Origin of the sequence: Leptolyngbya sp. KIOST-1, assembly GCF_000763385.1 — a bacterium.
GTDB lineage: Bacteria > Cyanobacteriota > Cyanobacteriia > Phormidesmidales > Phormidesmidaceae > Nodosilinea.
Genome location: NZ_JQFA01000004.1, coordinates 225418 through 283088 on the forward strand (window position 1 = coordinate 225418; position 57671 = coordinate 283088).

General features: G+C 60.0%; 50 protein-coding genes (2 of these 50 only partly in view). 31 read left to right on the forward strand and 19 right to left on the reverse strand.

Features of this window, described 5'->3' with window-relative positions; all coding sequences use genetic code 11:
• The 5 genes from NF78_RS18020 to mnmH all read left to right on the forward strand — a co-directional run.
• On the forward strand, positions 1 to 122 hold the final stretch of the coding sequence (locus NF78_RS18020) for a cupin domain-containing protein (RefSeq protein WP_035990554.1). Its footprint begins 334 nt before the window's first position; the window shows 122 of its 456 coding nt (coding positions 335–456); the start codon falls outside the window, past its left edge; its stop codon occupies positions 120 to 122.
• On the forward strand, positions 119 to 886 hold the full coding sequence (locus NF78_RS18025; protein ID WP_035990556.1) for a DUF429 domain-containing protein: 768 nt from the start codon (positions 119 to 121) through the stop codon (positions 884 to 886). Before NF78_RS18020 ends, NF78_RS18025 begins: the two co-directional genes overlap by 4 nt.
• A 141-nt stretch (positions 887 to 1027) precedes the next feature.
• A complete protein-coding gene (locus NF78_RS18030; RefSeq protein ID WP_197064920.1) occupies positions 1028 to 1252 on the forward strand; it encodes a DUF4160 domain-containing protein in 225 nt (74 codons plus the stop codon).
• Between the two features lie 5 nt (positions 1253 to 1257).
• Positions 1258 to 1635, forward strand: a complete 378-nt coding sequence (locus NF78_RS18035) for a hypothetical protein (RefSeq protein WP_035990559.1) — start codon at positions 1258 to 1260, stop codon at positions 1633 to 1635.
• Between the two features lie 120 nt (positions 1636 to 1755).
• The gene (mnmH, locus tag NF78_RS18040) at positions 1756 to 2802 is read left to right on the forward strand and encodes a tRNA 2-selenouridine(34) synthase MnmH (RefSeq protein WP_035990563.1); all 1047 of its coding nucleotides are present in this window, start codon (positions 1756 to 1758) and stop codon (positions 2800 to 2802) included.
• Positions 2803 to 2890: 88 nt separating this feature from the next.
• On the opposite strand, the gene NF78_RS18045 is transcribed toward mnmH, so the two are convergent.
• The gene (locus tag NF78_RS18045; protein ID WP_035990565.1) at positions 2891 to 3226 is read right to left on the reverse strand and encodes a hypothetical protein; all 336 of its coding nucleotides are present in this window, start codon (positions 3224 to 3226) and stop codon (positions 2891 to 2893) included.
• Positions 3227 to 3519: 293 nt separating this feature from the next.
• On the opposite strand from NF78_RS18045, the gene leuC reads away from it, so the two are divergent.
• Together leuC and NF78_RS18055 are read left to right on the forward strand one after the other, a co-directional pair.
• Positions 3520 to 4932: a 3-isopropylmalate dehydratase large subunit gene (gene leuC / locus NF78_RS18050; protein ID WP_035990567.1), complete on the forward strand. Its 1413-nt coding sequence runs from the start codon at positions 3520 to 3522 to the stop codon at positions 4930 to 4932.
• A 317-nt stretch (positions 4933 to 5249) separates the two neighbouring features.
• Positions 5250 to 5936 (forward strand): Crp/Fnr family transcriptional regulator, encoded by a 687-nt coding sequence (locus tag NF78_RS18055; protein ID WP_035990569.1) that lies wholly within the window; start codon positions 5250 to 5252, stop codon positions 5934 to 5936.
• Between the two features lie 152 nt (positions 5937 to 6088).
• On the opposite strand, the gene NF78_RS18060 is transcribed toward NF78_RS18055, so the two are convergent.
• From NF78_RS18060 to purN, 3 genes are all read right to left on the reverse strand, one after another.
• On the reverse strand, positions 6089 to 7060 hold the full coding sequence (locus NF78_RS18060; protein ID WP_081972749.1) for a DUF1350 family protein: 972 nt from the start codon (positions 7058 to 7060) through the stop codon (positions 6089 to 6091).
• A 190-nt stretch (positions 7061 to 7250) separates the two neighbouring features.
• Complete coding sequence (locus NF78_RS18065) at positions 7251 to 8084, reverse strand: hypothetical protein (protein ID WP_052050715.1); 834 nt, start codon at positions 8082 to 8084, stop codon at positions 7251 to 7253.
• Between the two features lie 153 nt (positions 8085 to 8237).
• Positions 8238 to 8873 carry a phosphoribosylglycinamide formyltransferase gene (gene purN / locus NF78_RS18070; protein WP_035990571.1) on the reverse strand — a complete coding sequence of 212 codons (636 nt, stop codon included), beginning with the start codon at positions 8871 to 8873 and terminating at the stop codon, positions 8238 to 8240.
• Positions 8874 to 8967: 94 nt separating this feature from the next.
• Here purN and NF78_RS18075 point away from each other — a divergent pair, with 94 nt between their 5' ends.
• Positions 8968 to 11793 carry a zinc-dependent metalloprotease gene (locus NF78_RS18075; RefSeq protein ID WP_052050716.1) on the forward strand — a complete coding sequence of 942 codons (2826 nt, stop codon included), beginning with the start codon at positions 8968 to 8970 and terminating at the stop codon, positions 11791 to 11793.
• 263 nt (positions 11794 to 12056) lie between these two features.
• On the forward strand, positions 12057 to 13676 hold the full coding sequence (locus NF78_RS18080) for a DUF3370 domain-containing protein (protein ID WP_035990573.1): 1620 nt from the start codon (positions 12057 to 12059) through the stop codon (positions 13674 to 13676).
• A gap of 303 nt (positions 13677 to 13979) precedes the next feature.
• Here the strand turns inward: NF78_RS18080 and NF78_RS18085 are convergent, their stop codons facing one another.
• Together NF78_RS18085 and NF78_RS18090 are read right to left on the reverse strand one after the other, a co-directional pair.
• Positions 13980 to 14237 carry a helix-turn-helix domain-containing protein gene (locus NF78_RS18085; RefSeq protein WP_035990575.1) on the reverse strand — a complete coding sequence of 86 codons (258 nt, stop codon included), beginning with the start codon at positions 14235 to 14237 and terminating at the stop codon, positions 13980 to 13982.
• A 76-nt stretch (positions 14238 to 14313) separates the two neighbouring features.
• Positions 14314 to 15093, reverse strand: coding sequence for a MinD/ParA family protein (locus tag NF78_RS18090; protein WP_035990577.1), 780 nt, complete (start codon positions 15091 to 15093; stop codon positions 14314 to 14316).
• Positions 15094 to 15221: 128 nt separating this feature from the next.
• Here NF78_RS18090 and NF78_RS18095 point away from each other — a divergent pair, with 128 nt between their 5' ends.
• The gene (locus tag NF78_RS18095; RefSeq protein WP_035990578.1) at positions 15222 to 15734 is read left to right on the forward strand and encodes a cyclic nucleotide-binding domain-containing protein; all 513 of its coding nucleotides are present in this window, start codon (positions 15222 to 15224) and stop codon (positions 15732 to 15734) included.
• 111 nt (positions 15735 to 15845) lie between these two features.
• Here the strand turns inward: NF78_RS18095 and NF78_RS18100 are convergent, their stop codons facing one another.
• Complete coding sequence (locus tag NF78_RS18100) at positions 15846 to 16031, reverse strand: hypothetical protein (RefSeq protein ID WP_035990581.1); 186 nt, start codon at positions 16029 to 16031, stop codon at positions 15846 to 15848.
• 517 nt (positions 16032 to 16548) lie between these two features.
• Entirely contained in the window at positions 16549 to 16734 is a 186-nt protein-coding gene (locus NF78_RS18105) for a hypothetical protein (RefSeq protein WP_035990581.1), read from the reverse strand.
• 293 nt (positions 16735 to 17027) lie between these two features.
• On the opposite strand from NF78_RS18105, the gene NF78_RS31335 reads away from it, so the two are divergent.
• Positions 17028 to 18632, forward strand: coding sequence for a DUF6399 domain-containing protein (locus NF78_RS31335; RefSeq protein WP_035990582.1), 1605 nt, complete (start codon positions 17028 to 17030; stop codon positions 18630 to 18632).
• Here the strand turns inward: NF78_RS31335 and NF78_RS29755 are convergent.
• A complete protein-coding gene (locus NF78_RS29755; protein ID WP_052050195.1) occupies positions 18571 to 18987 on the reverse strand; it encodes a type II toxin-antitoxin system VapC family toxin in 417 nt (138 codons plus the stop codon). The two genes, NF78_RS31335 and NF78_RS29755, sit on opposite strands and share 62 nt — an antisense overlap.
• A 229-nt stretch (positions 18988 to 19216) precedes the next feature.
• Here NF78_RS29755 and NF78_RS18115 point away from each other — a divergent pair, with 229 nt between their 5' ends.
• The 3 genes from NF78_RS18115 to NF78_RS18125 all read left to right on the forward strand — a co-directional run bounded on the left by NF78_RS18115 (position 19217) and on the right by NF78_RS18125 (position 22397).
• On the forward strand, positions 19217 to 20398 hold the full coding sequence (locus NF78_RS18115; RefSeq protein ID WP_035990584.1) for an HlyD family efflux transporter periplasmic adaptor subunit: 1182 nt from the start codon (positions 19217 to 19219) through the stop codon (positions 20396 to 20398).
• A gap of 85 nt (positions 20399 to 20483) precedes the next feature.
• Complete coding sequence (gene devC / locus NF78_RS18120; RefSeq protein WP_035990585.1) at positions 20484 to 21656, forward strand: ABC transporter permease DevC; 1173 nt, start codon at positions 20484 to 20486, stop codon at positions 21654 to 21656.
• Between the two features lie 39 nt (positions 21657 to 21695).
• Positions 21696 to 22397, forward strand: coding sequence for a DevA family ABC transporter ATP-binding protein (locus NF78_RS18125; protein ID WP_035990587.1), 702 nt, complete (start codon positions 21696 to 21698; stop codon positions 22395 to 22397).
• A gap of 94 nt (positions 22398 to 22491) precedes the next feature.
• Here the strand turns inward: NF78_RS18125 and NF78_RS18130 are convergent, their stop codons facing one another.
• From NF78_RS18130 to NF78_RS18150, 5 genes are all read right to left on the reverse strand, one after another.
• Positions 22492 to 23106, reverse strand: coding sequence for a Crp/Fnr family transcriptional regulator (locus tag NF78_RS18130; protein ID WP_052050717.1), 615 nt, complete (start codon positions 23104 to 23106; stop codon positions 22492 to 22494).
• 29 nt (positions 23107 to 23135) lie between these two features.
• A complete protein-coding gene (locus NF78_RS18135) occupies positions 23136 to 23456 on the reverse strand; it encodes a hypothetical protein (protein WP_052050718.1) in 321 nt (106 codons plus the stop codon).
• Between the two features lie 42 nt (positions 23457 to 23498).
• Positions 23499 to 24242 (reverse strand): alpha/beta fold hydrolase, encoded by a 744-nt coding sequence (locus NF78_RS18140; protein WP_035990589.1) that lies wholly within the window; start codon positions 24240 to 24242, stop codon positions 23499 to 23501.
• A 92-nt stretch (positions 24243 to 24334) separates the two neighbouring features.
• A complete protein-coding gene (locus NF78_RS18145; protein ID WP_035990591.1) occupies positions 24335 to 25360 on the reverse strand; it encodes a chlorophyll a/b binding light-harvesting protein in 1026 nt (341 codons plus the stop codon).
• A gap of 364 nt (positions 25361 to 25724) precedes the next feature.
• Positions 25725 to 26501: a hypothetical protein gene (locus tag NF78_RS18150; RefSeq protein WP_156119871.1), complete on the reverse strand. Its 777-nt coding sequence runs from the start codon at positions 26499 to 26501 to the stop codon at positions 25725 to 25727.
• A 583-nt stretch (positions 26502 to 27084) separates the two neighbouring features.
• Here NF78_RS18150 and NF78_RS18155 point away from each other — a divergent pair.
• The 12 genes from NF78_RS18155 (at position 27085) to urtE (ending at position 46646) form a co-directional block, all read left to right on the forward strand.
• On the forward strand, positions 27085 to 29559 hold the full coding sequence (locus NF78_RS18155; RefSeq protein WP_035990595.1) for an ATP-dependent Clp protease ATP-binding subunit: 2475 nt from the start codon (positions 27085 to 27087) through the stop codon (positions 29557 to 29559).
• 27 nt (positions 29560 to 29586) lie between these two features.
• Complete coding sequence (locus NF78_RS18160; protein ID WP_052050719.1) at positions 29587 to 30624, forward strand: S-layer homology domain-containing protein; 1038 nt, start codon at positions 29587 to 29589, stop codon at positions 30622 to 30624.
• Positions 30625 to 30720: 96 nt separating this feature from the next.
• Positions 30721 to 31758: a class II fructose-bisphosphatase gene (gene glpX / locus NF78_RS18165; RefSeq protein WP_035990597.1), complete on the forward strand. Its 1038-nt coding sequence runs from the start codon at positions 30721 to 30723 to the stop codon at positions 31756 to 31758.
• Positions 31759 to 32189: 431 nt separating this feature from the next.
• Positions 32190 to 33479, forward strand: coding sequence for a glutamyl-tRNA reductase (locus NF78_RS18170; protein ID WP_035990598.1), 1290 nt, complete (start codon positions 32190 to 32192; stop codon positions 33477 to 33479).
• 208 nt (positions 33480 to 33687) lie between these two features.
• A complete protein-coding gene (gene ureG, locus NF78_RS18175) occupies positions 33688 to 34326 on the forward strand; it encodes an urease accessory protein UreG (RefSeq protein ID WP_035990600.1) in 639 nt (212 codons plus the stop codon).
• Positions 34327 to 34666: 340 nt separating this feature from the next.
• Complete coding sequence (locus tag NF78_RS18180) at positions 34667 to 37198, forward strand: response regulator (protein ID WP_035990602.1); 2532 nt, start codon at positions 34667 to 34669, stop codon at positions 37196 to 37198.
• Positions 37199 to 37277: 79 nt separating this feature from the next.
• Positions 37278 to 39923 carry a response regulator gene (locus tag NF78_RS33035; RefSeq protein ID WP_052050720.1) on the forward strand — a complete coding sequence of 882 codons (2646 nt, stop codon included), beginning with the start codon at positions 37278 to 37280 and terminating at the stop codon, positions 39921 to 39923.
• Between the two features lie 366 nt (positions 39924 to 40289).
• The gene (gene urtA / locus NF78_RS18190) at positions 40290 to 41597 is read left to right on the forward strand and encodes an urea ABC transporter substrate-binding protein (protein WP_035990604.1); all 1308 of its coding nucleotides are present in this window, start codon (positions 40290 to 40292) and stop codon (positions 41595 to 41597) included.
• A gap of 496 nt (positions 41598 to 42093) precedes the next feature.
• Positions 42094 to 43266 (forward strand): ABC transporter permease subunit, encoded by a 1173-nt coding sequence (locus tag NF78_RS18195; RefSeq protein ID WP_035990606.1) that lies wholly within the window; start codon positions 42094 to 42096, stop codon positions 43264 to 43266.
• 4 nt (positions 43267 to 43270) lie between these two features.
• Positions 43271 to 44449, forward strand: coding sequence for an urea ABC transporter permease subunit UrtC (urtC, locus tag NF78_RS18200; protein WP_081972750.1), 1179 nt, complete (start codon positions 43271 to 43273; stop codon positions 44447 to 44449).
• Positions 44450 to 44643: 194 nt separating this feature from the next.
• The gene (gene urtD / locus NF78_RS18205) at positions 44644 to 45774 is read left to right on the forward strand and encodes an urea ABC transporter ATP-binding protein UrtD (RefSeq protein ID WP_035990608.1); all 1131 of its coding nucleotides are present in this window, start codon (positions 44644 to 44646) and stop codon (positions 45772 to 45774) included.
• A 119-nt stretch (positions 45775 to 45893) separates the two neighbouring features.
• Positions 45894 to 46646: an urea ABC transporter ATP-binding subunit UrtE gene (gene urtE / locus NF78_RS18210; protein WP_197064921.1), complete on the forward strand. Its 753-nt coding sequence runs from the start codon at positions 45894 to 45896 to the stop codon at positions 46644 to 46646.
• A gap of 70 nt (positions 46647 to 46716) precedes the next feature.
• Here urtE and treY read toward each other — a convergent pair whose 3' ends face one another.
• The 3 genes from treY to NF78_RS18225 all read right to left on the reverse strand — a co-directional run bounded on the left by treY (position 46717) and on the right by NF78_RS18225 (position 53229).
• Positions 46717 to 49509, reverse strand: a complete 2793-nt coding sequence (gene treY / locus NF78_RS18215; protein ID WP_035990611.1) for a malto-oligosyltrehalose synthase — start codon at positions 49507 to 49509, stop codon at positions 46717 to 46719.
• A gap of 200 nt (positions 49510 to 49709) precedes the next feature.
• Positions 49710 to 51554, reverse strand: coding sequence for a malto-oligosyltrehalose trehalohydrolase (treZ, locus tag NF78_RS18220; protein WP_035990613.1), 1845 nt, complete (start codon positions 51552 to 51554; stop codon positions 49710 to 49712).
• A gap of 301 nt (positions 51555 to 51855) precedes the next feature.
• The gene (locus NF78_RS18225; RefSeq protein ID WP_035990615.1) at positions 51856 to 53229 is read right to left on the reverse strand and encodes a serine/threonine protein kinase; all 1374 of its coding nucleotides are present in this window, start codon (positions 53227 to 53229) and stop codon (positions 51856 to 51858) included.
• Positions 53230 to 53522: 293 nt separating this feature from the next.
• On the opposite strand from NF78_RS18225, the gene NF78_RS33040 reads away from it, so the two are divergent.
• From NF78_RS33040 to NF78_RS18230, 3 genes are read left to right on the forward strand one after another with little or no spacing between them, the layout of a single operon-like run.
• Positions 53523 to 53654, forward strand: coding sequence for a hypothetical protein (locus NF78_RS33040; protein ID WP_263970652.1), 132 nt, complete (start codon positions 53523 to 53525; stop codon positions 53652 to 53654).
• Positions 53655 to 53685: 31 nt separating this feature from the next.
• Complete coding sequence (locus NF78_RS31345; RefSeq protein WP_156119872.1) at positions 53686 to 53850, forward strand: hypothetical protein; 165 nt, start codon at positions 53686 to 53688, stop codon at positions 53848 to 53850.
• 58 nt (positions 53851 to 53908) lie between these two features.
• The gene (locus NF78_RS18230) at positions 53909 to 54313 is read left to right on the forward strand and encodes a hypothetical protein (RefSeq protein WP_052050722.1); all 405 of its coding nucleotides are present in this window, start codon (positions 53909 to 53911) and stop codon (positions 54311 to 54313) included.
• Positions 54314 to 54391: 78 nt separating this feature from the next.
• Here the strand turns inward: NF78_RS18230 and NF78_RS18235 are convergent, their stop codons facing one another.
• On the reverse strand, positions 54392 to 55165 hold the full coding sequence (locus tag NF78_RS18235) for a hypothetical protein (protein ID WP_035990616.1): 774 nt from the start codon (positions 55163 to 55165) through the stop codon (positions 54392 to 54394).
• A complete protein-coding gene (locus NF78_RS18240; protein ID WP_081972751.1) occupies positions 55162 to 56145 on the reverse strand; it encodes an ABC transporter ATP-binding protein in 984 nt (327 codons plus the stop codon). Before NF78_RS18240 ends, NF78_RS18235 begins: the two co-directional genes overlap by 4 nt.
• 208 nt (positions 56146 to 56353) lie before the next feature.
• Here NF78_RS18240 and NF78_RS18245 point away from each other — a divergent pair, with 208 nt between their 5' ends.
• Complete coding sequence (locus tag NF78_RS18245) at positions 56354 to 57028, forward strand: MerR family transcriptional regulator (RefSeq protein WP_225885368.1); 675 nt, start codon at positions 56354 to 56356, stop codon at positions 57026 to 57028.
• Positions 57025 to 57671, forward strand: partial view of a vWA domain-containing protein gene (locus NF78_RS18250; protein WP_035990620.1) — the 5' portion only. Its footprint extends 628 nt past the window's final position; only the first 647 of its 1275 coding nucleotides appear in the window; its start codon is at positions 57025 to 57027; the stop codon falls past the right edge of the window. The genes NF78_RS18245 and NF78_RS18250 overlap by 4 nt, the downstream gene beginning before the upstream one ends.

The following is a 57671-nucleotide window of genomic DNA, read 5'->3' on the forward strand; positions in this document are numbered from 1 at the left end:
AGGATCTAGTTTACCTGGTGGGGGGCATGCGGCTGGAGTTTGATATTTGTGATTACCCAAAGGTGAATACTCGGCTGTATCGCCGGGGAGAACAGCGGGAGTATGTGGAGCTGGGAGAATGAGCGATCGCACCCCCTACCACTGCTTTCTTGGCGTTGATCTGGGCTGGCAGAGTGGCCCTACGGGGCTGTGCTGCCTGACTATGGCCGACGATGCGCTGGAGCTGGTCGCCCTCGATCGCCTCCAGAGTACCGCCGACATCCTGGCCTGGATCGATCGCTGGGCGGAGGGGTCTACCAATGCCGTGGTGGCTGTGGATGCGCCAACGCTGATTCCTAACGAGACCGGGATGCGCCTGCCCGATCGCCTGGCCCACAAGTACTTTGGCCGCTACGACGCGGGCTGCTACCCCGCCAACCGGGGCCGCCCCTTTGCCGAGAAGCTGATTGCCTTTGGCCTGGCGCTGGAGGCGCTGGGTTTTCAGCACCGGCCCCACAGCGACGCCCAACCCCAGGGGCGATTTCAGCTGGAGGTGTTTCCCCACCCGGCAACGGTGCACCTGTTTGGTCTGAGCAAAATTCTGAAATACAAGAAAGGCACCCTGGCCCAGCGTCGTCCGGAGTTGGAAAAACTGCGGCAGTACCAGCTCGATGTGTTGCCGACCCTGGAGCCTGCTCTGCCTCTGGAGGACGCTGATCTGCCCGAGATTCCCCTCACCGGGGCGGCGATGAAGGCGGTGGAAGACCAGCTGGATAGCCTCACCTGCGCCTACGCGGCGGCCCACTGGTGGGTTTGGGGTCTAGAGCGAAACTGGGTGCTGGGCGATGTTAGCGAGGGATACATCGTGGTGCCTGCTCCGAATGAATACGCAAAGTTAAGCCAATAGACAACGGCCTGGTCGATTACAGGAAAGTACAATAAATTACGGGAAAGTGTAGTCCTTTGTATTTGCCTGAAATTTGGGATGCTATGGCTTGATATGCCGCCTGTATCGCACCCGTTTTAAAAAGGCTTGCTGGTCGTGCTGATGAACTACAACGATCATGCACCGCCCCATGTCCATGTCAAATACCAAAACGATTACGGCAGCTATCGCATTGAGATTAAGTCTCATCGGTGGATGAAACCTGGCAAACCGTTGCCGCCAAAGCTAAAGCAGTTGATTGAAGCTTGGGTAGAAACCCATGAAGAGGCGTTGATGGATCAGTGGCAGCGAGCGATGCAAAACGAGACAGTCGAAATTGTGGGTTAAGGGCAATGGAGTGGCAAGCTTGGCAAACACTGGCAAATGACGAAATCCACTGGCAAAACACCTCCGAAAGGGGCTTATTAAAAGCTGAATGGTTGGGTGACTATTGCCTGCGGTTATGGTTTGAAGCAGTACTGGATGTCGAAATCTACGAGCTGGATTTTTTTGCGCTGTTGATTGAAGAAGACCCTGGCCCAGCGCTGTTGCCTCTGCGCGATCGCGAGCGATTCCAGTTTGTCAAAGGAGACTATGCCCTAATTTGGCCCAATCCCGACAATGGAGCCTACGACGGAGCGGCGATCGACCTGGCACCCGAGTGCGTCCGATTCTTTTGCGAGCGTTACGGTAAGTTGGTAAAACCGGCTCGGTCCATAGCAGTGGCTTAAAGTCCCTGAGCTATACCAAGTTGACCTCGAAGCAGTCTTTTTTATCCTGGGCCAAACCGTATGTCTGAACCTGAATTTAGTTGATCTATTGCATTTGTTTAAGGGGCTACCTGCTTAACTATGCCTAAGCCTTTAGATATTCACCATTTTCTGCAAGGCTCTGGCCCCATCCTCGACGTACGCAGTCCGGGGGAATACGAACACGGGCACATCCCCAGCGCGGTGAGCTTCCCCCTCTTCACCGACGACGAACGCGCCCAGGTGGGCACCTGCTACAAACAGGTGGGCCGCGAGGCGGCGGTGGAGCTGGGGTTCGACCTGGCTGGCCCCAAGTGTGGCGAGTTCATTCGCGCCGCCAAGGCCCTGGCCCCCGACCGCCAGTTGCGGGTGCACTGCTGGCGCGGCGGCATGCGCAGCGGCGGCATGGGCTGGATTTTGGAACTGGCCGGGTTTACGGTGCACACCCTGGAGGGGGGCTACAAAGCCTACCGTCGCTGGGTGCGGGAGACCCTGGCGACACCCAGGCCAATTGTGATTTTGGGTGGCATGACGGGCAGCGGCAAGACGCAGATTCTCCAGGCTCTGGCAGATTTGGGCGAGCCGGTGCTGAATCTGGAGGGGCTCGCCAACCACCGGGGCAGCAGCTTTGGGGCGCTGCTGCTGCCCCCCCAGCCCTCGACGGAGCACTACGAAAATTTGCTGGCCCAGCGGTGGGCGACGTTCCAAACGGAGCGGCCCATTTGGCTGGAGGCGGAGAGCCGCCGGGTGGGCACCTGCCGCATTCCCGACGAGCTGTTTGCCCAGATGGAGGCGGCTCCGGCGGTGGAGGTGGTGCGATCGCTCGACGAACGCCTTGACCTGCTGGTGGAGATCTACGGCGAGGCCGCTTCAGCAGAATTGGTGGAGGCCACCCAGCGAATTCGCAAGCGCCTGGGGGGCGATCGCACCCAAGCCGCCATCCAGCACATCCATGCGGGCAACCTGCGCGCTGCCTGCGCCATCATCCTCGACTACTACGATCGCACCTACCGCTACGACCTAGAGCGGCGGCAGCGAGTAATTCCTCAGCTCGACATCACCGGCCTCTCGCCGGTCGAGAGCGCCCGTCTGCTGATCGAAAAACTGCCTCAGCTTTGCCCACAGCTAGCCCCAAAAGTCTTGACCTAGTTGCGAAGCTCTGCGCTCAAAGCCCCCACCACAGGCAACGCCAGCACCGTTAGCGATGCTGGCGTTGCGGGGTACCCATAGATGGAGATTAGGAGTTGGGCTGAGTGGTGACGTTGGTCGCGCCATCGACGCCCAGGGCTACTTTCTTCGCCTGCTCCAGCACGCTTTCAGCGTCGGGATTGTACTTCAGCACCACGGTAGAGCCAGTCTGGGCTACCCACAGGCCCACGCTGTCAGAGATGTTGGCCTGGTCGAGGGCCAGGGCCACGCGCTTGGCCAGACCGCTCTCGTCGAACTGGCCGTCAATGCCTACTTTAGCGGGGTCGATTTTGGCCGAAGCAGCCGCTTGTTTTACGTTGATTTTGGGGGAAGCCTTCGCTTTTTCTTCTTCTTTTTTGCCAAACAGCTTGCCTAGAAAACCCATGACATATCTCCTGATTTAATCGAAGCAGTTTTATGTAGAACGGCTCTGGCGGAAACGTTTTGGAGTTTGCCAAAGGCCATAACCACACCAGACCGGAATCTACCAGCAAATCGTAAAGAATCGATAAAGGAGTAACAAGCGTCAGCAGATACAATTCTGCCCTGCCTCTTGATATAGGCGACTGGGCAATGGGGCCGGGGGTTTGGGCTAAGATAGAACACTGGCAACGGGTTCGCCGCCTGCGCCTCTGTTTCACCGCCACTCCTTTACCGTTATTGCCCCACAGGTCTGCCATGAGCAAGGGTACGCTGTTCGACAAAGTCTGGGATTTGCACACCGTTGGTACCCTGCCCTCGGGGCAGACTCAGCTGTTTATTGGGTTGCACCTGGTGCACGAGGTCACCAGTCCCCAGGCCTTTGCCATGGTGCGCGAACGCCAGCTCAAGGTGATGTACCCCGATCGCACCGTCGCCACGGTCGACCACATCGTGCCCACCGACAGCCAGGCCCGGCCCTTCGCCGACCCCCTGGCCGAGGCGATGATGCAGGCCCTGGAGCAAAACTGCCAGGAGCACGGCATTCGCTTTTACAACATCGGCTCCGGCAGCCAGGGCATTGTCCACGTAATTGCCCCCGAACAGGGGTTGACCCAGCCGGGCATGACGATCGCCTGCGGCGACAGCCACACCTCCACCCACGGGGCCTTTGGGGCGATCGCCTTTGGCATTGGCACCAGCCAGGTGCGCGACGTGCTGGCCTCCCAAACCCTGGCTTTGGGCAAGCTCAAGGTGCGCCGCATCGAGGTCAACGGTGCGCTCCAGCCGGGGGTCTACGCCAAGGACGTGATTCTGCACATCATTCGCACCCTGGGGGTGAAGGGCGGGGTGGGCTACGCCTACGAGTTTGCCGGTACGGCGATCGAAGCCATGTCCATGGAAGAGCGCATGACCCTCTGCAATATGGCGATCGAGGGCGGCGCCCGCTGCGGCTACGTCAACCCCGACCAGATTACCTACGACTACCTCAAGGGACGCGACTTTGCGCCCCAGGGGGAGGCCTGGGATCAGGCCGTCGCCTGGTGGCACACCCTGCGCAGCGATGGCGATGCTGAGTACGACGACGTGGTGGTGATGAACGCCGCCGACATTGCCCCCACCGTCACCTGGGGCATCACGCCGGGCCAGGGCATTGGCATCAACGAAACCCTGCCCGCCCCCGCCAGCCTGCCCGCCGAAGAACAGGTGCTGGCCCAAGACGCCTTTGCCTACATGGATCTCGCCCCTGGTCAAAGCCTCAAAGGCACCGCCGTCGATGTGTGCTTCATTGGCAGCTGCACCAACGGGCGCATCAGCGACCTGCGGGAGGCGGCGAAGATTGCCCAGGGTCACCGGGTGGCGGCGGGGGTGAAAGCCTTTGTAGTACCCGGTTCCGAGCGGGTGAAGCAGCAGGCCGAAGCTGAGGGGTTGGACAAAATCTTTACCGAGGCGGGCTTTGAGTGGCGCGAGGCGGGCTGTTCCATGTGCCTGGCCATGAACCCCGACAAGCTCCAGGGGCGGCAGCTCAGCGCGTCGTCGTCCAACCGCAACTTCAAGGGGCGGCAGGGGTCGGCCTCGGGCCGCACGCTGCTGATGAGCCCGGCCATGGTGGCGGCGGCGGCGGTGGCGGGCCAGGTCACCGACGTACGCGAGTACCTCACCAATCCGTAGTCGGAGATATCGGCACCGGGGAAACGTATCGCATATAGCCAAGCAGGGCGAGCCAGGTGCGGCAGATCACAAAGGTTAACGAAGTGTTTGCCTGAACTTAACCTGGATTGAGGAGTTTCTTAATTCAGGGCGTTGATGATGTAGCTGGGAACTCTGCTGCCGGAAGGCTGCCATTGAGCCAGATTTGACTGGAACTGCTCAGTGACACGGCTCTCGACCAACCGCGATCGCCAGTGACGGCCACGCTTTGATGGCTGCACATCATGGTTGAGCGTTTGGTGGGCCAGTAGTTACCCCGGCGCACTCTAGGTACCTCCGTGTCTGTAACCGCAACTTCTGCCGTTGGCAATGCTGCCCTAGACGTCTACAGCCATCGTACCTTTATTCAGCTGCTGGAGCAGCTCTACCGAGAGCGGGCGCTAGTGCCCTACGCCGCCGGGCGACCGATTCCGCTGCGAGCTGACGATGTGCTGGTCATCTGTCGGGGCATCGTTCAACTGTTTACCATTCAGCAAGACGGTAGCGAAACCCTGCTGGGGCTGGCCGGGCCGTCGATGCCGGTGGGACTACCCCTGACCACCGTTGACCCCTACTGGGTGACCGCCATCACCGATGTCGATGTCCTATCGCTGCCCATGGCTGAAATCGAAGGGTCGTCGGTGCTGATGGCGGGCATGTTTCGCAATATTCTGCTGCGTATGCAGCAGGCCGAGGCCTGGCTGGCCCTCTCGGGCAAGCGGCTGGTCGCCGATAGACTCAGGCATTTTTTGCTGATGCTGGCCCAGGACTTTGGTCAGGTAGAACCCAGCGGTATCCGCATTCCCATCCGGCTTACCCATCACCAACTGGCTACGGCCATCGGCACCACTCGGGTCACCGTCACCCGGTTGCTCAAGGACTTTAAAGCCGAGGGGTGGCTGAGGATCGACCAGCGCCACATGGTGCTTCAGCTCGATCCTCAGTTTCCGGCCAGCCGACTGCTGAACCCGATCGCTCAGCGCTAGGGCGTGTCATCAATTGTGGCTAAAAGCTCGGTATATCAAGCTTTGCCACGCCCGACCCCAAAGACAGGCTAGGGGCTGTAACCCTTAATTTTGGGGTATTTGACAGCTATGGGTATTTAGCCGCTAATGGATGACAGCCCTAGGTTAGGGCGCTATCGCTCAACCAGGGTCGGCACCCTGTCCCCAGAGACCGCCTCGGCGGTCATCCCCACTTCGGCGGTCATCTCCACCGTTTGCAGGCGGGTAAACAGCTCCAGCACAGCGTCGCCCGTGGGCCACTGCCCCAGGGGCTTGATGAATTTATCCAGGGGGTTGAGATCGACCAGCCAGGAGCCGATTTTTACCCCCAGGGGCTCCAGATGCCTGCCCTCAAACTCGCGATAGATCAGCCCCTTGGCCTGGAGGTGTTGGTAAAGCCAGAGCACGTCGCTGGTGGCCGCACAGGCGTCTTGAAGGCTGCCCGCCACTCCGTCGCGGTCGTAGGCGACCATGGCGGTCAGGTTGAACAGGCGGCTGCGATCGATCAGGGCCAGGGTCTGCGATCGGGTGGGTTGTACCCCCAGCCCCAGGGCGTCGAGCAGGTGGGCCAGGGCCTTGACGGGCACGGCACTGGTGGTATCGCTAAGGTCGGGGGCCAGCAGTTGGGAGGGCTGGTTCCAGATGGTGGGGACGGTAGAGAGGCGATCGCGCAGCCAGCGGGCCGTTTTGGACCCAATCACGCGATCGAGGGTTTCATCCTGGACATCCAGCTCCACCCCGCAGAGCAGTTCGAGCAGCGCAATATATTTACAGCCCAGACTGTGGCCCAGCCAGGCGTAGCGATCGCCCTGGCGGTAGAGGTCACCCTCATACCCCAAGCGCTGAGCCAGGTCCGGCAGGAGTGCCCGCAGCCGCCGCTGTTCCTCCAGCAGCCCCAGGGCAATCCCCCAGTGGCGAAAGCTGAACCGGAAAGGCATGGCCACCACGGCATACCCGGCCCGGTAGACCTCCTGCAGCAGGTGGCGATAGCTCAGGGTCGGAAACGTGCCAAAGAACGCCCCGCCAATAAACTGAATCACCCCCTTGGGCTGCGGGTGCAGCGCCACCCAGCTGTAGGACACAGGTTCAAATTTAGGTGATGGCATGGCAAGGTCCAGGGTTACGGCAGGGCAAACCAGCCGCAGGCGGTGCCCACGGCTGATCTCGGACTGAGCAAAAACGTTAGCGGTAGGGACAAACGTCGGGTTGAAATAGGTTGGGGCGCTTAGGGTGTTGGCCCAATCGCCCCAACCCAGTCGTCACTTGGGGGAGGGGTTCCCCCTGACAGCGCTGGGGTTATGGGCTCACCGGCTCCATACGGATGGGAATTTCGAGCCGAGAGAGCAGAGCACTGACGGTGCTGAGGTTTTCAGCGCTGGGATCCACCTGGGCCAGTGTCTCAGCCAGCACCTCGGCCCGGGCCGCCGGGCTGAGCAACGACAGGTCGATGGCCGGAGGGTTGACCAGCTCAGGAATCACGGGCCGTTCTAGCCCCACATTGCCTACAAAGATCGGGTCAATGACGAAGGAACCAGGGTCGGGCACGATTTCGTTCAGCCCCTTACCGCTGGCCAGCTGCAGCGGATAGTTGATTTGATCAAAGTCACCGCCGCTGCCGGGGAAGGTATTGGGCAGGAAGGTGCCGCGAATCTCAGGGTTTAGCAGCACCTTGACCGGAGTGCTGCCCTGGGGCCGCAAAAAGATGCCCTGGCGCAGGGCCGGTACGCTCAGCCGCACATAGCCCCGAATCTCAATGTCGGGATTGGCCTCATTGAACAGGCCCGGCTTCGATAGATCGGGCAGCAGTTGCAGAGAGGCGGTCTGCCGGGCAGGCACCCGAAAGCGGGTGGTAAACACCGGGGTAACCGGGCTGGGGCTGACAGGGGTCAGGGCTAAGAAGCTGTTGGCCCCAGCCACATCAAAGGCAACCACCGCGTTGCCCGCCAGGTTGCGGTTGGGGTTGGCGGGGTTGGGGCGGCTAACGGTGAACTCCAGCTGGTAGGTCAGGTCGCGGTCTTCCAGGTTGGAGAGAGTTAAGAAATAGCCTTGAATGACCCGCCGAGCCAGGGTAGGGCTGGTCGGGGGCGGGGCAATGCGCTTGACGAGTAGCTCAAAGGTCGTGATTTCCATGGGTTTATTTCACTATGGGTAACGGCATACTCCCTGGGTCTGGGCTACCCTGTTGGGCTGAGCCTCTCACCGCCAGGTTGTCCCCATTCTCCTGAAGCGCCCCCGCCCCTGCCGTCACCCGCGCGGGTACATTCTGAAGCTCTGAAGCCACCTTTAAGTCAGCTCCGCCGCCAGGGCGATCGCTGCCGGATAAATCCGGTGCTCCTGCACCTGAATCCGAGCCTGAAGGGTTGCCGCCGTATCAGTCGGCTCCACCGACACCGCCGCCTGCATAATCACCGGGCCGCTGTCCACGGCCAGCTCCACCTGGTGGACGGTGCAGCCCGCCACCCGCACCCCCGCTGCCAGGGCCTGCTCTACCGCTCGCAGCCCCGGAAAGCTGGGCAGCAGGCTGGGGTGAATGTTGAGGATCTGCCCGGCAAAGGCGTCGATTAACACCGTCGTCACGCAGCGCATCCAACCCGCCATAATCACCCAGTCCACCCCGTGGGCCTGCAGCCTGTGCACAATATCACTATCTAGAGCTTCGCGGCTGGGGTAGTGGCGATGGTTGAGCAACACCGCTGGCAGACCCAAGCGGGCGGCCCGTTCGGCCACCCCCGCCCCAGGGTTGTTGTAGATGACGACGCGAATTTCGGCATGCAGTTCATCGCGCTGGATCGATCGAGCGATCGCCTCCAGGTTGCTGCCGTTGCCCGAAGCCATCACCCCGAGACGGAGCGGCGATTCAAACCGGGGCCAGGTTCCAGGCAGGGGCGGCGAGATGAGAGCAGCGGCAGTCTCCAACATAGGATCGGGAAAAGGGTGAAATTGGGAACTATCATATGACAACACGAAACGCCTCTAGCGCAGGGGTAAAGGAGGGCGTCTGGTGAAGCGGGGCATGCGGCTGGGACTCATTTTTTTCTGCGGGCTGGCGATCGCGGCCACCCTCGCCTGGGCTCACCTCCAGCCGGCCAGAGCCTTTGTCCCTACAACTGAGTCCGCCTCGCCCCTGCTCTACGCCCAGGGCGAAGCGGCGGACAGCAGCGTTCCCGATGCCGAAGCCACTCCCCCACCGGAGCCAGGCAGCCTCAAGTCCTTTGATGAGACTATCAAGGGGCTGACGGTTTCCCAGGGTCTGTTTACGGTCTACCACGACCTGGAGCGGAATCGAGCGTTCCTGGGGCTAAAGCCCAGTCAGCTCCAGCAAAATCTGCTGTTCATGGCCAACCTGGAGTCGGGGCTGGGGGAACTGGGGCTGTTTCGAGGCTGGCCCGTCAACGATTTAATGATCCAGTTTCGCCGGATTCCCGACAACCGCCTCCAGGTTGCGGTGCCCAACCTGTACGTGCGCAACCCGCAGCCCCAGGCCCAGCGACTGCTGCGCGAGTCCTTCGGCGATTCAGTTTTAACGACCCTCCCCATCCAGGCCATCCACAGCCAAACCGGGGAACTCTTGATTGACCTGAAAGACTTTTTGATCAGTCGCGACCTGGCCAACCTGCCGGGCCAGTTTCCCTGGGCGCTGGGCAGCTATGGGCTCAATGCCGAAGCATCCTACCTGGGACCAGTCAAAGCCTTTCCTGACAATATTGAGCTAGAAACAGTCCTGGGGTTCAGCGGTGGAGGCAGTCCGACCTCACCCTTTGCCTTTGGGCTCAGTAGCCTGCCAGACCGGCGGGGATTTAACCTGCGGGTGCGCTACAGTCTCTCAGCGATACCCAACCACCCCAGTTTTCATCCCCGCCAGGCGGATGAGCGCATCGGGTACTTTCTCACCGCCTACCGATCGCCTGGACGGCCCGGCCTCTCCGATCCCTTTGTGCGCTACATTCACCGCTGGCATCTGGAGAAACAAAACCCCGCCGCCGCCCTCTCGCCGCCCAAGCAACCGCTGGTGTTCTGGATTGAGAACACCACTCCCACTGAGTACCGAGAAGCCATTGCCGACGGGGTGAAGTGGTGGAATGCCGCCTTTGAGCGGGCCGGGTTTATCCAGGCGATTGAGGTACGGGAAATGCCGGCCAACGCCAGTTGGGACCCCGCCGACGTGCGCTACAACGTGATTCGCTGGTCAGATTCGCTGTACCCCTGGGCCAGTGGACTGGGGCCATCGCGGGTCAACCCGCTAACCGGGGAAATTTTAGACGCCGACATTATCCTCGACGCCAGCGTGGTGCGCGACCTGGCCCTGGAGTACGACACTCTGATCAGCGGATCGGCTCCTACGGCAGGTGGACTGGCCCCCTGCGGCCATCCCCTCAGCGATCGCCTGATGGCCCGCCAGGCGACCCGTCCCTCGTCCCGTCCCGCTAACGCCGTGCAGCGGTTGGATGCCATGGATTACTGTGCTGGACTGCGATCGGCTCAGACCAGCGCCTTTGGCTCATTGGCGATCGCCACCCTGGCCCCTCCCTTCTCCAGCCGCGAGGCCAAGCAGACCTACATTCAGCAGTATCTGAGGATGCTCACCGCCCACGAAGTGGGGCACGTGCTGGGGCTGCGGCACAATTTTGCTGGCAGCACGCTGCTGTCTCCCGCTGAGGTGAACGACCCGGCGATCACGCAGGCCCAGGGGATGGCCAGCTCTATCATGGACTATCTCCCCCCCAACCTGGCCCCCCCGGGCCAGCCCCAGGGCGACTATTTTCCCACCAAGCTGGGTCCCTACGACCTGTGGACGATCGAGTACGGCTACCGCCCGGTCAGCACCCCCATCGCCGCCCAGCGAGAGCTACAGCCCATTGCCAACCGCACGGGGCCGGGGCTGGCCTACGCCCCCGACGAAGATGCCTTTGCCCTGCTCGATCCCAAGGCCAGCGCCTGGGATATGAGCAGCGATCCCCTGGGCTATGCCGAGGACCAGATGGCGATCGCCAAGACCATCTGGGACCGCCTGGACTGGTACTCGGTAAACCCCGGCGAGGGCTACGGTCAGCTGCGGCAGCGGGTCAATTTGGTCTTTTCCCACTACGACATGCAGGCCATGATCATCGCCAACTACATCGGTGGTCAGCGATTCACCCGCACAGACCCCTGGAGTTCACGGGGTCGAGCCCCCTTCGAACCCATTCCAGCAGCGGAGCAGCGGCGGGCCCTGGCGGTGCTCAACCACCGAGTCTTTGCCCCCGATGCCCTGGCCCTCTCTCCAGAACTGGTCAACCGCCTCGCCCCAGACCGCTGGCTCGACTGGGGCCAGAACCCCTTCGTCGATCGGATTGACTATCCCATCTACGATCGCATCCTGTTTACCCAGGCCTTCACCCTCAGCGACCTGCTGGACGGCTATCGGCTGCTGCGGCTGCGCGATAGCGAGTTTAAGCAGCCGGGCGGGGAGGCGTTTAGGCTGGCCGAACTGTTCGACACCCTCGGGCATTCCATCTGGTCCGAGGTGCTCAATCCGCCCGCCGAGGGGGTGTCCATCTCCAGCCTGCGTCAGGGTCTCCAGCGACACCACCTGAATACGCTGACCAGCCTGGTGCTGCGCAACCATGGCTCGGGCGAAGGGGTTGGCAGTCTACTGGAGTTTGTGGCGCAGGAATTCACCTTCGGTGCCCCCGAAGAAGCCCGGGTGCTGGCTCGCTACCAGCTCAGACAGCTCCAGGGGGCGATCGCTCACCACCTCAACCGCCGGGGCAATCGGCTGGATACCGCCACCGTGGCCTACCTGGAAGACACCCGCGATCGCATCGCCAAAGTGCTCGACGCTCCTTTACGGGGGCAATAAACTCCCCGGGGGAATCTATAAAGATTCTATGATTCCCCCTAAAAAGCAGCGAAATACCCTGTCCCCATAGGTGGTATTGTAGATCGGGCTAAATACTGCGTTACATTAGCCTCCCCATTGGGCTCGAACCTGGCACGTCCTCGCCAGCCCAACCCACCCTTCAAGGTCATCAAGGCCATTGCCAGGGTCGTCTACTGCTTCAGGCTTGTGATTACCTGGGCACACTGAATTCACGAGTATTTTGGTCGTTCCGCGGGTTATTCATGCTGAGTGCGTTAGTCGCTTTCACCCTCTCCCCTCTCTTTGCTCAACTTCCCCAAGGCGAGGTCTCCCCCCCCAGCGAAGCTAAAACCGTTGTCATTCCCCGCGATGGCACCTACGCCGAAGTCATTCGCTATCAGGAAGTTCGTCCTCTGCCCGGCAGCCTGGACGAAATTCCGGTTTTCAACAGCAATAGCCCCGAAGTGGTACAGCAGAACGGCATTCTGCTCTCTACCTTCCCGAAAGACGGCATGGCCACCCCCGAGGCCCACCTCAACTACGCCTTCAACGGTCGCTTTGACGTCTTTGCCCACCACATTGCCCGGGGCGTAGACCCCGACGACCGCCGCACCCTGTTTATGGGCATCGTCGTCCATAATCCCGGCACCGAGCCCGTTGACATCACGATTCATCAGGGGGTGAGCTACCTCAGCCAGGAAGCTCCTTTCCTCAACCTGCCCGACGTGCGCCTGAGTAGCAATGGCAATGTCTTTGCGGGTCCGGGCAGTCGCACCACCACCGACATTCTACGGGGAGCCAATCAATCCCACTGGCCCGAGCGCATTACCATTCCCCCAGGCCATGTGCAGTTGTTGATGAATACCCCCATTCCCCTGCGTCAGCTCACGGTGCCCGTCAACGGCAGCCATCCCCAGGGCAGCTATATTCCCAAGCCGCCCGTACGTCCGGTCACCCTCACTGCGGCCGACGCTCAACTCACAGCGGAAGTCGGCGAGAACGGTACCGGCGCTCCACCCCGCCCCGTCGCGCCGCGTCCCATCCCCAGTAACGGTCGCACGGCCATGATGTACCTCTCCAGCAGCGGCCCGGTGCACGTGGCCAGCCTGGCCCGCTACGCCGACCTACTGCCCAACGGGAACGAGCGTGTGCCCACCCTTCAGGACTGGTTGCAGGTGCTCAGGCAGGGCCGCCTGGCTGGCCCTCGCGATATTCCCCCGTCTGACCCGGATACCCATCGGTTTGGGCGCTTCTATTACGGCCGGGTTGCCGGAGTCGCCAAAGGGTCTAACTGGAAAGCCACCCTAACTGATTCCCCCGACACCGATGTGCTAACGATTCCGGCACCGGGCAACGCCTTCTCCTACGTGATTAGCTCCGTGGACCGCAATACCTTTGGCACTGGCCAAATTCAGAGCGCTCCCATGTTGGCTCGCTACCCCGACACCGCGTTCCGCGCCCACGGCAACTACGGTGTGCGCTACAGCCTCAAGCTGCCCCTGTACAACAACCGAGGGACGCAGCAAACCGTCACCCTCAAGTTTCAAACCCCCATGCGTGACGAAGAGCTAGTGCAGGGGCTGCGGTTTCGGCGTCCACCCGAAGATCGCATTTTCTTTCGAGGCACTGTGCGCTTGAGATTCAAAAACCAGATGGGACTACAGCGCACCCACTACGTTCACCTCGTGCAGCGCCGGGGCCAAGAGGCCGATGCCCTGTTGAGACTCAATATCCCCGCCGAGGCTCGTCACGACCTTGAAATTGATCTGGTCTATCCCCCCGACGCTACTCCACCCCAGGTGATTACCGTGCTCAACGGCGGCATTCCTGAGGTGCTGGAGGCTGAAACGCCAACCCCCCCAGCGCTGAGCCGCGAGCTCTAGAAGCTGACATCCATTCGCCTCTGATTTCTTAGAAGCAATGGTCACAGCGCTGGTATTGGGGTCATCAATAGCCATCGCTATATTCTCAGGACAAATCCTACCTGAATACCGCCGATTCGTAGGGGCGCAGCATGCTATGCCCCTACGGGGTTCCTGGTTATGAATCGGGGTTGCCCAAATCGGATTTCGGATGAGAGGTGCTGGCCACAAGTCTGGCCACAACTAAGGAGCATCGCCGTGCTTACAGCCGTCCTGGCGTGGGAGCGGCTGATCATTCGGTGGGCGCAGGTATGCCTCAACTCTCTACTCCAGAGCATTCCAGAGTTTGTCGGGGACCGTACGCGGCTTGCGTGAGACCAGGTTGGGTTTAAAGATAGCCGGATTAGAGCCATCTTCTACCACCAGGAAGCCCCCGGCCAGCAGCTTATCCACCAGGGCCTGGGCAGCGGCGGCTTCCATCTGGGTGTGGGCAACAATATCCGCCAGGGAGGCCCTCCGCTGACGCACCAGCCAGTTCACCAGGGTGCGCTCCGGATCCGCGAGACCCAGCAGATCGGTCATTGTTTTGGGTCCGGCACCAGCACCTGGCTGCGGCCGGGGGGTGGGGCGTTCCCCAGGGAGGGGGTGAGTCATCGAGCTACTCCGTGGCAATGAGTTGGCGAGCTACGATGTGCACCTCCTGACTAAAGGCATGGTCGGGGTGGTGGAGCCAAAAAATACCGCCGCTGGCTAACTGCAGCATCTCATCGTTTTCATAGAACAGTCCACCGACGGGCACGCCGTACTGGGTTTGCACTTTGTCGATCAGCGTTTCGCGGGGGTAGATGTCGGGGGCCTTGTTGACCAGCAGGGTGATGTCGGGCACATCGAGCTTCTGGGCCACCTCAAGGGTGACGGCGGTGCCCAGAAAGTCCTGACGGTCGGGACGCAGGATGATCACCATGCGATCGGAAATGGCAATGGACAGCAGGGTTTCCTCGTTGAGGCCGGGGTGAGTGTCAATAAACAGGTAATCGAGGTTAAGTTGATCGATCAGGTCGTGAAAGCCATCATTGAGCAGGCCAACGTCGTAGCCTTCCCGCAGAATTTTGGCGATTTCACCCGCCTTAAGGCTGGAGGGAACCAGGTACACCGTACCGCTGATCTCGGCGGAAGACCCCTCTGCGGTGACAACATGGGAGGTCACATCGTAGGCGGCATCCTTGGCGCTGCACTTGTCCCACAGGTAGTCATTGAGGGAGTGGGTAAAGTCTTCTTCGTCGAGGCCAAACAGCACGTGAATGCCAGGGGACTGAATATCGGTATCGACAATGGCAACGCGCTTGCCCTGGCTGGCCACTGCCGTAGCAATGTTCGCCGTGAGGTTTGATTTGCCAGTGCCGCCGCGAAAGGAGTGAATCGAAATAACCTGCGCCATGGGACTTTCACCTCTGCCAGATAAACAACGAAGCTCTACGCGGGAATAGCTCACCCGAGTGAGCGATAGAACTGGGCCTAGTATGGGAACAATAGCCGCGAAACTAACGCGCTGCGCGAAACTTATCTATGGAAAAACTCACCTATTCCCCAGGCGACGTGATCTATCGGGAAGGAGACGAAAGCCAGCAGGTTTATCTGATCAAGTCGGGCCGCATCGATCTGGTGGACACATACCCGGAGACCGGTCAGGTAGTCGCGAAATCCCTAGGCCCAGGGCGAGTTTTTGGCGAGGTAGAGCTGATCGATCGCCGCCCCCGATCTTCCACGGCCCAGGCCCGCGAGGAGGCCAAAATCGTAATTTTCTCCCATGACGAAATCATGGATATGGTGTTTGAAAACCCTGAAAAAAGTCTGATTTTAGCCCGTGATGTGTTTGACCGGCTGCGGCAGCTCTACAGCGCCGACAGCCTGGACGGGGAACTGACCAAGCTGCGCGAGGAGATGCACGAAACCATTAAGTCGGCGGTGATTAGCCATGAGGCGCGGGTGGTCAAGAGCCACAACGGCATGGCGGCGATCGCGCTTCCGGTGGTGCTGCTGATTGCTATTGTCGTAGGTATGCAGATCTATTTGCACTAGGCAGCGGCCCATTGCGGCAATGAATGGCTTTAACAGATAAAAGCTGCGGATAGAGGACATCCGCAGCTTTTGTTTTTTAGCTTAAATCTAACTATTAAAGATCGATTTTATTTAGTATTTCCAGGCCAAGTAAATAACCGAGGCAAAGGCAATTAGGGTGGCGATACCGATGTAGACCATCTTAAACTCGTGCCCCTCAATCGCATGTTCTAATTCCTGGTCGAGGTCCTGGCGAAACTGTTGAATTTTGTCGCCTGCCTGGGGGTCGTTGATAGATTTATAGGAAGGTTTGGCCATTATCTTCGCTCTCAGATATGCCCCATTAGCGTTCCCGCAAATACCCAAAAATCACGGCGTCCTGACTGGTAGTTATACCTGATCCAGGGGCACTTTAGAAACAACGTTTGATAAAAACTGCCGCGTTTTTAACCATAGCCCTACCTGGACGTTCGGGGGGTATCAACGTAAAGCGGGACAAAGGGAGCTTCAGTGCAACGTATCAATAAGCACCCTATCGAGAAGAGATAAAAGGCTCTGCGGCAGCGCCCAGAGCCCGGTATCGTTACCGGTACGAATTCAAAACGGTTGAGCTTGAGTCTCAACAGGCAGGGGCTGTGCCCTGCCAGGCTGCAACGCCGGACGCACCCCCGAGTTCTTCCCCAGACGGGGGCCATGCTTGACGTCGGGTTGTGACTGATGGTGGCTAGCGCTTCGGCTCTGCCCTGCGCCTCTTTAACAGATAAAAGCTGCGGATAGAGGACATCCGCAGCTTTTGTTTTTTAGCTTAAATCTAACTATTAAAGATCGATTTTATTTAGTATTTCCAGGCCAAGTAAATAACCGAGGCAAAGGCAATTAGGGTGGCGATACCGATGTAGACCATCTTAAACTCGTGCCCCTCAATCGCATGTTCTAATTCCTGGTCGAGGTCCTGGCGAAACTGTTGAATTTTGTCGCCTGCCTGGGGGTCGTTGATAGATTTATAGGAAGGTTTGGCCATTATCTTCGCTCTCAGATATGCCCCATTAGCGTTCCCGCAAATACCCAAAAATCACGGCGTCCTGACTGGTAGTTATACCTGATCCAGGGGCACTTTAGAAACAACGTTTGATAAAAACTGCCGCGTTTTTAACCATAGCCCTACCTGGACGTTCGGGGGGTATCAACGTAAAGCGGGACAAAGGGAGCTTCAGTGCAACGTATCAATAAGCACCCTATCGAGAAGAGATAAAAGGCTCTGCGGCAGCGCCCAGAGCCCGGTATCGTTACCGGTACGAATTCAAAACGGGAACGATGACCTCTACTATACGAGAGCGGCGACAACAGGTGGCCGAATGTTTGAGAACGCAAGGTCGAGCGGCGCTGAGTGCGCTAGCTGAGGCGACGGGATTGAGCCGCAGCAGTGTTCATCGCCATCGGCAGTCGATAGACCGCGCTGAGCAACACCCTGAGTCAGGCTGGTGGGAAACAGCGGTGGGATATCCGTGGCTAGTACGCCTGGTGATAGCGGTGGTGTATCACTTTGGGATTAAGCAAGGGGTTGGAGCCGAGAGCCTATCGGCGTTCTTTAAGGCGATTCATCTGGACACTCACATGGGTAGTTCGGCCACAGCATTACGACAACTCAAACATCGAGTGGAGACAGCTATCGTTGAGTACGGCAGCGCTCAAGCTGAGCGCTGCCAACCGACTGAGGGCCAAGGGGTCTGGTTGGGGGCCGATGAAACCTTTTTTGGATTACCCACCCTGGTGCTGATGGAGTTGGCCAGCGGCTTTATTTTCACCGAAGTCGAAACGAAAGAGCGCACCTACAGCACCTGGAAAGCGCAGCTCCCACCGGGGTGGGAATCAGCTGGATGGACCTGTCATAGCTTGGTCAGCGACGATGCTCGGGCGCTGATTAAATTGGCCACAACCGGCTTAGGCACGGTCAGTGTGGCGGACTTATTCCATACCCTGCGCAATCTGGGACGACCGCTAGGGCGGAGTCAGGGGCAGCAGTTGGCGCAGTTGGATAAGCAAGCCAGGCAACTGCTGCACCGCCTAAGTCAAGCGTCTACGGAGGAGACTCAGACAGCCCTTCAGGCTCAGTATGACGCGGTGGTTAACCAGCAACAGCGCGTTATCGAGGACCAACAGCGTTACCGTCTAACGCGACAGGCCATCAGTCTGAGTGTTCATCCCTTCGAGTTGGAGCGCGCCCAATGGCAACTAGCCACCGACCTATCGACTCGACTGAGTGCCCTACTGCCCACCCTCAACGCCCTGGCTGCAAACTATGGGGGAGCCTCGGCGGTGGCAGCGGTGGCGACCTTTGAACGCCAGATCCCGGCGTTAGCCCAAGGCGTTCACGCCTGGTGGCATTGGGTCACTCAAGCCCTATCGACCCAAACCCATGACCCTGAGCTGCAAAACTGGGTCTTAACCGTCCTATTGCCTTGGCTATATTGGTTGCAGCAAGCCAATAAAACCCGCACCTCTCACCTCAAGCATCGCTACCAGCAGGCCGCTAGTGACGCCTTTGATGCGGTGATGGCCGCTGAGATCACCCTCACTCTTCAGCAGGAGGAACTCTTGTGCTGGATTCAATGGGGCCGACGGATGTGTGCCAACTATCAACGCACCTCCTCAGCCGTGGAGGGCCGCAATGGCTATCTCGCCCAACGACATCACGCCTCCCGTGGCTTTTCAGCCCAGGCATTGACGGTGCTCACTGTCCTCCACAATTTTGACCTCAAGCGTCCTGATGGTACGACAGCGGCTCAGCGACTCTTTGGCCAGGAGTTTCCTGACCTCTTTGAGTCCGTCTTGAGTACCTTCACAGAGTTACCTATGCCTAGGCGGTCTTCTTCGTCACAACTGCCCAATCCCTGGTACGGTCAACCTGTCTCGGCTTAAGTTGATACCCATGTTGAGCTATCTGAAAGCAGGCATCATAGGCTGAAATATTGTGGGCGATCGCAATTTCCAACGCCTCACTAACAACCTCTTGAATACCGATTGCTTGTAAGGACAACGCCCTCAATCGAGCCAAACTAGCCTTTGCTTTATCCGCCGGATAGTTAGCCCGGCGCACGTACTGCCAGAGCACATTAGCGCATTCGGCAAAGAACAGCTCAGGAACATACAACTCAGTGTCTGGCTGAGTGCTCAGTTTCTCAAAAAGTGCCTCTGCTTGGGCTGAGCCTTCTTGCTCAATAAAAAGCTTAATGGCAACGCTGGCATCAACCACACAGCGGGTGGGTTCACTCATCGTATCCCCGAATTTCTCGTAAGAGGGTTACGCTGTCGGGGGCGATCGTAGGCGGCGTCCATCGCGCTTGATGAATCTCTTGCAGGATCTTCGTTTGGCTTTGCCGCTGGGCTTCAATCTAGTACCTTCACAGAGTTACCTATGCCTAGGCGGTCTTCTTCGTCACAACTGCCCAATCCCTGGTACGGTCAACCTGTCTCGGCTTAAGTTGATACCCCGTTCGGGACCTATGACTCTCAAAGCCATCACCGCCAAGACTAATGGTTACCGCTGGGCTGCCGCTGCGCTGCTGCTACTGATCAGTGGCTGGGGGGTGTATGCGGCGCGATCGCACCTCACCCGCCCGGCCCCGGTAACGACCGCCACCCCTGCGCCAGTGCCCACGGTGGCGGCCCTGGGCCGGATTGAGCCGACCTCATCGGTGATCAAGCTGTCGGTGGCCAACGCCCAGGACAGCCGGGTGAACCAGCTGCTGGTTCGGGAGGGCGATCGAGTGGAGGCCAACCAGATCATTGCCACCCTCCAGGGCATTGAAAAGCTTCAAGCCGAGGTGGCCGAGGCCGAACAAAACGTTGCCCTACAGCGGGCCAGGGTGAACCAGGCCCAAACCGCCGCCGCCACCCCCAGCCAGCAGACGGCCCAGCAGGCCACAATTCGACAGCTCGAAGCGGAGCTGCGGGCGGCGGAGCAGCAAAATCAGGCGGCGATCGTCGGGGCGGCCGCCACCCTGCGCCAGGCCGAGGCCGACTACGATCGCTACCAGCAGCTCTACAGCCGAGGGGCCGTCAGCGCCACTGAATTGGACAGCCAACGAAAGAACCTGGATACCGCCCGCGCCAGTCTTCGGCAGGCCGAGGCTCAGCTGGCTGGCAGCCGCCAAACCCTGAGCGCTCAGATTCAGTCCGCCACCGCCAGCCTGGCCCAGCTCAGCGAAGTCCGCCCGGTGGATGTGAGTGTTGCCCAGGCCGAGGTGGCCTATGCCCAAAGCCAGCTCGACCGGGCCAGGGCCGACCTGGAAGACTTCTACGTGCGGGTGCCCGTGGCGGGACAAATTTTGCGGATCAACACGCGGGTGGGGGAACGGGTCAACCCCGATCAGGGAATTGTGGATCTGGGTCAAACCGACCAGATGGTGGTGATTGCCGAGATCTACGAAACCGACGTACCGAAGCTGGCGATCGGCCAGCGGGCCGAGATTACCAGCGAAAACGGCGGCTTTACCAACACCCTTCGGGGCGAGGTGGAAGCCATTGGGCTGCAAATCCGCAAAACCGATGTGCTCAACTCGGACCCAGCCGCCGACAGCAATGCCCGCGTGGTGGAGGCCAAAATTAAACTTGACCCCGCCGATAGCCAGCAGGTTGCCGCGCTGACCTACATGCAAGTGCGGGTCAAAATTCGAGTGGATTAGCTCGGTTAGGGCCCACCACCGGGCGGAACCGGTGCCCTGGGGCAACGGTTAAAACAGTGACCGCATTCTTTACCACGGGCGATCCATGGTCTTTGGCAAGTTACCTTTCCCCCGTCAGGAAAAACCTCTGGCCTGGTCTCAGCTCTCGCACCAGCGGGTGCGGTTGCTGGTGGCGCTGTCAGGTATCTCCTTCGCCAACATTTTGATCTTTATGCAGCTGGGCTTTCGCTCAGCGATGTTTAGCGGCACGACCAACGTGCCCGCCAGCCTGGATGGCGACGTGTTTTTGATCAACGAAAAGAGCCAGTTCCTGGGCAACGAAACCTTTGACAAGCCCCAGCTTTATCGGGCCGCCGCGGTGCCTGGGGTGGCCTCCGCCCGACCGTTTTACTACAACACGGCCAGCTGGGTAAACCCCGACAATCGCAAGACCACCAACATTACCGTGATTGCCCTGAACCCGGCTCAGCCGGTAATGACCCTCCCCGCCATCAACAATCAGCTGGCTCTGGTCGAACAGAGCGATCGCATGCTGTTTGATACCCAGTCGCTGCCCTCGCTGGGCAACATTGCCGTGGAGTTTGCGGCGGGCCAGGACACTCCGATCGAAGTGCAGGGCCGCAAGATGCGGGTCAATGGCACCTACTCCCTGGGCAGCAACATCTTCAAACGGGGCCACATTGTCATCAGCGATGTCAACTACCTGCGGCTGTTTGGGGCCGCCCAGGCCAATCAGCTCCACGCTGGGGTGCTCAAGCTGGAACCGGGGGCCGATGGACCCACTGTGATTGCCGAGCTGGAGCGTTTGTTGCCCACGGAGATCAAAGCCCTGAGCCATGCTGAGCTGATCGAGCTGGAGCAGAGCTACTGGGCCAAGGAACCGGCCGGCATTATTTTTGACTTCGGCACCATCATGGGTTTTGTGGTGGGGGTCGTGATTGTTTACCAGGTGCTGTATTCAGACGTCAACGATCACCTGTCGGAGTACGCCACCCTGAAGGCAATTGGCTACTCGGACCGCCAGCTTCTGCTGGTGGTGTTCCAGGAGGCCACCATTCTGGCGGTGCTAGGATTCATACCCGGCATTCTGTGCTCGCTGGGCCTCTACGCCCTGCTGAGCAACCTCACCGGAGTGGCGGTGCTGATGCGCCTGGGGGTAGGGCTCCAGGTGTTTTCGATGACCCTGGTGATGGGGGTACTGTCGGCGGCGATCGCGGTGCGGAAACTGCGATCGGCTGACCCCGCCGACGTGTTTTAGGAAGTTTTAGAGTTGGGATTTTGGGCTGGAGAGGCTGCTATGGAACCTGTCGTCAATATTCAGGGATTGCACCACGCCTTTGGCAAAGGTTCCCTGGCCAAGCCGGTGCTGATCGACATTGACCTCGCCATTCAACCGGGGGAAATTGTGATTTTGACAGGGCCATCCGGCAGCGGCAAGACGACGCTGCTGAGCCTGATGGGGGGGCTGAGGTCGGCCCAGCAGGGGAGCCTCAAGATTTTGGGTGAGGAGCTGCTAGGGGCCAGCAAGCAGCAGCTGGTTCGGCTGCGCAGCCGGATTGGCTACATTTTTCAGGCCCACAACCTGCTGGACTGTTTGACCGCCCAGGAAAACGTGCGCATGGCCCTGCGCCTGCAGCCGACCCTCACCTACGACGATCGCACCGCTCAGGCCACCGCCATGCTGGAGGCCGTGGGGCTGGGGCATCGGGTCAACTACCGACCCGACAACCTCTCGGGGGGGCAAAAGCAGCGGGTGGCGATCGCCCGCGCCCTGGTCACCCAGCCCAAGCTGATTCTGGCGGACGAACCCACCGCCGCCCTCGACAGTCAGTCAGGCCGAGAAGTGGTGCAGCTCATGCAGCGCCTGGCCCAGGAGCAGGGCTGTACCATTCTGCTGGTCACCCACGACAACCGCATCCTCGACATCGCCCACCGCATCATTCACATGGAAGACGGGCGGCTAATCAGGGCCGAAAGCCCCGCCGCCGCGGTGGTCTAGGGCTACGTATTCCTGGTTGGAGTTTACGGACCAGCAGCCCATCCCAGCAGAGGGCTGGAGGAAAGCCTGGTGGAAATAGCCAGCCCAACAGGCCTTATCCCCAGTGGGACAGGGGCTGGCGCTGGGACAGCAAAATAGCTCGACTCGAACCCGGCATAGCGCCATGGTGACGGTTATCGCCCCGGCGCTTTCTGAATCGCACCAGCTGCCCCTGCTGCTCCAGACTGTTGAGCAGGCGGGTCACAGTCACCCGACTGCTGCCCAAGACCTCGGAGAGCTGCTTGTGGGTCAACAGCGGCGGCAACACGGTGCCCTCCGGAGTTTGGTAACCAAACCGGTGGGCCAGCCAGTGCAGCAACTGCAGCAGTCGTTCCGCCAGGCAGGGAGTTTGCACCACGCAAAACAGTTCCTGACTACAGCAGAGATGGTTGAGCAAGAGCTGCCGCCAGAAGCGAGTTTGCGTGTCAACGGTGACCTCTGTCACCGTCACCTGAGTCAGGCACTCCATTCGGTAGGGGCTGAGGCGAGTCAGCGGCAGACCGACAATATCGCCCTGGCCCCAAATACCCACCGTCGTGACCTGCCCCTCGGCGGTCCAGGTGAGCGCGCGCACAATGCCCTGCTCAATCAGCCAGACGCGATCGCCCAGGGGTGGCAGCGCAGATCTGGCGTCAAAGGTTTGCAGAACGGACAGTTGGGGGTGGAGCATGGGCTTGGGTGGGGTGAGGGACTGGAGAGCTAGGGTTGGGAGCTGGTAAACGGCCGCCAAAGGCGTTTTTTGAGGTAAGGTCGGCTGGGCGAATGCAGCGGCCTCAGCGCAACGGCTTCGTAATCGGTGCAGTGGAGGGCGGCTTCGGAGGCGGCTTCTGTGGGACGCACCGGGCACTTGAGGTAGGGGCTGCCCGTGTAGTACCGACAGCGAAAGCAGGGCACCTGGTGCAATCGCCGCAGCCGCTGGATCCCGTCATTGACCGCCAGCAACACCGCCAGGACAAAGGCCAGCACCAAGACCCATATGCCCAGGGGGACCAGAACGGCGAGCAGGGTGGCAGAAGGCATAGAAACTCTGGATAACAGCGTGGCAACCGATGGCAAGCGAGGTTAGGAAATGGTCAGCCTCGGCGGTGATAGCAGTACAGAGTCGGTGGTGCCCCAAAAACTGAGAATTTGGCTGACCACCGGGTGGGCGTAGTCGGCGTGAAAGAAATGGCGGCCGGGGCACAGGGCAATGCGATCGCCCGCTTTGAGCCACGGCTGCCACCCCCGCAGCTGGGTCGGGTCAACCACAAAGTCGTCTTCGCCGCCGCACACCAGCAGGGGCACCGCCACGCTGCCGGGGCAGAGGCTAACCCGCTTCAGCAACGAGTGGGGCGACACCGAGTGGAGCAAATCCTGCTCCAGCAGATTGACCCAGCCGGGCACCAGGGGCCGTGCCTGGTAGCCAAACAGGCTGTAGACCATCTGGGTAAGCACCTGTCGCCGACTGCAGGGCAAACGTTCGAGCTGGGCGTAGTAGTGGGCCTGCCAGTCAACCATGGGGTTGACTCCCACCGCCAGCAGGGTCAGCGACTTCACCCGGTGGGGATTCTGGCGGGCGTAGAGCAACCCCACCAGCCCGCCAGTACCATGGCCGAGCAAATGCACCGGGCGGTCATGGTTTTTCAGATAGTCATGGAGCAGGGTGACGGCAATAGCCAGGGAGCTGGGCTCCTCTGGGGTTTGGCGGTAGGCCCAGTGGGCCACCTCTACGTAGCGGGCCAGACTGCCCAGCAGCTTGTGGTCAAACCGCTCAAAGCTGGGGCTGACGTTGAGCCATACCGCGTCGGGAAGGGTAGGTGGAGACATAGGATTGAGCGTTACAATCGAAGAGAAAAGGGGGGCAGGATGTTGGAGCCCTATATGCCCCCCAAGAGAGGAGAAGTTAACCCAACACTGGATTACGGTTCGACCGTACTCAGGGCCTTTTCTACCCGGCGAAAGTCGAACCCAATGGCGCGCAGGGCGTGCCACAGATGGCCCTGCAAGAACAAGAACGCCAGAATGAAGTGCGCGTTGGCTAACCAGCAGCGAGAGGTGTGGGCATTGAGCGGCAGCACCACGGTGTCAGCAAAGTAGGGCATAATACCCAGTCTGACTGCCAGGGGTGGGCCGTAAAATTCCACCGGGTAGGCCAGGGTGTTGACGGCGCAGAAGTAGGAGGCCACGAACCCGGCCAGGGCAATACCGCCCAACGAGTAAGACAAAATTGCTTCACCGGAAAACAGCAGCACGTTTCTGGCCCACTTCAGGGGCGGTACCAGAATGTGCCAGATGCCCCCGGCAATCAGCAGTACACCAACAAATACGTGACCGCCGACCAGGTCCTCGAGGTTGTTTACGCTGGCAAAGTGGGTTTGGTAGCCGTAGATCACCAGCGGGTCGAGGGTGGGTTGCACCAAACGCACAGTCTGGGTTGTGGCGTCGTAAAGGCCGCCCCAGGTGGTGGCTTTGGCCACCAGCAGCAGCGCTCCAGCTCCCAAAAACAGCAGATGATGGCCCAAAATCATGCCGAGCTGGGCCGGGTTATCCCACTCAAAGTGAAACTTGCGGGCCTGGCCTTGAGCATCTTTCAGGTTGGCTGGCGCTTTAAAGGCGTGAAACAGCGCCCCGGCCCCGAGCACGGCAGAGGAAATCAGGTGAATGGCTCCTACCACAAAGTAGGGGTAGGTATCGACTACCTGACCGCCGTCCCCAATACCAAAGCCCAGGGTGGCCAGGTGGGGCAGCAAAATCAGGCCCTGTTCGCCCATCGGCAAGGTGGGGTCAAACCAGGACAGCTCAAACAGCGTAAAAGCCCCGGCCCAAAGCGTGATCAGCGCCGCCTGACCCACGTGGGCGGCGATAAAGTAACCCGACAGGTTGGCAAAGCGGGCGTTGCCAGCCCACCAGTCATAGGTCACGTCGGAATTGCCATAGGTTTGCATAGCGAATGAATCCTTACAAAGGTCAGATCAACACAACGCTTCTGAAACGCTTATTGAGAAGAAAACTCAATAAGGTGATTTGACCACAAATCGGAATCATTCTCAACAGGTAGGAGTTAAGTTTTATTAAGGCAGGACGTAGTGCCCCGTGGAATAGCGGGTTGGCTGGTTCCCCTGCGCGGCGTTCAACGAAATCCCCGAGGGAGCAGAATTCAGTTGAGCTTGAGTCTCAACAGGCAGGGGCTGTGCCCTGCCAGGCTGCAACGCCGGACGCACCCCCGAGTTCTTCCCCAGACGGGGGCCATGCTTGACGTCGGGTTGTGACTGATGGTGGCTAGCGCTTCGGCTCTGCCCTGCGCCTTGGCTATTGGGAGAAGTCGTACTCGCGGATCTCCAGGCGGCAGTTGTTCTCCATATTGAGGGCGCGCTTAATCGGGTTGATATCCCGGAAGCCATCGGAGCCGCGCTGCCGCAAACTGGTCTCGAAGCGATCGGCAAACTGGGATACACAGGGACTGCGGCTATTGCCCAGGCGATCGAGGCTGGTCAGGGCCGAATCGATATCCCAGACCTCGACTGCGCCGTGGAGTTGCTCCCAGGCACGGTTTTCCTGGCTATTGCTCGAAACCTGCATCTGGTGGCGATCGAGAATGCGGTAGGCCAGCCAGAAACTGGCGCTGAGGATGGCGGCCATCCCCAGGGAAATCAAGCACCCGGCTAAAGGATTGCGCCGATTGAAGCCTTCCGACACCGCCGGGGGTGGTTCGTCCGCCAGCCCGGTGAAATACTCCACAAAAGGAGGCATCTGGTCGAGAAACCAGACCTCAATCCCCTTGGCCTTGACCTGCTCGGCAATGCCAAAGGTGGTTTCCTGATCCGCCGCTGGCGTGAGGCCCGCGATCACGGGGCGCTGGTCAGGGAAGTTCGCCTGGTGCGCCTGGATTGCATCTACCGCGGCCCAAAAGTCTGACGGCGCCAGGCTGGGGGGGCAAAAAACGGCGTACATGGGCGTCAGCAGATCTACCACGCCGCCGTCGGGACAGGGCACCTGTCGATGGACGCTGTGGCCATAGTCTTCGAGCCAGCGCCCCAACGCGGCTCGAAGATCCTCTGAACTGGCAAATTCTATGGCAACGGTCACGGTTGACTGGAGATATATAGTGTATGTGTACTGATTTTAGCGGGTATTAGGGCAAGCGATGCATTGGCCAAAAAGCCTTGTCTATTCTTTTGACGAAGGCTTTGGACTGGGCTTTTGGTTGGGCGTCGATTGGCCGTCGGCAGCGCAGTTTTACGATGATGGCTCTGCCATGATAGAGCGATTTTTTTGGAGCGGTTGCCTTATTTTGTGGATTCGCTCCAGCCATTTGCCGATGCTGAACCTGAGGCTATAGAATGGGGTTAAGTATTGTAAATATTTTTTAAGGAAAGGCTATTGATAGAAAATTCAGCTACGAAATTTTGCTTGGGGAGGCGCGGCCGAAACCCCACCTAGGGTCTACGGTTCTCCCCACTGCGAACTATGAGTACAGTTACGTAAAGTATTGATAAGTGAACCGCCGTCGCTATCTACATATTCTGAGTGCGCTCTGAGTGCGCTGAGGGCGGCCCTGTCGCGGTATGACCGACAGTCGCCTTTCCCGCTTATTTAGAGACATTTAGAGACTACGCATTAGTTTTTGTCTTTCCATTGCTCCTCCCGAAACTGGTACCGACTAAACACCATGTTTGAACACTTCACGAACACTGCCATTGCCGTCATTATGAAGGCCCAGGAAGAGGCCCGTCGGCTGCGCCACAACTTTGTTGGCACCGAGCAGCTGCTGCTGGGGCTGATCAAAGAAGAATCTACCCTGTCGGCTAAGGTGCTGGGGGAGTTTGGGGTCAACCTCAACGACGCCCGGGCCGAGGTTGAAGCAATTATTGGCCGGGGCAGCGGCAGCGTACCGCCTGAAATTCCCTTTACGCCCAAGGTCAAGCAGGTGTTTGAGCAGGCCTTTCAGGAGGCCCGCAAGGTAGACTCGCCCTACATTGAGCCTGCCCATCTGCTGCTGAGCCTCTGTCAAAACACCGAGAGCGTGGCCTACCGGGTGCTGACCAACCTGGGGGTAGACCCGGCCAAGGTGCGTACTCGCATTATTCAAGAGCTGGGCGAAGTGGCGGCCCTGCCCGCTGGGCGTCGCAGTAGCGATCGCGACAGCGCCCGTAAACCCGGCAAAATCTTGTCTGAGTTTGGCACCGACCTGACGGCGCTGGCCGCTGCGGGCAAGATTGACCCCGTCGTCGGTCGCGCCAAGGAAATCGAGCGGGTGGTGCAGATTTTGGGTCGCCGCACCAAGAACAACCCTATTCTGGTGGGCGAGCCCGGCGTGGGCAAAACCGCGATCGCCGAAGGACTGGCCCAGCGGATTGCCAACCAGGATGTCCCTGAGGCCCTGCTCACCAAGCGGGTGGTCAGTCTGGACATGGGCTCCATGGTATCGGGGACCCGCTTCCGGGGCGACTTTGAAGAGCGCCTCACCCAGCTGGTGGCCGAGGTCCGCGAGGACCCCGACGTGGTGCTGGTGATTGACGAAATTCACACCCTGATTGGGGCCGGGTCCCTGGAGGGGGGGCTGGATGCGGCTAACATGCTCAAACCTGCCCTGGCGCGGGGCGAAATGCAGTGTATTGGGGCCACTACCCTGGACGAGTTCCGCAAGCACATCGAGCGCGATGCCGCCCTGGAGCGCCGTTTTCAACCCGTGATGGTCAACCCACCCTCGGTGGACGAAACGATTGAAATTCTCCAGGGGATCCGCAGCCGCTACGAGCAGTTCCACCAGGTCAGCTTTACCGATGAGGCTCTGGCGGCCGCGGCCAAGCTCTCCGATCGCTACATCAGCGATCGCCACCTGCCCGACAAGGCCATCGATCTCATTGACGAGGCGGGCTCCCAGGTGAAGCTGCGGTACATGCCCAAGTACCCCTCCAAAGAGCTCAAGCAGCAGCTGCGCCAGCTCAACGCCGACCTCGACGAAGCCATCCAGATGCAGGACTTTGGCAAGGCTAAAGCGCTGCGCGAAGAGCGCCAGAGCGTTTTGCAGCAGCTCCAGGCTGACATTCCTGAGTACGGTGAGGCAGCGGCTGGCACCCTGCCCGTGGCCCCAGTGGTCGATGACGAAAACATCGCCGACATCGTCGCCGCCTGGACCGGTATTCCGGTCAACCGTATGACCGAAACCGAGGCCGTGCGCCTGCTGCACCTCGAAGATGTGCTGCACGAGCGGGTGATTGGCCAGCACGAGGCCGTCATGGCCGCCGCCAAGGCCATTCGCCGGGCCCGATCGGGGCTGGCCAGCGCCGATCGCCCGATCGCCAGTCTGGTGTTCTCTGGCCCCACCGGGGTAGGTAAGACGGAGCTGTCCAAGGCCCTGGCCGTAGCCCTGTTTGGCTCCGAAGACGCCATGATTCGCCTCGACATGTCCGAATTTATGGAGAGCCACACGGTCTCCAAACTGATCGGCTCGCCCCCCGGATTCGTTGGCTACGACGAGGGCGGGCAGCTGACCGAGGCGGTGCGTCGCCAGCCCTACAGCGTCATTCTGATGGATGAGATTGAGAAGGCGCACCCCGAGGTCTTTAACCTGCTGTTGCAGGTGCTGGATGACGGAGTTCTGACCGACTCCAAGGGGCGATCGGTGAGCTTTAAAAACACCCTGATTATCATGACCTCCAACATTGGCTCCCAGGTGATCGAGAAGGGGGGCGCTGGTCTGGGCTTTGACCTGGCGTCCACCGATGCCGCCACCAGCCAGTACCTCAACATCCGCAACCTGGTCAACGAGGAGATGAAGCAGTACTTCCGGCCCGAGCTGCTGAACCGAATCGATGAGATCATTGTCTTCCGCCAGCTCACCCGCGACGAGGTGAATCAGATCGCCGATCTGATGCTGGACCAGGTCAACAAGCGCCTGGCCGATCGCCAGATGGTGGTCACCCTCTCCGAGGCCTTCCGCAACCGGCTGGCCAGCGAGGGCTACGACCAGCGCTACGGTGCCCGCCCCATGCGTCGGGCGATCGCTCGTCTGGTTGAGGACACCCTGGCCGAGGCGATCTTGACCGGCACCCTGGAGGAGGGCGATCGCGCCCAGCTCGACCTCGACGAGGCCGGCCAGCCTGCGGTCATCCCGGTGCGCCAGCCCGCTCTGGTAGGATAACCCTGGACGTTATCCCCGGCCTGACCCATGGTAAACCTGCCCCCCGACCAGCCCACCCCGTCCGCTCCGACCCATTCTGCCGATGCACCGCCCTCTCGCGGCAACCGCATCCTGGACTTCGACGAGCTGCTGGCGGTGGTGCTGGCTTTTTTGGGCATAGGCTCCATCCTGTGGTGGGGCCTGAGCCGCAATCAGGAACTTTGGACAGGCTTTGCGCCGCTCCAGCGACGGGAGCCGGTGGGCGCGATCGCTGAGCCCGAGGTCGAACCGCCCGAGGGCCTGTTTGTGCCCCGCACCGTTGAGCCAAGGCCAGGCCTGAGGCCGGTCCCCCCAGGCCAGCCCCTGCCCGGTAGAACGGGTGGGTTCCTGGGCCTGGGGCCAGCTCGTCGGCCGATCCTGGTTCCGGGACGGCAACAGGCTCAGCCCGTTCCAGCTGCACCAGCCACGGTGCCCGATGCCCCCCAGGGAGCCGCCACCCAGCCCCTCGACATTTCAGACGTCCCGCCCACCCACTGGGCCTATCCCTTCATTCGGCCCATGTTTGACCAGGGCTACCTGCCGGACTTCCCGGAGGGCGGATTTCAGCCCGATCAGCCCCTCAGTCGGGCCGAACTGGCGGCGTTGCTCAGCCAGGCCTTCGGCAATGACGCCGCCGCCGAGTCTAACTTTAGCGATGTCCCCGAGAACTACTGGGCCGCGGCCGCGATTGACCGGGCCGTGGCCCAGGACTTTATGAGTGGCTACCCCGAAGGCGACTTTCGCCCCGACCAGGCGGTCCCCCGCTACGAGGTGATTGTGTCGCTGGTGTCGGGTTTGGGGCTTGAACCCCCACCGGCCCCGGAGCAGTCCCTGCAACCCTTTATCGATTTCAACGCCATGCCCGAGTGGGCCATCCCCCAGGTGGCCGCCGCCGCAGACAACAACCTGCTGGTCAACTACCCCGCCCGCGACCAAATTAAGCCCGCCCAGGCGGCCACTCGGGCCGAGATCGTGGCGATGATTCACCAGGCCCTGGTGCAGCGCGGCGAGCTGCCAACGGTGGAGTCCGAGTATACGGTGCCCTGATTCTCTATGCCTTGATCCCACCGTCTGATAGACTGAGAAATCGAGGTGGGGAACGCTAAAACCCATTAAATATAGGCAGTTTGGAGGATTGATTCGGTGGAAAGTACCCTCGGTCTTGAGATTATTGAGGTTGTGGAACAGGCTGCGATCGCGTCATCCCGCTGGATGGGCAAGGGCGAGAAAAACATCGCTGACCAGGTCGCCGTGGAAGCCATGCGGGAGCGCATGAACAAAATTCACATGCGCGGTCGCATCGTGATTGGCGAGGGCGAGCGGGACGATGCCCCCATGCTCTACATCGGTGAAGAGGTGGGCATTTGCACCCAACCCAACGCCAAAGACTTTTGCAACCCCGACGAACTGCTGGAAATTGACATTGCCGTGGACCCCTGCGAGGGTACCAACCTGGTGGCCTACGGTCAGAATGGCTCCATGGCGGTGCTGGCCATTTCTGAAAAGGGCGGTCTGTTTGCTGCCCCCGACTTCTACATGAAGAAGCTGGCCGCGCCTCCCCAGGCCAAAGGGAAAGTTGACATCAACAAATCGGCCACCGAAAACCTGAAGATTCTGGCCGAGTGCCTCGACCGCGCCATCGATGAGCTGGTGGTGGTGGTGATGAAGCGCGATCGCCACAACGATCTGATCAAAGAGATTCGCGACGCCGGCGCTCGGGTCAAGCTGATCGGCGACGGCGACGTCGGAGCCGCCATCTCCTGCGCCTTTTCCGGAACCAACACCCACGCGCTGATGGGGATCGGGGCTGCCCCTGAAGGGGTAATCAGTGCCGCCGCCATGCGTTGCCTGGGGGGCCACTTCCAGGGCCAGCTGATCTACGATCCCGCCGTCGTCAAAACCGGCCTGATTGGGGAAAGCAAAGAGGCGAATATCGCCCGCCTGAACGAAATGGGCATTACCGACATCGACAAGGTCTACGACGCCCATGAGCTGGCCTCTGGCGAAACCGTGCTGTTTGCCGCCACCGGTATCACCTCCGGTGAGCTGATGAATGGGGTGCGCTTCTTCCACGGCGGCGCTCGGACTCAGTCCCTGGTGATCTCCAGCCAGTCCAAGACCGCCCGCTTTGTCGACACCATTCACATGGTGGAGCAGCCCAAGACCCTGCAAATTCGCTAGGTCTCACTGAACCAACGGAGATCGGGATCTCCTCTCTTCTCCCTCAGCGGCGGCGACCTTGACGTGGCGGCGGGGGAAGAGGGGCTATTTCCTAGTGCCTACCCTCGTCGCTTCAAATCCGGATCCGGTATGGGCCAGCGGTCCAGTCGATCGGGCTGTCTCGACCAGGGGTGGGCATTCGGATGAGCGCCCCCAATTCGTTACCCTAGAGATGCGGGATCCTCGCATCTTTTTTTGGCTCTGAGTTCACAGTTTTTGATGGACTTTTGTTGAGTTTCCTTGAGTCGAGCCCTATTTATCTCTAAGTTCAAACATATTGGCAATTGTGTACGGTGTAACCCTTGGCCCCAGCCCACCCTGGCAATCGTCTGGCCCTGGAGAGAGCTGCCGACACCATAAAATCAGGTGACTATTAAACGCGTGGAGGAAGAATGAATATCGCCGTAATTGGCCTGAGCCACAAAACCGCCCCGGTGCAAATTCGCGAAAAACTTAGCATTCCGACGGCTCAGACAGGAGACGCGATCGCCCACCTCACCCACTGCCCCCACATCGACGAGGTCTCAATTCTCAGCACCTGCAATCGGCTCGAAATTCACATCGTCACCGAGGCGACGGAGCAGGGCATTCGGGAAGTGACCCAGTTTTTGTCTGAGCACAGCGGCTTACCCCTTCACGAGCTGCGGCAACACCTGTTCATTCTGCTGCACCAGGATGCCGTCAATCACCTCATGCGCGTAGCCGCCGGTCTCGACAGCCTGGTGCTGGGCGAGGGCCAGATTTTGGCCCAGGTGAAGCACGCCCACCAGCTGGCCCAGCAGCACAAAAGCATTGGCCGGGTGCTCGATCGCCTGCTGAAACAGTCCCTCACCGCCGGTAAGCGGGTGCGCAGCGAAACCAGCATCGGCACCGGGGCTGTCTCCATCAGCTCCGCCGCCGTCGAGCTGGCCCGGATGAAAGTCCCCCACCTGAACAGCTGCCACGTCAGCATTCTGGGCGCGGGCAAAATGGCCCGGCTGCTGGTGCAGCACCTGGTTTCCAAAGACTCCTGCACCATCACCATTCTCAACCGCACCATCGACCGGGCCAACGAGCTAGCCCGGCAGTTCCCCGACGCCAACATCCGCACCGGCACCCTCGATGCCATGCTGGAGACAGTGGAGGCCTGTGACGTGGTGTTTACCTGCACCTCGGCCACCGAGCCCATTCTGCACCGCGACAACCTGGCCCCGCTGGTCAACAACCGCACCCTGATGGTGTTTGACATTTCGGTGCCCCTCAACGTCCACGCCAACGCCAACGAGCTGGACAACGTCCACGCCTTCAACGTCGACGACCTCAAGGCCGTGGTGGCCCAAAACCAGGCCAGCCGCCGCCGGATGGCGATGGAGGCCCAGGGGCTGCTGGACGAAGAGGTGGAGAGCTTTATGGACTGGTGGCGATCGCTTGACACCGTCAGTACCATCAGCAGCCTGCGCAGCAAAGTCGAGACCATCCGCGAACAGGAGCTGGAGAAGGCCCTGTCACGTCTGGGCAGCGAGTTTGCCGAAAAGCACCAGGAGGTGATCGAAGCTCTGACCCGGGGCATCGTCAACAAAATTCTCCACGACCCCATGGTGCAGCTGCGCGCCCAGCGCGACATTGAGGCCCGCAAGCGGGCGATGCAGACCCTCCAGGTGCTGTTTGACCTGGAGACCGCCTCCAACGAAAAGTACAGCTAGCCAGGATTCAGAAACCCGGTTTCTCTCGCGGCTATGACCCAGACCCCAGGGATTTTCAAAATCCCTGGGGTCTTTTGCATGGAGTAGGATTGATGGCTGAGACATTGCGCCTAGAGGCAGCCCAGGCATTTCGGCGGGGCCTGCGAGCGGGATAGGCGGTGATAGGCGGTGTAAGATATCGAACATCCTGATGTTGGATTGCGCCCAAATGACAACTCCCTTTCGTGCCAATCCCTTTCGAGTCGGTGTGGCTGGCCCGGTGGGGTCGGGCAAGACCGCCTTGGTCGATAGCCTGTGCAAGGCATTGCGCGATCGCTACTCGATCGCCGTCGTCACCAACGACATCTACACCCAGGAAGATGCCCAGTTTTTAGTGCGCAGCCAGGCGCTGAGCCCCGATCGCATCGTTGGCGTCGAGACTGGCGGCTGCCCCCACACCGCCATTCGCGAAGATGCGTCGATGAACCTGGTGGCGATCGAGGATCTAGAAGCCCGCTTTCACCCCCTCGACCTGGTGTTTGTGGAGAGCGGCGGCGACAACCTGGCCTCCACCTTCAGCCCTGAGCTGGTGGACCTGACCCTCTACGTCATCGATGTGGCGGCGGGGGATAAAATTCCCCGCAAGGGCGGACCCGGCATCACCAAGTCTGACTTCTTGGTGATCAACAAAATCGATCTGGCCCCCTTGGTGGGAGCCAGCCTGGAGGTGATGGAGCGCGATGCCCGGAAAATGCGGGGCGATCGCCCCTTTGGCTTCACCAACCTCAAAACCCAGCTAGGGCTCCCCAGCATCATTGACTTTATTCAGCACCACGCTGGGCTGAGCGCTCCTACACTGCCCGCCTGAGCTTGGGCCTGCTTCCCCCCTGGCAGGTTGAAACCGCTGATTTGTTGCAGCAGGCTCAGCGTTCTGTTTGCTGAGCCAATTTTTGCTATGTGGGATACGGTTTCACCGGCTAGGGCGCTATAGGATGGCTAGACGCATTAGGTGGTTTTACGTAGTAAACGCTACAGACGGCAATGGGATTCGGTGGGTGCTTAACTAAGCAGCTTGAGGATTAGCGCACTGGATCGGGTTCAGCCACAGGTAAGTCCCTGCCACTGTTCCGTCAGCGTAGGTTCAACGGTGTTCCCAAAGGTAGCTCGCGGTTAGAAACTCTCTTCTAGCGTTGCGTGACGCCAATGTTATGCTCAGTCATTTAAAACTTGGCCCAAAGTTTAATGTGCTGCTGACCCTGGTTTTTGTAGCGGGGGTGGTGGTCAGTGGTATAACCCTAGCGGGAGCCATGCAGCGCAAGGCAGAGGGAGAAGTAACCGCCAAGGCCGAAATTCTGACCCGCACCATGAACTCGGTCAGGAGCTACACTAGCGAGCGCATTCAGCCTCTGCTGGCGGATCAGCTCGCGACCAGCTCCACCTTTATTAGCGAAACCGTGCCCGCCTACGCGGCTACGGAGGTGTTTGAGCATTTCCGCGCCGATCCGGCCTACGAAGACTTTCTCTACAAAGAGGCCACCCTAAATCCCACCAATCCTCGGGATCAGGCCGATGAGTTTGAGACGGCCCTGGTAGAGCAGTTTCGCAACCAGCCCAACTTGCCGCAGCTATCGGGTTACCGCTTCCGGGATGGGGCGAATCTGTTCTATATTGCCCGTCCCCTAGCGGTCACCCAAGCGAGCTGTCTGGAGTGCCACAGTACCCCCAGTGCCGCCCCCAGAAGCCAGCTGGCTAGCTTTGGCTCTGAGGGGGGATTTGGGTGGCAGATGAATGAAATTGTGGCCGCCCAAACCATCTATGTGCCGGCGGATGCCGTCTTTCGCCAGGGGCGGCAGTACCTGTGGCTGGTATTGGGAATTTTCTCCTCGATTTTTGCCATCCTGGGGTTGCTGGTCAACGGTTTCCTGAAGCGCACGGTCATTTGGCCGATCAAACATCTAACCGCGATCGCCCGGCGGGTGAGCGACGGAGCCCTGACCCCCGAACAGGTGAGCGAGTTTGGCTCCGCCCCGATTACTCAGGTGGCCCAGCGGGCGGATGAGCCAGGGCAACTGGCCAGGGCGTTTCAGGTGATGGCCCACGAGGTGGCGGTTCGCGAACAAAACCTCAGTCAGGCGGTGGAGGAGCGCACGGCCCAGCTTGCAGAAACCACCCAGTCGGCGGAGCGGGCCAGGGCTGACGCCGAGGCCGCCAATCAAACCAAGAGTCAGTTCCTGGCCAACATGAGCCATGAGTTACGCACTCCCCTCAATGCCATCATTGGCTATAGCGAAATGCTGGCGGAAGAACTCACTGACCTGGGCGAAACCGTCTTGATTGACGATGTCAACAAAATCCATGGCGCTGGACGGCACCTGTTGGGCCTGATCAACAACATTCTCGACCTCTCTAAAGTCGAGGCTGGCAAGATGGATTTGTACCTGGAGACCTTTGAGGTCGCTGCCATGGTTCAAGATATTGCCGACACGATTCGGCCGCTAACCGATAAGAGCCACAATCGATTGGTGGTGAACTGCGCCAGGGACCTCAGCCCAATGCATTCCGACATTACCAAACTGCGCCAGTGCCTGTTCAATCTGCTCAGCAATGCCAGCAAGTTTACCGAAAACGGCACCATTACCCTCACCGTAGAACCTACCCTGCTGGCTGAAGCAGAGCCCGGCATTGCTTTCAGGGTCGCGGACACCGGCATTGGCATGACCCCGGAGCAACAGACCAGGCTGTTCCAGGCCTTTAGCCAAGCCGATGCCTCCACCACCCGCAAGTATGGGGGTACGGGGCTGGGGCTGGTAATTACCCAAAAATTCTGCCAGATGATGGGGGGAGACATTCAGGTTGTCAGCGCCCGAGGCGAGGGCACCATCTTTACGATGCGATTGCCCCAACAGCTGGCGGAGGAGCGATCGGAGTCCCATACCCTGCGCAAAACAGACGCCCCAGACAGCTCAGTCCTTCCCAATTTACCTTCCACAGCCAGCACGGTCCTGGTGATTGACGATGACCCCTCGGTGCAGGACTTGATGCAACGGTTCCTGAGCCGAGAAGGGTTCCGGGTGATTGGGGCGGGGAGCGGCTTGGAGGGGTTGGAATTGGCGCGGACCCGTCGCCCGGATGTGATTGTGCTGGATGTGATGATGCCCAGTGTTGATGGCTGGACAATCCTCACAGAACTCAAAGCCGATCCACACCTGGCGGACATTCCCGTGGTCATGGTCAGTATGGTCGATGACAAGACCTTGGGCTACGCCCTTGGGGCGTCTGACTATCTGCTCAAACCGGTGGACTACGATCGCCTGACGGGATTGCTGCACAAGTATGTAGGCGATGCCAGCGCCCAGACCATCATGGTGGTGGAAGACAACGCTGAAAATCGCGACATGATGCAGCGCCAGCTGGCCAAAGCTGGCTGGTCGGTACAGGTGGCGGCCCATGGACGGCAGGCGCTAGAACTCATGCCCACCCAAATGCCTGAACTCATTCTGCTGGACTTGATGATGCCTGAAATGGATGGCTTTGAGTTTTTAGAGGAACTGCGGCAGCGGCCCCAGTGGCGCTCAATCCCTGTGATTGTGCTGACGGCTAAAGACTTGACGGCGGACGATCGCCGTCGGCTCGATGGTCAAATCGAGCGCATCTATCAAAAAGGATCCCTAGACCGACAAACTCTGCTCAACGAGATTAGCACCCTGGCGTCTACGGCTATTTCCCGAAAACAGTCCTAGCGTCTCGCTGGATCCCGTGCCCCTTCAATCTCTGTTTCTAACCCTGTTCTAACCCTGCTTTTCTGTCACCTCTATCCCCATGGCCAAGCTGCTTTTGGTTGAAGATAATGACGTCAATCGCGATATGTTGTCTCGCCGTTTGATGCGGAAGGGCTACGAGGTCGCGATCGCGATCGATGGCGCAGAAGGCGTCGCCAAAGCGCTCTCCGAACGGCCCGATCTGGTGATCATGGATATTGATCTGCCGGTGATCGATGGCTACGAGGCCACCCGCCAAATCAAAGCCAACCCCCAAATTCAGAACATTCCCATCATTGCGCTAACCGCCCACGCCATGGCGGGCGATCGTGAGCAAGCCCTCGCCGCAGGCTGCGACGAATACGAAACCAAACCCGTCAACCTGCCCCAACTGCTCGACAAAGTGGAGCAGCTGCTTGCGGCCGCCCAGCCCTCCGCCCCCCCCGAAGATACCCTGCCCTTCCGGGATAAGCGGGTGCAGCGGGCGCTCTTGAGCCACCTCCGCCACGAACTGTGTACTCCCATGAACGCCATCATTGGCTACAGCGAAATGCTGCTGGAGGAACTCAAGGGTCAACCCCACTCAGCTCTGGCCACCGACCTTAAAAATATCTACACCTGCGGCACCCAACTGCTTTCCCTTGCCAACGTCATCCTGGACCCGACTCAGCTAGACGTGGGCCAATTTCGGAGCGATATTAACTCCTTTGGAGCAACCATTCGCCTGGAGATGCTGACGCCCCTCAGCACAATCATTGGCTACTGCGAGCTGCTGCTCGAAGAGGCCGACCCCAACATTCAGGCCGATCTACAGCGCATTCACCGGGCGGCCCAGCAGTTGCTCAGCATGGTCAATGACATTGTCAATCTGTCGCGACAGCAACTCCAACTCATCAATCCCAACCAGCTCGACGCCAACGAATTGACCTTAGAGAGCGGAGCCGAATCCGCCTGGTTTAAGCAGGCCGAAACCACCCTGCAGGTTCTCCGTTACGACCCCATTGAGGATCAAAACAGCCAGGGAGGGCACATCCTCATCGTTGACGACAACGAGACCAATCGTGATTTACTGTCCCGGCAGCTGGAGTATCAGGGCTTTACCGTTACGATCGCAGCCCATGGCCAAGCGGCCCTGGAATTGCTTCACAACGCCAGCTACGACCTGATTTTGCTCGACTTAATCATGCCGGAGATGAACGGCTTTGAGGTGCTCATCCACCTCAAGCAGAGCCCCACCTGGCAGAGCATTCCGGTGATTATGATCTCGTCTTTGGACGAGATCGACAATGTGGTGCGCTGCATCGAGATGGGAGCCGAAGATTTTCTCTCAAAGCCGTTTAAGCCGGTGCTGTTGCGGGCCAAGATTATGGCGTCCCTGGAGAAGAAGCGCCTGCGGGATCAGCGGGTCATGTATCTGGCCAGGCAGCTCATTGCCGAGGCCACTCCGGTACCGGTCCTCACCTGGCGCTGGGACGATGGGGTGGTGCTCTACAGCAACGCGGCCGCCAGGGCCACGTTTGGCTGTGACGATCAGCCGCTGGTCAATTGCACCATTCAAGACTTTTTCTTGAATCAGGAGGACTATCAACGCCTGCGCGCCACCCTGGAGCAGGGCCAGTCCATTCAGCACTACGAGCTGCAGTGCAAACGGGCCGACGGTAGCCCCCTGTGGACCACGACGTCGTTTCAGCCGCTCACCTATAACGGCGAAGCGACGGTGCTCAGCGCCATGGTCGACATTACCCTGCGGAAACAGGCCGAAGATGCCCTGCGGTTGGCCGAGGAAAAATATCGCAGCATTTTTGAGAATGCCCTGGAGGGGATCTTTCAGTCCACCCCGGACGGGCACTTTCTCAGTGTTAACCCTGCCATGGCCCGTATCCATGGCTATGATTCGGCGGCCGAAATGATGGCCGTTGTAACTGAAATCGGCAATCAAATCTACGTGGACCCCGAAGGGCGCCAGGAGTTTATCCGGCAGGTTGAGTCCAGCGGACAGATGACCGGCTACGAGTATCAGGCCTATCGCAAAGATGGTGACATGATGTGGCTGTCGGAGAGTGTGCGAGCCGTGCGGGGCGGGAATGGCGAGTTGCTCTACTTCGAAGGCATTGTCGAAGATGTTACCCAACGCAAGCTGAAGGAGTTGGCCCTCAAACGGCAGGTCAATGAACTCAAGGTTGAGATTGACCAGGCCAAGCGGGTTCAGGAGGTGGCTGCCATTACTCAAAGTGCGTATTTTCAAGAAATTCAGGCAGAAGCGGCGCGGCTGCGCCAAGAGCAAGGGGAGGGGGACGATTGGCAGCATTCTGTTTCTGCCCCGCCTGGCCGCATCAAGGTGCTGCTGATAGAAGACAACGAGATGAACCGGGATATGCTCTCTCGCCGCCTGCGCCGAATGGACTATGAGGTCCTCACTGCGGCGGATGGACTGGAGGGCGTTTCGATGGCCGCCACCCATCGCCCCGACATTGTGTTGATGGATATGAGCTTGCCCGTGATGGACGGCTGGGAAGCCACCCAAAAGCTGAAGGCCAACGCTGAAACCGCCAGCATTCCTGTGATTGCCCTCACCGCCCACGCCATGCAGGGCGATCGCGAAAAGGCCCTGGCCATCGGCTGCGACGAATACGACACCAAACCCATTGAACTGCCCCGGCTGCTCAACAAAATCAGCCTCCTCCTAGATGCGAAATCCTCCGGCTAGGAAGATTGGGGCGCACTGATACGCCATTGACGCACCTCCTGCCCCAGCGTTAGTCTCCACCTGCCCTGGGTGCCGGCAGAAAGCACTCCCCAAGGGCTCCCCTGTCGCCCTCCCTAGCTTAGGTAGCAACGGCATCATCACCCGCCGCCCTCCCCCTGACCGGGCCACACCAAAACCCAGCCAACGTCTGAACTCAGCCCCAGGATTGATGACAATTGGGCTGTTCTCCCTGGAATGTTACAGAAACGTTGGGTCATTTGGTATCCCAGACTACATTTGCTGCCGGTTACTGCTCCTAATATTCACTCTGACGGTCTACGTGGACTTTCGGTTACGCGTTTTTGTTAACGAGTCAGGAGAGGTTGAATGGTCACGCGATTTAATCGACGCAAGTTTTTAGTGTACGGATCGGCTACCCTGGGCACCTCCATGCTGTTAAAGGCCTGCGGTGGCACCACTACGACCACCGGCACCGGTACCACTGAGGGCGGGACCGATACCGCAGCGGCGAACGGGGAAACCATTAAAGTGGGCATTCTGCACTCCCTCAGCGGCACTATGGCCATTAGCGAAACCACCGTAGTCGATGCTGAGAAGCTGGCCATCAAAGAAATCAACGAGGCAGGCGGTGTGCTGGGCCGCCAGATCGAGGCCGTGGTAGAAGACGGAGCCTCCGACTGGCCCACCTTTGCCGAGAAGGCTGAAAAGCTAATTGACCAGGACCAGGTAGCCGTGGTGTTTGGCTGCTGGACCTCCGCCAGCCGCAAGGCGGTGCTGCCCGTGTTCGAATCGAAGGACCACATGCTGTGGTACCCGGTGCAGTACGAGGGCCAGGAGTGCTCCCAGAACATTTTCTACACTGGGGCCGCCCCCAACCAGCAGATTGAGCCCGCCGTGGACTGGCTGCTGGAGAACAAGGGCACCGACTTCTTCCTGGTGGGCTCTGACTACGTGTTCCCCCGCACCGCTAACACCATCATCAAAGAGCAGCTGGCGGCCCGGGGCGGCAACACCGTGGGCGAGGACTACCTGCCCCTGGGCAACACTGAGGTCACCCCGATCATCACCCGCATCCGGGCGGCTCTGCCCAACGGCGGCGTCATCTTCAACAGCCTCAACGGCGACAGCAACGTGGCCTTCTTCACCCAGCTCCAGGGCGCAGGCATGGGGCCGGATCAGTACCCGGTGATGTCCGTCAGCGTGGCCGAGGAAGAAGTGCGCCAGATCGGGACTGAGTTCCTGACCGGGCACCTGGCCTCCTGGAACTACTTCATGACCGTGGACACCCCCGAAAACGAGCGGTGGGTATCTGCCTTCCAGGAAGAGTTTGGCAGCGATCGCGTCACCAACGACCCCATGGAAGCGGCCTACATCATGGTCTACCTGTGGAAGCAGGCGGTGGAAGCAGCGGGCACCTTTGACATTCCCGAAGTGCGGACAGCGGCCTACGGCCAGAGCATGGATGCTCCCGAAGGCCCCGTGACCATGAATCCCAACCATCACCTGTCTAAGACGGTGCGGATTGGTGAGATCCAGGAAGACGGTATGTTCGACATCCTCTGGGCCACCGATGGCCCCATCGACCCCGAGCCCTGGAACCAGTTTGTGCCCGAGACCACGGGCTTTGGCTGCGACTGGTCCGACCCGGCCAAGGGCGAGCGGTTCGAGATCTAGGTCTGCCTTCTGCCTGAGCACCTGCTAAGGATGGGAATCGAGCGAGGATGCTGCAAGCCGTGTCCTCGCTCGATTTTTAAAGGTTGAATTCGGGCTCTTTCCCTAAGCAGGCAGTCTCAGGACCATGCTCATAGCGTTATTCGGGTGGGGACTGCCTGACGAACGACAGATGGCCTGCATCCTGAAATAAATCTGACTATCTTGTGGCTTATTAGCTCAGTAACAAATTGCCGAAATTTAACCCCTGACCTAGATCGATGCAGTCCATAAAAAGCTTTTAGGTAGGTTGTTTCGAGGGTTTAGGCGTACAGCCTAGGGATTTAAGTTGAGGTTGATTCAGGTTTTTCAGGATATGGATCAATGACTCAGAGGCTGGCCAGGCGGATGTTCAAAAAGAGCATTTTGGAGGAGCTTGTCGCCTCTACAATGAGGCTGATTTTTACTGAGATGGGCGTTGGATGACCGTTGGCGTATTGTTTTCTGAGCGGTAAAACCAGTGATAGAAGGCTTAATTAGTGGCCTATTCAACGGCATTAGCATCGGCGCGGTGCTGTTGATTGTGGCTTTGGGTTTAGCGATTGTGTTTGGTCTGATGGGGGTCATTAACCTGGCCCACGGTGAGTTGATGATGTTTGGGGCCTACACCACCTTTGTGGTGCAGAACGCGGCCCAGAGCATCGGCGGGGTTGCCCCCGACCTCTACATTTTTGCGGCGCTGCCCCTGGCGTTTTTGGTGGCGGCGGCCCTGGGCCTGCTGCTAGAGCGCACCGTGATTCGCCACCTCTACGGGCGGCCCCTGGAGACGCTGCTGGCCACCTGGGGGGTGAGTCTGATTTTGATCCAGACCATTCGCAGTATTAGCTGGCCCATGGCCCTGGGGCTGTTGGTGTTTGCCGTTCTGTTTGTGGGCGGGCGCTGGGTGCTGACCCGCTACACCAACTGGGAGCAGATCAGAGCCTGGGCCAACCCGGTGTTTGTGCTGCTGTCGGCGGCGATCGCGCTCCTCACCTGGATCTGGATTGGCAATGCCGCCAGCGCTCAGTTTGTTCGGCCCTGGTTTGGGGCCCGCAATGTGAATGTGGCCTCGCCCAGTTGGCTGCGGGGCAGCATATCCCTGGGAACTGGGATTCAGCTGCCCATGGCGCGCCTGTTCATCATTTTGCTGACCACGCTCTGCGTGCTGGCGGTGTACTGGTTCCTGAACCGCACCGCCTGGGGGCTGCGGATTCGCTCGGTGACTCAAAACCGGGGTATGAGCGCCTGTTTGGGTATCCCCACCGGACAGGTGGATGCAATCACCTTTGCCCTGGGCTCTGGACTGGCGGGGGTGGCGGGCTGCGTCGTCACCATGCTGGGCGCTGTGGGGCCAAACCTGGGCAGCAACTACATTGTGGACGCCTTCATGGTGGTGGTGGTGGGCGGTGTCGGCAAGCTGGTGGGCAGCATTGTGGCGTCCCTGGTGATCGGCACGGTCGTCTACCTGGTCGGGTCGGGCACCCTGGCGACGATGTTCCCCCCGGCAGCAGCGTTCCAGCCGTTCATCGATTTCTTCACCTTCTTTGCCACTACCAGTATGGCCAGGGTGATGGTGTTTGCGTTGATTATTGCCTTCCTGCAGGTGCGGCCCGCCGGGCTGTTCCCGCCGAAGGGTCGAGCAGTGGAGCTGTAGACCAATGACGACTGAAGCAACTATGCAGCCGCGCCGGGCGGTTAAGGCCAGCCAGAAGCGCAAGTTTGTGATCGAGGCGATCGCTGTTGTAGCGGTTGCCCTGATCCTGGTGGTGATTCTGCCCCTGTTTCTCACCCCCTTCCGGCTGAACCTGCTGGGGCGGTTTCTGGCCCTGGGCATCGTCGCCCTGGGTATCGACCTGATCTGGGGGTTCACCGGACTGCTGAGCCTGGGCCACGGCATTTTCTTTGCCCTGGGGGGCTACGCCTTTGCCATGTTCCTCCAGCTCAACAGCCTGCCGGAGGGCAGCATCCCCGAATTCTTTGGCCTCTACGGGGTGAGGGAGCTGCCCTGGTTCTGGCAGCCGTTCAACTCGTTTCCTTTTACGCTGCTGGCGATCGTGCTGATTCCAGCGATCGTGGCGGGGCTACTGGGCTACCTGGTGTTCCGTAACCGCATTCGCGGCGTGTACTTTTCGATCCTCACCCAGGCTGCCCTGGTGGTGTTTTTCAACTTTTTCAACGGCCAGCAGGAGCTGATCAACGGCACCAACGGCCTCACCACCTCCACCACGACGTTTCTGGGCCAACGGGTGGGCTCTGGCGAAATGCGGATGTTCTTCTACATCGCCACGGTGGTTGCCCTGGTGGCCATGTATGCCCTCTGCCGCTGGCTGACCAGCGGGCGCTTTGGCCGCATGCTGGTGGCCATCCGCGACGACGAAAACCGGGTGCGCTTCTCCGGCTACGACCCGACCGCCTTTAAGGTGCTGGTGTTCGCGGTGTCCGGGGCGATCGCCGGGGTTGCCGGTGCCCTCTACTCTGTGCAGTCGGGTATCATCTCTCCCCAGGCCATGGACATCGCCTTCTCCATCGAGATGGTGATCTGGGTGGCCGTGGGCGGTCGGGCCACCCTGGTCGGGGCCATCCTGGGCGCGGTACTGGTGAATATGGCCCGCAGCCTGCTCAGCGAGCGCTTCCCTGACGTGTGGCTGTTCTTCCAGGGGGCACTGTTCCTGATCGTGGTCACCGCCCTGCCCGACGGCATCATCGGCTGGGGACGCCGCACCTTTGGCTCCACCGTCAGCAAAGCCCTCGGCATCGCCCCCACCACCCTGCCCTACCTCGACGACAGCCCCGAACCCGTAGCAGCCTCTGAAACCCCCGAGTTCGCCGAAAAGTAGCGTGGGTCCCGACACCCCCCTGGACCCCACCGGGCACCCATAAGGATCCCACGTGCCCACGGTCTTCATCGGTGGGCGGTGCCCACCATCACCCTACTCCAAAGTATTGGTCTTGCTCAGCATCGGCTGAGGGTTGAGACCCGCGCTACGCATCCACCCATCCACCCTCCCACCCATCCACTCCCTTCCCCAAAATGAGCACCAAAGTCCTCGACATCCAAGACGTCACCGTCAGCTTCGACGGATTTAAGGCCCTTAACCACCTCAACTTCTCCATGGATGAGGGCGAGCTGCGGGTGATCATCGGCCCCAACGGCGCGGGCAAAACCACCTTTCTGGACGTGATCACCGGCAAAACCAAGCCCACCGAGGGGGCCGCTTACTTTAAAGGCCAGGATGTTCGCAAGTTCAAAGAACACCAGATCGCCCGCCTCGGCATTGGCCGCAAGTTCCAGACCCCCCGCGTCTACCTCAACCTGACCCCTCGCGAAAACCTGGAACTCTCCTGCAACCGCGAGAAAAACGTCTTCGCCACCCTGTTCAAGAAAACCCCCACCGCCGAAAAGCGCACCGTCGGTGGCCTGCTGGAGACCATCGGCCTCGACCACAAGGCCGACATCCCTGCGGCCCTGCTCTCCCACGGTGAAAAGCAGTGGCTGGAGATCGGCATGCTGGTGGCCCAGTCCCCCGACCTGCTGCTGGTGGATGAGCCGGTGGCGGGCCTCACCGATGAAGAGACCGAGCAGACCGGCAAACTGCTGATGTCCCTGGCCGAGAGCCACTCCATCGTGGTGATCGAGCACGACATGGAGTTTGTCCGTCAGATTGCCCGCCAGGTCACCGTGCTGCACCAGGGCACCGTGCTGTGCGAGGGCACCATGGACGAGGTGCAGAACGACCCTAAGGTAATCGAAGTCTACCTGGGCAAAGAAACCCACATCACCCCCGAGCAGATGCTCCTGCTGCGCATCGCCGCCACTATGGCCTGGTCCGACCACAATTTTGCTGATATCCAGCAGGAGGTGATCCTCGATCGCCTCAGCCGTAAGTTTGCCCAGGACCCCGAGGCCCAGGCCGACCTGCGCGGCGACCTGAATGACTTGCTAGCCCGAGAAATTCCCCTGGAGGAGCTGGTGCCCCAGCTCACGACCCAGGCCCAGCGCGAAGAAGCGCTGATGCTCAGCTACGAGGTGATCAGCTCTAACCAGATCAACCAGACCGAGGCGGTGGTTTACCAAAAGCTGCTGAACCTGCTGGGGCTACCTCCGGAGACCGTGTCCCGGTTGGAGGTTGCTGCCCTGGAGGAGCTTGCTGCTCGGGGGTAGATGAGTGGATGGGTGGATGAGTGAATGGGGAAACGTTTTGCTCCCCATCCACCCGCCCCCCCATCCATCCACCCGCCCCCCATCCACCCGCCCACCTTCCCCTACCCATCCACGCCACCATGACCACTACCCTCCCCTCCCCCACCCTGCAAGACCCCGCTACCGCCCCCATGGTCGAGATCTCGGGGCTGAACTTTTACTACGGCGAGAGCCACATTCTGCGGGATGTGAACCTGACGGTGCCCAAGGGGCAGATGGTGTGTTTGATTGGCCGCAACGGCGTGGGCAAGACCACCCTGCTGAAGAACATCATGGGGGTGCTGCGGCCCCGCACCGGCGAGATTCGGTTTGAGGGCCAGGTGGTGAATGGGCTATCGCCCGATCGCCGGGCTCGGCTGGGTGTTGGCTACGTACCCCAGGGCCGGGAGGTGATCCCCCGGCTGACGGTGAGAGAAAACCTGCTGATCGGTCAGGAGGCGCTGGGCCGGCGTGGCAAGCCTCTGAAGGAAGTACCGGAGCACATCTACGAACTATTTCCGGTGCTGAAGACCATGCTCGATCGCATGGGGGGAGACCTCAGCGGTGGGCAGCAGCAGCAGTTGGCGATCGCCCGCGCCATCATGGGTCAGCCCAAGCTGCTGGTGCTGGACGAACCCACCGAGGGCATCCAGCCCTCGATCATCCTCGACATTGAAGCGGCGGTGAAGCAGATTATCAAGACCACGGGCATTTCGGTGCTGCTGGTGGAGCAGCACCTGCACTTTGTCCGCCAAGCCGACTACTACTACGCCATGCAGCGGGGCAGCGTGGTCGCCAACGGCCCCACTCGCGAACTCACCAACGACATCATCCAGGAATTTTTGGCCGTGTAGACAAGGTTTGTAGCCTTCCACAAAAATGGCTGCCCGCTGGCAGCCATTTTTGTGGGTTTTTGTGGAAGGATCATTCCGTGGCTTCGCCAATCAGGATGGCTACCGGGAAGGTGTCCAGCAGGGTCGCCAGGGGGGTATCTTCGGCGGCGGTCACTGTTTCACCGGTAATCCAGTTCTGCCAGGTGCTGACGTGGTGGGGCAGGGCTAGGGTGGTGTCGGCCCAGGCTTTGCCAATCGGGTAGTCGCCCTCAGCCACAAACCGAGTCAAAAAACGGGGCGCGATCGCCACTACCCACTGATTCCCCCGCTGCCGGGCAAAGGCTACCACGCTGTCTTCGGCGGTGCCCCGGGCAAACAGGGGCTGGTAGTCGCCCAGCTCAAACAGCTCGGGGTAGGCCCGCCGCACCGAGAGGCCGCAGTGGGTCACCCACAGCTTGATGCGTCCGTCGCGGCGGTACTCCAGCAGGTTTTGCAGCAGGCTGGGGCGGTCGCCCTCGGCCCAGTGCTGGAGTTCGTGCAGCCAGTGGCGGCGCAGGTTGTAGTCCACCGGGCGGCGGTTGTCGGGGTCAACCAGGCTAAAGTCCCACAGTTCCTGACCCTGGTAAATGTCGGGCACCCCGGGCAGCAACAGCTTGAGCACCACCTGGGCCAGGGAATTGTAGATGCCGTAGTCGGCGATCCGCTGCTGAAAGGGCCGAAACGCCTTCAAAAAGGCATTGTCGTCGCCGGGGGTGAGAATGGCGCGGGTGAAGGCCACGTAGCCGTCTTCGTAGTCGGCATCGGGGCGGAGCCAGGCGGTGTGCACCTTGGCCTCGCGCACGGCCTTGACCACGTACTCGGCCAGGCGATCGCTAAAGCTGCCCAATTCGCTGTCGTCGAAGGGGAAGGCCCCCACCAGAGTTTGGTAGAGAAAATACTCGTCGTTGGCGTCGGGCACCACGCGATCGCGTACCACCGTTTTGTGGCTGCCGTTGAGGCTGCGCCAGCTGTTCACCGCTGCCTCCCACTCCGTGGGCAGCTCCGACAGCACGTTGAGCCGTGCCCGCACATCCTCACTGCGCTTGGTGTCGTGGGTGGAGGTGGCGTTGATGGCGTGGGGCCACTGCTGCTGCCGCTGCTGCTGTCGCTGGTGAAACTGCCGAATCGAGAGGCCAAAGTGCCCCGGCGACCCGCCCACCTCGTTGAGGCTGATAAAGCGGTTGTAGCTGTAGAACAGCGTGTCTTCCAGGCCCTTGGCCATCAGCGGGCCGGTGAACTGCTGCAGGCGCATGACGAAGTGCAACCACTGGGCCTTTTCTTCGTCGGGGAGCGAACCTTCGTAGTTGAGCGACAGAAATTTTTCGATCAGGTTCAGCTCGTTGACCAGCTGGGGAATGCGCCTGCGAGCCGATTCGATCGCCTCCTGCACGTAGGCCAGATCCCGCTCCGAAATCCCCTTTTCGTTGGCGTAGGTGCAGTAGATCGGGAAGGCCACCAGCACCTCCTCGATGGCGGTACGCAGACCGTACAGGGTCAGGTCGCGGCCGTAGCGGTACTGCTGGCACACCCGCTTGAGAAAGCGGGCCAGGTTATTGATGTCCCCCACCAGGTTGGTATCGGCAATCAGCTGTTTTTTCTGCCGCACCAGCTCGGTGTAGGGGGTCGATTCTCCGGTCAGCTGCTGGTAGATGTGGGTAAACCAGTCCTGGTTTTCCTGCTGACAAAAAACGCCGTTGAGCTGAGTCAGGGAGTCGTAGCCCGAGGTACCCTGAATCGGCCAGCCCGAGGGCAGGGTTTCCTCAGACTCCAGAATTTTTTCGACCACGATGTAGGTGTCGCCCAGGCGATCGCGCAGCCGCTCCAGGTAGCGGGTGGGGTCGTACAGCCCGTCGATGTGATCCACCCTGACGCCGTTAAACTGCCCGCCCTTCACCATCTGGCAGATCAGGTCGTGGGTCTGGTCAAACACCTGCTCGTTGTCCACCTTGAGGCAAATCAACTCGTTGACGGTGAAGAAGCGGCGATAGTTGAGTTCCTCTGCCCCCACCTTCCAAAACGAGAGCCGGTAGAACTGCTCCGACAGCAGCTCATCGAGCAGATCAAAGCTGCTGGGCTGGTCGGGGGTGCCGTTAAAAATGACCAGATTTTGGTCGATAAACTCGCGTACCTCGTCGCTGTCCTGGTAGACATCCCACAGTAGCCCCTTGGCAAACTGGGCCTGGTCGCGGTACTCGCGCCCGTGCAGATCGACAATGGCATTTTTGACCAGGTAGAGAATGCCAGAAATTTTGATGAAGGTGCGATCGCGCTTGTCTAAATGCTGGGCCAGTCGCCCCGACTGGTAGCTCAAAAACCGCCCGTAGGACTCAATTCGTACCGGAAACTGAAGGCCGTAATAGTTGACGCTGAGGCCCGACTCGTCGTAGCTGAGCTGAATTTCGCCCCGCTCCAGGCAGCGATCGTAAAAATCGCCTAGCATGGGCGCGAGAACCTTGCCGCCCAGCTCCTCTGGCCCTTCCCACTCGATATCAAAAAAGTCGAAGTAGGGCGAGTTGGCCCCGTACTCCATGACATCCATCAGGTAGCGGTTCTGGCCGTCGTAGGCCATATGGTTGGGCACAATGTCCTGGAGCCAGCCCAGGCCGTGGTGGTGCGCCGTGTCGATCAGCGGCTGAAACGCCTCCTGCCCGCCGAGTTCGGGGTTGAGCTGGGTGGGGTCAACCACATCGTAGCCGTGGGTGCTGCCCTGGCGCGCCTTGAAAATAGGTGACGCATAGATGTCTGAAACGCCCAGATTCTTTAGATAATCGACAATGCCCTGGGCCGCAGCAAAGCCAAACGTTGAGTTGAACTGAATCCGATAGGTGGCGGTGGGAATACGCATGGCGAGTTCCAAAAGAGGATGGAAGATTAAATAGACGTAGGGCGGGTCATCAGTTCTGGCCAGGAACCCTTTACCATCAGCATTGCCACACCCGACCCAAAACCCAGGCCAGGGGGCTGTCACCCCTGAGGGTTGAATTGCCGGAGGCCCCTGGATGACAGCCCCTGGAAACCTCCCTCAAGCGGACCCATCCGGGCCAGCTAGGCCACTGCATACAGCGTAAAGCTGAGGGGGGGAAGCTCCAGCGTCTGCGCTTCGGCAATGGTTTCAGGTAGCGATGACCCCGGCCCATTCCACTCGGTCGCAGCTGAGTCCAGCTTCAGCTGCCAGGGTTGTTGGGGCGCTTCTAGCTCGATGGTGGTGACGGCCTGCTGGAAATTCATCAGGAACAGCAGGGGCCCATCGGGTAGGCTGCGCTGGTAGACAATCACCTCCTGGTCGCGATCGCGAGCTACTTTGATGTCTATATCGGCCGAGTAAGAAGGGGTGCTGAGCTGGAGCTGTCGCCGCAGTTCGAGCAGCCGCCGGTAAAAGTCCAGCAGGGTTTTGTGGTGCCCCGACCGGCGCGAGTCCCAGTTCAGCTTCGAGGCCTCAAAGGTAGAAACTTCGTGGGCGGGGGCCGGCTCCCCAAAGCCGTGGGCTTCTCTAAACTCGCGCTTGCGGCCCTCATAAACGGCTTTGACCAACTCCGGATCGCTGTGGTCAATGAAGTAGTTAAAGGGCGCAACTTCGCCGTACTCTTCGCCCATAAAGAGCAGCGGAATGTAGGGCGAGGTCAACAGCACCGCCGCCGTCAGCTTCAGGGCATCGAAGGGAATCAGCTTGGAGAGGCGATCGCAGCCTTTGGCATTGCCAATCTGGTCGTGGTTTTGGGCACAGACAATGAACTGGTGCGAGGGCAAATCGGTGGCATCGTTGCCGTGCCGCCGCCGCCGAAAGGGCGAAAACTTGCCGCTGTAGACAAAGCGATCGCGGATGGCCGTAGCCAGGTCTTCGCAGGTGCCAAAGTCGTGGTAGTAGCCGTAGCGCTCCCCCGTGACCAGGGTGTGCAGGGCGTGGTGAAAGTCGTCGCACCACTGGGCCTGGAGGGCAAACCCACCCTGCTCGGGGGAACGAATAATGCGGGTGTCGTTGAGGTCACTTTCGGCGGTGACGTAGAGGGGTTTGCCCAGCTGGTCCGACAGTTTGGCCACCTCTTCGGCCAGCTCGGCCAGCACGTGCTTGGCGCTAAAGTCGTAGATGGCGTGGATAGCATCGAGCCGCAGCCCATCGACATGGAACTCACGCAGCCAGTAGAGGGCGTTTTCGATGCAGTACTCGCGCACGCCGTCGCTCCAGGTGTCGTCGAAGTTGATGGCGTTGCCCCAGGGGGTGTTGTACTTGTCGGTGGTGTAGGGGCCAAAGCAGCCGGTGTAGTTGCCCTCGGGGCCAAAGTGGTTGTAGACCACATCTAAAATGACCGCCAACCCTTCCCGGTGGCAGGCATCGACCAGGCGCTTGAACCCCTCCGGACCGCCGTAGGAGTTCTGGGTAGCGTAGGGAAACACGCCGTCGTAGCCCCAGTTGCGATCGCCCGGAAACTGCGCCACGGGCAGAATTTCAATCGCGGTAATGCCCAGCGCCTTGAGGTCGGCCAGCTGCGCGATCGCGGCCTCAAAGGTGCCCTCTTTAGTAAAGGTGCCGATATGGACTTCGTAGATCACGTAGTCCTGCCAGGGAATGTTTTTCCAGCCGTCGTCGCTCCACTGGTACTGGCTGAGGTCAACCACTGCCGAGGGACCATGGACCCCCTCCGGCTGATAAAACGACGCCGGGTCGGGCCGGAGATCCTCGGACTGGTTCACGCGGTAGAAATACTGCGTCCCTGCGGCAACATTTTCAACCGTAGTCGTCCAGTAGCCATCCTCGCTTTTCTGCATTAAAACCGTATCTTTTTGAGGCGATACCAGCTCTAGTTCAACGGAGTCTAGCTCAGGTCCCCAAACGGTAAAACGACACTGACCATTGCTCTTTAAAATGGCTCCAATCTTGAGGTCTGCTGTCATGGGGAATCATCTTCTTTAGCGAGGTAAGCGCCGATGCCAAAACCACAGCATCACGCTCAGACACCATACCAACGTCAGATTTATTCCCAATCTCCTTTTAGATAGATCCTAGTCTTGGGGCTAGAAATTGCCAAATTTCAATCTGTCCCCAGGAGGAAATTGTTGGTTCCCCCGGAGCAGTCTCAGAGTGCTTCATCAATTCCTGCCCCCCTGGTACCAGGGTTACCACCTCCGAACCAGCACCGGTCGACCGTGTAGACGCCCATCCTGGTGGCAACGGAGCAGACCCCATCCAGGCTCATTAACCTATGGCTTTAATGAATGAGTCAAGCTCGTGCACCAGCCAGTTCTGTTCCACCGGAGTAAGGTACACCCCAAATTTGTGGGGTTTTAAACCTTCGAACAGCGTAATGGCCGGGATTGACTTAGAGTTCTCTTTGTAAGCCGTCTGCAGAACTACACCCGAGAGGTCGGCAGTCTTTCCCTGGACCTGGCGCTTACAGATCAACAGTTGCCGCTCCAGCACAAACCGCTGAGGACCTATCTCCAACCTGGCTTTGCTGAAGAGACTGTTTAGGAAAACCAGCAGCATCCCCAACGCCAACGACCCCAGGGGCATCAAGAAGCCTAAGAAGCCCAGGACTTCGAGCGGGGATGGTCCATCACTCACAATGCTAAGGACCAGTAACAAAAACATACCATTTGAAACGAGTGCCATCAGCCCAGGGCCCAGGGCTCTTTCCTGGATGCCGGCAGCGGGGATTTCTAACAGCAGTCTGCTCTGACTTTTGTGCAACCGTACCCGCGTACCCACCGGGCGGCGAGGGGCCAGCGACCTTTCCTGCACCCTGCTAACCGCTGCCCCCGAGGGCTGGGTCAGGGCCCGCAGAGCAGCACGGGCCGAGGCAAAGCGATCTTCCACCAGAGGATCGATGATCCGATCGAGCCAGTCAGCAAAGGCATCGGAGACAGAGACATGACGGCGAAAGTCAATGCGGAGGCGATTTTGGGGCAAATCTGCCGGGGACTGATGGGTCAACAGATAGAGCAACGTAGCCCCAAGACCATACAGATCCGTCGCCGGTACCGCCTGCCCCCGAAATTGCTCTGGGGCCATGTAACCATAGGTGCCGACTACGGTGCTGCCCTGGCTCATGGTGTCGCGGTAAACCGTCTGCACGGCACCAAAATCGACCAGATGAATACGGCCACCCTGCCCTCGGATAATGTTCTGAGGTTTAATGTCCCGATGAATGACTGGCGGATTTAAACAATGTAAATAATCCAGCACCTTGAGCATGGCTGTGGCAATCTCGCGGGCCTCAGTTTCGTCAACCCGCCAGCCCGAGGCGACCAAATCGGCCAAAGAGGTCCCTTGGGCCAGCTTCTGGGCCAGGTAAAACAGCCGATTGTCCGCTGTATCTACCTCAAAGTAGTCCACGTAGGCAGGAATCGCCGGATGGTCAAGGCTCTCCAGCGTCTGGGCTTCCCGCTTGAACAACTCGATCTGTTTCCAGTCTTTCAGTCCCCTGAGGGAAAGCTCTTTGAGCGCAACGTTCTGCCCTGTTTCTAATGACTCAGCCAGATAGGTGATCCCGGTTCCCCCCCGCCCCAGCTCACGCACGATGCGGTAGCGGTTGTCGATCACGTCTCCGGCGGTGTGGGCCAATTGCATCTACAAGCTTCCCAAAAACGGCAGTCCCCGGCACCTACCCAACTCACCCGATTATGCCCTCGGGGCTTTCACATCCAACACCTCCGGCGTTGCTGAATTGAGTAATGAATCCGTAAACTCGACATCCTCTCATCGCCCCCTTAAATCCCCCAATTCTGGGGAACTTTGAGATTTCGACTCCCCCCAGAATTGGGGGGCGGGGGGGGGCAAATCATACCTGCATCCAGCAACGCCCACCTCCTACCCTCCTGCGAACCACGCTGCATCTACACCGCTCACCGCTCGGGGAGCAGGTGAAGGCCCGGAATGATGATCTGGAAGCCCAGCGCCTGCTGTTCGAAGAGCTGGGGTGGAGCGAGGATTGGGTGGTCAACGGGGCTGAGCAGGAGGTGCTAGCCTTTGCCATGGCCGACGGCCTGAACTGAGTCGGCCTCCCCTGTTTAATAAACGTATGGATTGGTGTGCAACTCCCTCAAAGCCGGGGTGCGGGCGACGAACTGGCCTATCCCCTGGCCCAAGCTCCGCTGGGAAGTCGCTATAGTGGATCGGGTGCAGCGGCAGTTTTGCCTGCCGTCAGATCGGTTCTCTGATGGCGACTACCCCGGCCCCCGGGCCAGTTAGGGCGTCGTACGTCAGGGATGCCGGATGAGAATCCTCCTGTCCTTTAGAAGCTGTTGTGATGCGAAACTGGTTCATTCTAGCCCTTGCCCTAGGTGTGGTCGGCCTCTCCCCCACCAGTGCCCCTGCCCAGTCCCCCGCTGATCCCGCCAATCCTCAGATCCAGGGCGACGTAGACCCACTCTTCCTGATTCGGGGCAGAAACATAGCCCGCAGTGCCGCCGAAACTGCCAATGGGGGGTTAGGGAATTACATGGCCGAGCCGGCTATGCATGGTCCCACGGCCAGTGCTCCCATGGTGATCAACGAGGATGGTTCCCTGCTGTTTACCTTCAGGGGCTTTCGTCCGGAAGCTCGCGATGCCAGCGGCAACCCCATTTTTTCCTACGAAACGGAAGTGTTGGTAAACCCCAACCGGACCTTTGAAATTCTCTATAACGGTCCCATTCGCCCGGCCAATCCTTAACCGCGTTGTAGGGGCATTGCAGGCAATGCCCCTACGGCGGATGGAGAATAAATCGGGTTATGCGATCCAGATGGGGGCCTAATATCCGCTGAGGGAGCCCCGCTGCTTGGCGGTAGTTTCTGCCCAGCGGAATACCAGCAGCCCCAGAACGAAATAGACGATCCCGTTGAGCAGGGCCAGGGCAAAGGTGGCCCAGTCGAGTCCTACGCCTCGGGCCATCAAGTCGCGCAGCAGGCCGGTGCTGGGCAGCATGGGCAGCAGGAACCGCAGGTACTGCATCAGGCCGGTGAATTCTTCCAGGGGGGCGGCCAGCAAAAACAGCAGCAGAAACTGGAAGATGCCCAAAATTTGCTGCACCCGCTTAAACACCAGCGCCACCGACCCCATCAAAAAGGCCAGTCCATACCCGGCCAGCAGCAGGGAGGCCAGGGGCAGCAGCAGCAGGGGCGGAAAGGCCAGGCGACTACCGGAGAGGCCCATCAACAGCAGCAGCACGATCGCCAGAATGCCCAGCCGCAGGGCGAGGCTGGCAAAGGCCCGAGCTAGAAATACGCGCGGGGCCCCAAAAGGAGAGAGAAACACCTGCTCCAGGGTGCCGGTTTCAGCTTCGATTTGCAGGTTGATGGCGATGTCGTTGTTGACGGAAATAATCAGAGTCCACAGGGCGTAGCCCAGGACGACGGCATCGAGGCGATCGCCAAAGGCGAACCCCGGCCCGGCAATGTACTGGGCACTGGCAAACAGCCCGTAGAAGACCGCCATGATGATGACGATTCCGGCGATCACCTCGGTGGGGTAGCGGACGAACTGAATCCAGGTGCGCTTGAGTTCGGCGTGGAGCAAATCGATCATGGGGAGACATGCGGCTGGTCGTTGACCAGTTTGAGAAACACCTGGGTGAGGTCGGCGCGATCGCGCTGCACCGCCACCAGCGGCACCGGGCGCAGCGCCCCCAGCAGCCCATAGAGGTTTTCTGGGCTGCCCGCGTAGGCAATCTGCCGGCCCTGCACCGTCCCCCCCAGCTGGATCACGGCCTGGATCTGCGCTGGGGACAGGTCGTTCTCCACCTCCAGGTGGTAGGTGGAACTGGAAAATTCCCTCAGCAGGGCCTCGGTGGACTGCTCGGCAATGATCCGCCCCCGGCGAATGATCGCTACCCGGTCCGAGAGTGCTTCGGCCACATCCAGCTGGTGGGTGGTGAGCAGAATGGCGCGGCCCTCCTGGGCAATCTGGCGCACCAGGGCTTTCACCATTTCGCTGGCCTCCACGTCCAAACCCAGCGTAGGTTCATCCAGCAGCAGCAGCCGGGGATTGTGGATCAGGGCAACGGCGATCGCCACCTTTTGCTGCATTCCCCGCGAGAGCTTCTGCACCGGGGTATGGCGCTTTTCCTCCAGCCCAAAGCGGGCCAGCAGTTCCAGCCCCCGACGATGGGCCACCTGACGGGGCACCTGCCGCAGGACGCCGAAATAGTCTAGATTTTCTGCCGGGGTCAGCCGCCAGTACAGGTTGCGGTTGCCCTCCAGCACGGCCCCGATGTGGCGCAGGGCACGGGACTGGCGGTGGGGGTCCTCTCCCGCCACAATCACCCGCCCGTGGGTAGGGCGTACCAGGCCCGCAATCATTTTGATCGTGGTGGTTTTGCCGGCCCCGTTGGGTCCCAAAAAGGCCAGCACCTCCCCTTGGCGCAGGGTGAGGGAGACCTGGTTTACCGCTTCAAACCGCTGCTTGCCCCGCCCGTAGGTCTTGGCGAGGTCGCGGGTATCCAGCACGATGGAGCCGGGAGCGGACGGTTCAGTCCAGTCATCGGTGGGACGAGGGGCAGTTTGCACGAAAGGGGTAAGCTCCCAGCGACAGGTAGGGTCTTTACTTATCTTAATCGGTCAGCCTGGTGGATTCATGGACGGGGCAGACCGGGGCAGAGGCCCATCCCCTCAGCGGATGGTGCGAGCCAGGGGAGAGCCTGGGTATCGACCATGATTACAATTTCGCATGTTATTGACATTTTATTTTGCAAGTGTCTATTATGGGGGCATGAGCATGTTGCAACAGATTGCCCAGCAACAGCCCGAGATGGTCCTGGAGCGTTTTGTGGACGTGACCAACGACCTACTGCCCCAGTTTTTGCCCGACCAGGTTTCTGGCAGTCGCGGGCAAGAGCCGGTAAACCCTCGGCTGGTGCGCCACTACACCACTCAGGGGTGGTTAGACCGGCCCCTCAAGCAGGGGCGCGAAGCCCGATACACCTACCGACATCTACTGCAGTTGCTGGTGCTGCGCCGTTTGCTGGCGGAAGGCTACAGCACCAGCTCCATTGGCGGCCTGATCAGCGGCCAGTCCGATGCCGCCCTGGAAAACATCTTGCAAGGAGGGGTACAACTCACCGTGGAGGCGGCCAACCCGGCCCTGGCGTTTTTGTCCCAAATTCGCGATCGCCAGGCAACGCCCCCACCCGATCGCGCTGCCGGAGGGCGCAGGCAATACCTGGGGCCCCCCCATGGGGCGTCCTTTCAGCCATCCTTCGAGGCTGCCCCGCCCCCGCCCGCCCCATCGCCCCCGCCCACCTGGACCCGTCTGGAGATTCTCGACGGTCTGGAGCTGCACGTCCGCCAGGACTTTGCGGTACCGACCACGGCCCACGAGCGCGACAGCCTGCTGCGGCTGATTGCCGACCACCTCACCCACCTCAACCTATCCCAAAGGCCACCACCATGACCCAAGCCAAACCCGCCCTGCCCACTGTCGAACTGCTGCCGTTGCACGGGGCGATTGTCGCCCAGCAGCCCATCACCCTGGATGTGCTGGTGCGCATCACCCCCCCAGCCGTCACCCTGAGCACCGATCGCGTGCCGCTCAACCTCAGCCTGGCCATCGATCGCTCGGGCTCGATGCAGGGCCAAAAGATGCACTACGCCCGCGAGGCGGCCCGGTTTGCGATCGAAAACCTGCTGCCCTGCGATCGCATCAGCGTTATTCTCTTTGACGATCGGATCGAAACCCTGGTCCCCAGCACCCTGGCCACCGACAAAAATACCCTGCTCGACAAGGTGCGCCACATCCATTCCCGGGGGTCCACCGCCCTCCACGCGGGCTGGGTGGAGGCGGGCATGCAGGTCAGCCAATACCTCAACCCCGACCAGCTCAACCGGGTAATTGTGCTCTCCGACGGGCTGGCCAACGTGGGGGAGACCAGGCCAGATGCGATCGCCAGTGACGTCCACGGGCTGGCCCAGCGGGGGGTAAGCACCACCGCCCTGGGCATCGGCAACGACTACAGCGAAGATCTGCTGGCGGCGATGGCCCGCAGCGGCGACGGCAACTTCTTCCACATCGAATCGCCGGATCAGCTGCCCGCCCT

Bases quoted from the DNA above. Each gene is read 5' to 3' on its own strand.
- NF78_RS18025 (WP_035990556.1), top strand. From the start codon at position 119: ATGAGCGATCGCACCCCCTACCACTGCTTTCTTGGCGTTGATCTGGGC.
- NF78_RS18030 (WP_197064920.1), top strand. From the start codon at position 1,028: ATGAACTACAACGATCATGCACCGCCCCATGTCCATGTCAAATACCAA.
- NF78_RS18035 (WP_035990559.1), top strand. From the start codon at position 1,258: ATGGAGTGGCAAGCTTGGCAAACACTGGCAAATGACGAAATCCACTGG.
- mnmH (WP_035990563.1), top strand. From the start codon at position 1,756: ATGCCTAAGCCTTTAGATATTCACCATTTTCTGCAAGGCTCTGGCCCC.
- NF78_RS18045 (WP_035990565.1), bottom strand. From the start codon at position 3,226: ATGGGTTTTCTAGGCAAGCTGTTTGGCAAAAAAGAAGAAGAAAAAGCG.
- leuC (WP_035990567.1), top strand. From the start codon at position 3,520: ATGAGCAAGGGTACGCTGTTCGACAAAGTCTGGGATTTGCACACCGTT.
- NF78_RS18060 (WP_081972749.1), bottom strand. From the start codon at position 7,060: ATGCCATCACCTAAATTTGAACCTGTGTCCTACAGCTGGGTGGCGCTG.
- NF78_RS18065 (WP_052050715.1), bottom strand. From the start codon at position 8,084: ATGGAAATCACGACCTTTGAGCTACTCGTCAAGCGCATTGCCCCGCCC.
- purN (WP_035990571.1), bottom strand. From the start codon at position 8,873: ATGTTGGAGACTGCCGCTGCTCTCATCTCGCCGCCCCTGCCTGGAACC.
- NF78_RS18075 (WP_052050716.1), top strand. From the start codon at position 8,968: ATGCGGCTGGGACTCATTTTTTTCTGCGGGCTGGCGATCGCGGCCACC.
- NF78_RS18080 (WP_035990573.1), top strand. From the start codon at position 12,057: ATGCTGAGTGCGTTAGTCGCTTTCACCCTCTCCCCTCTCTTTGCTCAA.
- NF78_RS18085 (WP_035990575.1), bottom strand. From the start codon at position 14,237: ATGACCGATCTGCTGGGTCTCGCGGATCCGGAGCGCACCCTGGTGAAC.
- NF78_RS18090 (WP_035990577.1), bottom strand. From the start codon at position 15,093: ATGGCGCAGGTTATTTCGATTCACTCCTTTCGCGGCGGCACTGGCAAA.
- NF78_RS18095 (WP_035990578.1), top strand. From the start codon at position 15,222: ATGGAAAAACTCACCTATTCCCCAGGCGACGTGATCTATCGGGAAGGA.
- NF78_RS18100 (WP_035990581.1), bottom strand. From the start codon at position 16,031: ATGGCCAAACCTTCCTATAAATCTATCAACGACCCCCAGGCAGGCGAC.
- NF78_RS18105 (WP_035990581.1), bottom strand. From the start codon at position 16,734: ATGGCCAAACCTTCCTATAAATCTATCAACGACCCCCAGGCAGGCGAC.
- NF78_RS31335 (WP_035990582.1), top strand. From the start codon at position 17,028: ATGACCTCTACTATACGAGAGCGGCGACAACAGGTGGCCGAATGTTTG.
- NF78_RS29755 (WP_052050195.1), bottom strand. From the start codon at position 18,987: ATGAGTGAACCCACCCGCTGTGTGGTTGATGCCAGCGTTGCCATTAAG.
- NF78_RS18115 (WP_035990584.1), top strand. From the start codon at position 19,217: ATGACTCTCAAAGCCATCACCGCCAAGACTAATGGTTACCGCTGGGCT.
- devC (WP_035990585.1), top strand. From the start codon at position 20,484: ATGGTCTTTGGCAAGTTACCTTTCCCCCGTCAGGAAAAACCTCTGGCC.
- NF78_RS18125 (WP_035990587.1), top strand. From the start codon at position 21,696: ATGGAACCTGTCGTCAATATTCAGGGATTGCACCACGCCTTTGGCAAA.
- NF78_RS18130 (WP_052050717.1), bottom strand. From the start codon at position 23,106: ATGCTCCACCCCCAACTGTCCGTTCTGCAAACCTTTGACGCCAGATCT.
- NF78_RS18135 (WP_052050718.1), bottom strand. From the start codon at position 23,456: ATGCCTTCTGCCACCCTGCTCGCCGTTCTGGTCCCCCTGGGCATATGG.
- NF78_RS18140 (WP_035990589.1), bottom strand. From the start codon at position 24,242: ATGTCTCCACCTACCCTTCCCGACGCGGTATGGCTCAACGTCAGCCCC.
- NF78_RS18145 (WP_035990591.1), bottom strand. From the start codon at position 25,360: ATGCAAACCTATGGCAATTCCGACGTGACCTATGACTGGTGGGCTGGC.
- NF78_RS18155 (WP_035990595.1), top strand. From the start codon at position 27,085: ATGTTTGAACACTTCACGAACACTGCCATTGCCGTCATTATGAAGGCC.
- NF78_RS18160 (WP_052050719.1), top strand. From the start codon at position 29,587: ATGGTAAACCTGCCCCCCGACCAGCCCACCCCGTCCGCTCCGACCCAT.
- NF78_RS18170 (WP_035990598.1), top strand. From the start codon at position 32,190: ATGAATATCGCCGTAATTGGCCTGAGCCACAAAACCGCCCCGGTGCAA.
- ureG (WP_035990600.1), top strand. From the start codon at position 33,688: ATGACAACTCCCTTTCGTGCCAATCCCTTTCGAGTCGGTGTGGCTGGC.
- NF78_RS18180 (WP_035990602.1), top strand. From the start codon at position 34,667: ATGCTCAGTCATTTAAAACTTGGCCCAAAGTTTAATGTGCTGCTGACC.
- NF78_RS33035 (WP_052050720.1), top strand. From the start codon at position 37,278: ATGGCCAAGCTGCTTTTGGTTGAAGATAATGACGTCAATCGCGATATG.
- urtA (WP_035990604.1), top strand. From the start codon at position 40,290: ATGGTCACGCGATTTAATCGACGCAAGTTTTTAGTGTACGGATCGGCT.
- urtC (WP_081972750.1), top strand. From the start codon at position 43,271: ATGACGACTGAAGCAACTATGCAGCCGCGCCGGGCGGTTAAGGCCAGC.
- urtD (WP_035990608.1), top strand. From the start codon at position 44,644: ATGAGCACCAAAGTCCTCGACATCCAAGACGTCACCGTCAGCTTCGAC.
- urtE (WP_197064921.1), top strand. From the start codon at position 45,894: ATGACCACTACCCTCCCCTCCCCCACCCTGCAAGACCCCGCTACCGCC.
- treY (WP_035990611.1), bottom strand. From the start codon at position 49,509: ATGCGTATTCCCACCGCCACCTATCGGATTCAGTTCAACTCAACGTTT.
- treZ (WP_035990613.1), bottom strand. From the start codon at position 51,554: ATGACAGCAGACCTCAAGATTGGAGCCATTTTAAAGAGCAATGGTCAG.
- NF78_RS18225 (WP_035990615.1), bottom strand. From the start codon at position 53,229: ATGCAATTGGCCCACACCGCCGGAGACGTGATCGACAACCGCTACCGC.
- NF78_RS18230 (WP_052050722.1), top strand. From the start codon at position 53,909: ATGCGAAACTGGTTCATTCTAGCCCTTGCCCTAGGTGTGGTCGGCCTC.
- NF78_RS18235 (WP_035990616.1), bottom strand. From the start codon at position 55,165: ATGATCGATTTGCTCCACGCCGAACTCAAGCGCACCTGGATTCAGTTC.
- NF78_RS18245 (WP_225885368.1), top strand. From the start codon at position 56,354: ATGTTGCAACAGATTGCCCAGCAACAGCCCGAGATGGTCCTGGAGCGT.